At 55.7% G+C, this 55,109-nt stretch carries 60 protein-coding genes and 1 tRNA gene (1 of these 61 running past the window's edge); 37 read left to right on the forward strand and 24 right to left on the reverse strand.

Features of this window, described 5'->3' with window-relative positions; genetic code table 11:
• Window positions 1-278: 278 nt before the first annotated feature.
• From WFK85_RS14895 to aspA, 6 genes are all read right to left on the reverse strand, one after another.
• A tRNA-Phe gene (locus WFK85_RS14895) sits at window positions 279-354 on the reverse strand.
• 114 nt (window positions 355-468) lie between these two features.
• Window positions 469-1,044 carry a transcriptional regulator gene (locus WFK85_RS14900; protein WP_008453778.1) on the reverse strand — a complete coding sequence of 192 codons (576 nt, stop codon included), beginning with the start codon at window positions 1,042-1,044 and terminating at the stop codon, window positions 469-471.
• A gap of 38 nt (window positions 1,045-1,082) precedes the next feature.
• Window positions 1,083-2,852, reverse strand: a complete 1,770-nt coding sequence (locus tag WFK85_RS14905; RefSeq protein ID WP_336708746.1) for a protein-disulfide reductase DsbD — start codon at window positions 2,850-2,852, stop codon at window positions 1,083-1,085.
• The gene (gene cutA / locus WFK85_RS14910; RefSeq protein ID WP_166993185.1) at window positions 2,828-3,151 is read right to left on the reverse strand and encodes a divalent cation tolerance protein CutA; all 324 of its coding nucleotides are present in this window, start codon (window positions 3,149-3,151) and stop codon (window positions 2,828-2,830) included. Before cutA ends, WFK85_RS14905 begins: the two co-directional genes overlap by 25 nt.
• 87 nt (window positions 3,152-3,238) lie before the next feature.
• The gene (locus WFK85_RS14915; protein ID WP_008453775.1) at window positions 3,239-4,540 is read right to left on the reverse strand and encodes an anaerobic C4-dicarboxylate transporter; all 1,302 of its coding nucleotides are present in this window, start codon (window positions 4,538-4,540) and stop codon (window positions 3,239-3,241) included.
• A gap of 115 nt (window positions 4,541-4,655) precedes the next feature.
• Window positions 4,656-6,092 carry an aspartate ammonia-lyase gene (aspA, locus tag WFK85_RS14920; RefSeq protein WP_008453774.1) on the reverse strand — a complete coding sequence of 479 codons (1,437 nt, stop codon included), beginning with the start codon at window positions 6,090-6,092 and terminating at the stop codon, window positions 4,656-4,658.
• Window positions 6,093-6,436: 344 nt separating this feature from the next.
• On the opposite strand from aspA, the gene WFK85_RS14925 reads away from it, so the two are divergent.
• From WFK85_RS14925 to WFK85_RS14940, 4 genes are all read left to right on the forward strand, one after another.
• Window positions 6,437-6,913, forward strand: a complete 477-nt coding sequence (locus WFK85_RS14925; RefSeq protein ID WP_166993188.1) for an FxsA family protein — start codon at window positions 6,437-6,439, stop codon at window positions 6,911-6,913.
• A 134-nt stretch (window positions 6,914-7,047) separates the two neighbouring features.
• Window positions 7,048-7,341 carry a co-chaperone GroES gene (locus WFK85_RS14930; RefSeq protein ID WP_008453772.1) on the forward strand — a complete coding sequence of 98 codons (294 nt, stop codon included), beginning with the start codon at window positions 7,048-7,050 and terminating at the stop codon, window positions 7,339-7,341.
• Between the two features lie 40 nt (window positions 7,342-7,381).
• The gene (gene groL, locus WFK85_RS14935) at window positions 7,382-9,028 is read left to right on the forward strand and encodes a chaperonin GroEL (RefSeq protein WP_008453770.1); all 1,647 of its coding nucleotides are present in this window, start codon (window positions 7,382-7,384) and stop codon (window positions 9,026-9,028) included.
• 129 nt (window positions 9,029-9,157) lie between these two features.
• Complete coding sequence (locus WFK85_RS14940; RefSeq protein ID WP_008453768.1) at window positions 9,158-9,511, forward strand: DUF4156 domain-containing protein; 354 nt, start codon at window positions 9,158-9,160, stop codon at window positions 9,509-9,511.
• Window positions 9,512-9,717: 206 nt separating this feature from the next.
• Here the strand turns inward: WFK85_RS14940 and epmB are convergent, their stop codons facing one another.
• Window positions 9,718-10,746, reverse strand: a complete 1,029-nt coding sequence (gene epmB, locus WFK85_RS14945; protein WP_166877414.1) for an EF-P beta-lysylation protein EpmB — start codon at window positions 10,744-10,746, stop codon at window positions 9,718-9,720.
• A 41-nt stretch (window positions 10,747-10,787) separates the two neighbouring features.
• Here epmB and efp point away from each other — a divergent pair, with 41 nt between their 5' ends.
• From efp to ecnB, 3 genes are all read left to right on the forward strand, one after another.
• Window positions 10,788-11,354: an elongation factor P gene (gene efp / locus WFK85_RS14950; RefSeq protein ID WP_008453764.1), complete on the forward strand. Its 567-nt coding sequence runs from the start codon at window positions 10,788-10,790 to the stop codon at window positions 11,352-11,354.
• 64 nt (window positions 11,355-11,418) lie between these two features.
• Entirely contained in the window at window positions 11,419-11,553 is a 135-nt protein-coding gene (locus WFK85_RS14955; protein ID WP_039289517.1) for an entericidin A/B family lipoprotein, read from the forward strand.
• A 104-nt stretch (window positions 11,554-11,657) separates the two neighbouring features.
• Window positions 11,658-11,804, forward strand: coding sequence for a lipoprotein toxin entericidin B (gene ecnB, locus WFK85_RS14960; protein ID WP_008453759.1), 147 nt, complete (start codon window positions 11,658-11,660; stop codon window positions 11,802-11,804).
• Between the two features lie 31 nt (window positions 11,805-11,835).
• Here the strand turns inward: ecnB and WFK85_RS14965 are convergent, their stop codons facing one another.
• Window positions 11,836-12,444: a LuxR C-terminal-related transcriptional regulator gene (locus tag WFK85_RS14965; protein ID WP_166993191.1), complete on the reverse strand. Its 609-nt coding sequence runs from the start codon at window positions 12,442-12,444 to the stop codon at window positions 11,836-11,838.
• 288 nt (window positions 12,445-12,732) lie between these two features.
• On the opposite strand from WFK85_RS14965, the gene sugE reads away from it, so the two are divergent.
• Window positions 12,733-13,050, forward strand: a complete 318-nt coding sequence (sugE, locus tag WFK85_RS14970) for a quaternary ammonium compound efflux SMR transporter SugE (protein ID WP_336708751.1) — start codon at window positions 12,733-12,735, stop codon at window positions 13,048-13,050.
• Here sugE and blc read toward each other — a convergent pair.
• A complete protein-coding gene (blc, locus tag WFK85_RS14975; protein WP_336708753.1) occupies window positions 13,047-13,580 on the reverse strand; it encodes an outer membrane lipoprotein Blc in 534 nt (177 codons plus the stop codon). The genes sugE and blc overlap by 4 nt on opposite strands.
• 108 nt (window positions 13,581-13,688) lie before the next feature.
• Window positions 13,689-14,840 carry a CMY2/MIR/ACT/EC family class C beta-lactamase gene (ampC, locus tag WFK85_RS14980; RefSeq protein ID WP_083845834.1) on the reverse strand — a complete coding sequence of 384 codons (1,152 nt, stop codon included), beginning with the start codon at window positions 14,838-14,840 and terminating at the stop codon, window positions 13,689-13,691.
• 128 nt (window positions 14,841-14,968) lie between these two features.
• On the opposite strand from ampC, the gene ampR reads away from it, so the two are divergent.
• Entirely contained in the window at window positions 14,969-15,847 is an 879-nt protein-coding gene (gene ampR / locus WFK85_RS14985) for a LysR family transcriptional regulator AmpR (protein ID WP_166993196.1), read from the forward strand.
• Window positions 15,848-15,873: 26 nt separating this feature from the next.
• Here the strand turns inward: ampR and rclA are convergent, their stop codons facing one another.
• Window positions 15,874-17,199, reverse strand: coding sequence for a reactive chlorine resistance oxidoreductase RclA (rclA, locus tag WFK85_RS14990; protein ID WP_336708755.1), 1,326 nt, complete (start codon window positions 17,197-17,199; stop codon window positions 15,874-15,876).
• 124 nt (window positions 17,200-17,323) lie between these two features.
• Between rclA and rclR the strand changes: the two genes are divergently transcribed.
• A complete protein-coding gene (gene rclR, locus WFK85_RS14995; protein WP_008453745.1) occupies window positions 17,324-18,181 on the forward strand; it encodes a reactive chlorine-specific transcriptional regulator RclR in 858 nt (285 codons plus the stop codon).
• 42 nt (window positions 18,182-18,223) lie between these two features.
• On the opposite strand, the gene frdD is transcribed toward rclR, so the two are convergent.
• From frdD to frdA, 4 genes are read right to left on the reverse strand one after another with little or no spacing between them, the layout of a single operon-like run.
• Window positions 18,224-18,583 carry a fumarate reductase subunit FrdD gene (gene frdD / locus WFK85_RS15000; RefSeq protein ID WP_008453743.1) on the reverse strand — a complete coding sequence of 120 codons (360 nt, stop codon included), beginning with the start codon at window positions 18,581-18,583 and terminating at the stop codon, window positions 18,224-18,226.
• Window positions 18,584-18,593: 10 nt separating this feature from the next.
• On the reverse strand, window positions 18,594-18,989 hold the full coding sequence (gene frdC / locus WFK85_RS15005; protein ID WP_008453742.1) for a fumarate reductase subunit FrdC: 396 nt from the start codon (window positions 18,987-18,989) through the stop codon (window positions 18,594-18,596).
• Between the two features lie 10 nt (window positions 18,990-18,999).
• Window positions 19,000-19,734 (reverse strand): succinate dehydrogenase/fumarate reductase iron-sulfur subunit, encoded by a 735-nt coding sequence (locus WFK85_RS15010; protein WP_008453741.1) that lies wholly within the window; start codon window positions 19,732-19,734, stop codon window positions 19,000-19,002.
• Window positions 19,727-21,520, reverse strand: coding sequence for a fumarate reductase (quinol) flavoprotein subunit (gene frdA, locus WFK85_RS15015; RefSeq protein ID WP_166993203.1), 1,794 nt, complete (start codon window positions 21,518-21,520; stop codon window positions 19,727-19,729). The genes WFK85_RS15010 and frdA overlap by 8 nt, the downstream gene beginning before the upstream one ends.
• A gap of 332 nt (window positions 21,521-21,852) precedes the next feature.
• Between frdA and WFK85_RS15020 the strand changes: the two genes are divergently transcribed.
• The 3 genes from WFK85_RS15020 (at window position 21,853) to epmA (ending at window position 24,741) form a co-directional block, all read left to right on the forward strand.
• Window positions 21,853-22,626, forward strand: coding sequence for an isocitrate lyase/PEP mutase family protein (locus WFK85_RS15020; RefSeq protein ID WP_336708759.1), 774 nt, complete (start codon window positions 21,853-21,855; stop codon window positions 22,624-22,626).
• Window positions 22,613-23,659 (forward strand): bifunctional transcriptional activator/DNA repair enzyme AdaA, encoded by a 1,047-nt coding sequence (locus WFK85_RS15025; protein WP_336708761.1) that lies wholly within the window; start codon window positions 22,613-22,615, stop codon window positions 23,657-23,659. Before WFK85_RS15020 ends, WFK85_RS15025 begins: the two co-directional genes overlap by 14 nt.
• Before the next feature lie 104 nt (window positions 23,660-23,763).
• Entirely contained in the window at window positions 23,764-24,741 is a 978-nt protein-coding gene (gene epmA / locus WFK85_RS15030; RefSeq protein ID WP_045781084.1) for an elongation factor P--(R)-beta-lysine ligase, read from the forward strand.
• Window positions 24,742-24,797: 56 nt separating this feature from the next.
• Here epmA and WFK85_RS15035 read toward each other — a convergent pair whose 3' ends face one another.
• Window positions 24,798-25,826 (reverse strand): threonine aldolase family protein, encoded by a 1,029-nt coding sequence (locus WFK85_RS15035; protein ID WP_336708764.1) that lies wholly within the window; start codon window positions 25,824-25,826, stop codon window positions 24,798-24,800.
• A 193-nt stretch (window positions 25,827-26,019) separates the two neighbouring features.
• On the opposite strand from WFK85_RS15035, the gene WFK85_RS15040 reads away from it, so the two are divergent.
• Entirely contained in the window at window positions 26,020-26,550 is a 531-nt protein-coding gene (locus tag WFK85_RS15040; RefSeq protein ID WP_336708766.1) for a GNAT family N-acetyltransferase, read from the forward strand.
• Between the two features lie 73 nt (window positions 26,551-26,623).
• Entirely contained in the window at window positions 26,624-27,253 is a 630-nt protein-coding gene (locus WFK85_RS15045) for a LysE family translocator (protein WP_336708768.1), read from the forward strand.
• 57 nt (window positions 27,254-27,310) lie between these two features.
• Here WFK85_RS15045 and yjgA read toward each other — a convergent pair whose 3' ends face one another.
• Window positions 27,311-27,865 carry a ribosome biogenesis factor YjgA gene (gene yjgA / locus WFK85_RS15050; RefSeq protein ID WP_008453724.1) on the reverse strand — a complete coding sequence of 185 codons (555 nt, stop codon included), beginning with the start codon at window positions 27,863-27,865 and terminating at the stop codon, window positions 27,311-27,313.
• A 99-nt stretch (window positions 27,866-27,964) separates the two neighbouring features.
• On the opposite strand from yjgA, the gene pmbA reads away from it, so the two are divergent.
• Entirely contained in the window at window positions 27,965-29,317 is a 1,353-nt protein-coding gene (gene pmbA / locus WFK85_RS15055) for a metalloprotease PmbA (protein ID WP_166993629.1), read from the forward strand.
• 58 nt (window positions 29,318-29,375) lie between these two features.
• Complete coding sequence (gene cybC / locus WFK85_RS15060) at window positions 29,376-29,762, forward strand: cytochrome b562 (protein WP_008453720.1); 387 nt, start codon at window positions 29,376-29,378, stop codon at window positions 29,760-29,762.
• A gap of 37 nt (window positions 29,763-29,799) precedes the next feature.
• Here cybC and WFK85_RS15065 read toward each other — a convergent pair whose 3' ends face one another.
• Window positions 29,800-30,432, reverse strand: coding sequence for a CatB-related O-acetyltransferase (locus WFK85_RS15065; RefSeq protein ID WP_336708771.1), 633 nt, complete (start codon window positions 30,430-30,432; stop codon window positions 29,800-29,802).
• A 385-nt stretch (window positions 30,433-30,817) separates the two neighbouring features.
• On the opposite strand from WFK85_RS15065, the gene mdcA reads away from it, so the two are divergent.
• The 8 genes from mdcA to mdcH all read left to right on the forward strand — a co-directional run bounded on the left by mdcA (window position 30,818) and on the right by mdcH (window position 37,890).
• Window positions 30,818-32,473, forward strand: coding sequence for a malonate decarboxylase subunit alpha (gene mdcA, locus WFK85_RS15070; RefSeq protein ID WP_213714773.1), 1,656 nt, complete (start codon window positions 30,818-30,820; stop codon window positions 32,471-32,473).
• Entirely contained in the window at window positions 32,473-33,342 is an 870-nt protein-coding gene (locus WFK85_RS15075) for a triphosphoribosyl-dephospho-CoA synthase (protein WP_336708774.1), read from the forward strand. Before mdcA ends, WFK85_RS15075 begins: the two co-directional genes overlap by 1 nt.
• 10 nt (window positions 33,343-33,352) lie before the next feature.
• Window positions 33,353-33,652, forward strand: coding sequence for a malonate decarboxylase acyl carrier protein (gene mdcC / locus WFK85_RS15080; protein WP_008453713.1), 300 nt, complete (start codon window positions 33,353-33,355; stop codon window positions 33,650-33,652).
• Entirely contained in the window at window positions 33,645-34,475 is an 831-nt protein-coding gene (locus WFK85_RS15085; RefSeq protein WP_336708777.1) for a biotin-independent malonate decarboxylase subunit beta, read from the forward strand. The genes mdcC and WFK85_RS15085 overlap by 8 nt, the downstream gene beginning before the upstream one ends.
• Window positions 34,475-35,275 carry a biotin-independent malonate decarboxylase subunit gamma gene (mdcE, locus tag WFK85_RS15090; RefSeq protein ID WP_336708778.1) on the forward strand — a complete coding sequence of 267 codons (801 nt, stop codon included), beginning with the start codon at window positions 34,475-34,477 and terminating at the stop codon, window positions 35,273-35,275. Before WFK85_RS15085 ends, mdcE begins: the two co-directional genes overlap by 1 nt.
• A 126-nt stretch (window positions 35,276-35,401) precedes the next feature.
• Window positions 35,402-36,361 (forward strand): AEC family transporter, encoded by a 960-nt coding sequence (locus WFK85_RS15095; protein ID WP_166877368.1) that lies wholly within the window; start codon window positions 35,402-35,404, stop codon window positions 36,359-36,361.
• A 3-nt stretch (window positions 36,362-36,364) separates the two neighbouring features.
• Complete coding sequence (locus WFK85_RS15100; RefSeq protein ID WP_336708780.1) at window positions 36,365-36,985, forward strand: malonate decarboxylase holo-ACP synthase; 621 nt, start codon at window positions 36,365-36,367, stop codon at window positions 36,983-36,985.
• Window positions 36,982-37,890, forward strand: a complete 909-nt coding sequence (gene mdcH, locus WFK85_RS15105) for a malonate decarboxylase subunit epsilon (RefSeq protein WP_336708782.1) — start codon at window positions 36,982-36,984, stop codon at window positions 37,888-37,890. The genes WFK85_RS15100 and mdcH overlap by 4 nt, the downstream gene beginning before the upstream one ends.
• Here the strand turns inward: mdcH and WFK85_RS15110 are convergent.
• Complete coding sequence (locus WFK85_RS15110; RefSeq protein WP_336708784.1) at window positions 37,874-38,812, reverse strand: LysR family transcriptional regulator; 939 nt, start codon at window positions 38,810-38,812, stop codon at window positions 37,874-37,876. The genes mdcH and WFK85_RS15110 overlap by 17 nt on opposite strands.
• Before the next feature lie 402 nt (window positions 38,813-39,214).
• Here WFK85_RS15110 and WFK85_RS15115 point away from each other — a divergent pair, with 402 nt between their 5' ends.
• From WFK85_RS15115 to WFK85_RS15160, 10 genes are all read left to right on the forward strand, one after another.
• Window positions 39,215-39,517, forward strand: coding sequence for a glycine dehydrogenase (locus tag WFK85_RS15115; protein ID WP_039289591.1), 303 nt, complete (start codon window positions 39,215-39,217; stop codon window positions 39,515-39,517).
• Between the two features lie 17 nt (window positions 39,518-39,534).
• Window positions 39,535-39,897 carry an SFCGS family glycine-rich protein gene (locus WFK85_RS15120; RefSeq protein ID WP_008453696.1) on the forward strand — a complete coding sequence of 121 codons (363 nt, stop codon included), beginning with the start codon at window positions 39,535-39,537 and terminating at the stop codon, window positions 39,895-39,897.
• A 2-nt stretch (window positions 39,898-39,899) separates the two neighbouring features.
• The gene (locus tag WFK85_RS15125) at window positions 39,900-40,196 is read left to right on the forward strand and encodes a DUF4312 family protein (RefSeq protein ID WP_008453694.1); all 297 of its coding nucleotides are present in this window, start codon (window positions 39,900-39,902) and stop codon (window positions 40,194-40,196) included.
• Window positions 40,197-40,220: 24 nt separating this feature from the next.
• Window positions 40,221-40,997, forward strand: a complete 777-nt coding sequence (locus tag WFK85_RS15130; RefSeq protein WP_008453692.1) for a DUF4311 domain-containing protein — start codon at window positions 40,221-40,223, stop codon at window positions 40,995-40,997.
• An 11-nt stretch (window positions 40,998-41,008) separates the two neighbouring features.
• The gene (locus tag WFK85_RS15135) at window positions 41,009-41,650 is read left to right on the forward strand and encodes a DUF4310 family protein (protein ID WP_166993232.1); all 642 of its coding nucleotides are present in this window, start codon (window positions 41,009-41,011) and stop codon (window positions 41,648-41,650) included.
• A 55-nt stretch (window positions 41,651-41,705) separates the two neighbouring features.
• The gene (locus WFK85_RS15140; RefSeq protein ID WP_336708789.1) at window positions 41,706-42,839 is read left to right on the forward strand and encodes an amidohydrolase/deacetylase family metallohydrolase; all 1,134 of its coding nucleotides are present in this window, start codon (window positions 41,706-41,708) and stop codon (window positions 42,837-42,839) included.
• Window positions 42,823-43,935, forward strand: coding sequence for a DgaE family pyridoxal phosphate-dependent ammonia lyase (locus tag WFK85_RS15145; RefSeq protein WP_166877349.1), 1,113 nt, complete (start codon window positions 42,823-42,825; stop codon window positions 43,933-43,935). Before WFK85_RS15140 ends, WFK85_RS15145 begins: the two co-directional genes overlap by 17 nt.
• A gap of 2 nt (window positions 43,936-43,937) precedes the next feature.
• The gene (gene dagF / locus WFK85_RS15150; protein ID WP_166993236.1) at window positions 43,938-44,678 is read left to right on the forward strand and encodes a 2-dehydro-3-deoxy-phosphogluconate aldolase; all 741 of its coding nucleotides are present in this window, start codon (window positions 43,938-43,940) and stop codon (window positions 44,676-44,678) included.
• 87 nt (window positions 44,679-44,765) lie between these two features.
• A complete protein-coding gene (locus tag WFK85_RS15155; protein ID WP_166993238.1) occupies window positions 44,766-45,917 on the forward strand; it encodes a beta-propeller fold lactonase family protein in 1,152 nt (383 codons plus the stop codon).
• 46 nt (window positions 45,918-45,963) lie between these two features.
• A complete protein-coding gene (locus tag WFK85_RS15160; protein ID WP_166993241.1) occupies window positions 45,964-47,874 on the forward strand; it encodes a PRD domain-containing protein in 1,911 nt (636 codons plus the stop codon).
• A gap of 145 nt (window positions 47,875-48,019) precedes the next feature.
• Here the strand turns inward: WFK85_RS15160 and dolP are convergent, their stop codons facing one another.
• Genes dolP through WFK85_RS15180 form a run of 4 tightly spaced genes read right to left on the reverse strand, consistent with a single transcriptional unit; the run spans window position 48,020 to window position 51,695 of the window.
• A complete protein-coding gene (gene dolP, locus WFK85_RS15165; protein ID WP_008453679.1) occupies window positions 48,020-48,595 on the reverse strand; it encodes a division/outer membrane stress-associated lipid-binding lipoprotein in 576 nt (191 codons plus the stop codon).
• A 32-nt stretch (window positions 48,596-48,627) separates the two neighbouring features.
• Window positions 48,628-49,218 (reverse strand): DnaA initiator-associating protein DiaA, encoded by a 591-nt coding sequence (gene diaA, locus WFK85_RS15170; RefSeq protein ID WP_008453676.1) that lies wholly within the window; start codon window positions 49,216-49,218, stop codon window positions 48,628-48,630.
• A gap of 21 nt (window positions 49,219-49,239) precedes the next feature.
• Window positions 49,240-49,635 carry a YraN family protein gene (locus WFK85_RS15175; protein ID WP_166993244.1) on the reverse strand — a complete coding sequence of 132 codons (396 nt, stop codon included), beginning with the start codon at window positions 49,633-49,635 and terminating at the stop codon, window positions 49,240-49,242.
• Complete coding sequence (locus tag WFK85_RS15180) at window positions 49,593-51,695, reverse strand: penicillin-binding protein activator (RefSeq protein ID WP_336708791.1); 2,103 nt, start codon at window positions 51,693-51,695, stop codon at window positions 49,593-49,595. Before WFK85_RS15180 ends, WFK85_RS15175 begins: the two co-directional genes overlap by 43 nt.
• Window positions 51,696-51,756: 61 nt before the next feature.
• Between WFK85_RS15180 and rsmI the strand changes: the two genes are divergently transcribed.
• Both rsmI and WFK85_RS15190 read left to right on the forward strand, forming a co-directional pair.
• Window positions 51,757-52,623: a 16S rRNA (cytidine(1402)-2'-O)-methyltransferase gene (rsmI, locus tag WFK85_RS15185; RefSeq protein WP_008453669.1), complete on the forward strand. Its 867-nt coding sequence runs from the start codon at window positions 51,757-51,759 to the stop codon at window positions 52,621-52,623.
• A gap of 142 nt (window positions 52,624-52,765) precedes the next feature.
• The gene (locus WFK85_RS15190; RefSeq protein ID WP_008453667.1) at window positions 52,766-53,383 is read left to right on the forward strand and encodes a hypothetical protein; all 618 of its coding nucleotides are present in this window, start codon (window positions 52,766-52,768) and stop codon (window positions 53,381-53,383) included.
• A 51-nt stretch (window positions 53,384-53,434) separates the two neighbouring features.
• Here WFK85_RS15190 and WFK85_RS15195 read toward each other — a convergent pair whose 3' ends face one another.
• Window positions 53,435-55,109, reverse strand: the 3' portion of a protein-coding gene (locus tag WFK85_RS15195; protein WP_336708792.1) for an enterotoxin. It continues 215 nt past the right edge of the window; the window shows 1,675 of its 1,890 coding nt (coding positions 216-1,890); the start codon falls outside the window, past its right edge; the stop codon is at window positions 53,435-53,437.

The following is a 55,109-nucleotide window of genomic DNA, read 5'->3' on the forward strand; positions in this document are numbered from 1 at the left end:
CAGCGCTTGCGCTGGCCCCTTATGGGGTGAGTCTCAGGGATGAGACGAATACTAAAACGTCAGGAACGTTTTTGAACAGCGCTTGCGCTGGCCCCTTATGGGGTGAGTCTCAGGGATGAGACGAATACTAAAACGTCAGGAACGTTTTTGAACAGCGCTTGCGCTGGCCCCTTATGGGGTGAGTCTCAGGGATGAGACGAATAATCGACTTTCAGCTCGATGCAGAGTCCGTTTCGCCAAAAGCAAAAAACCCGCCATAGGCGGGTTCTTCTAAATAGTGGTGCCCGGACTCGGAATCGAACCAAGGACACGGGGATTTTCAATCCCCTGCTCTACCGACTGAGCTATCCGGGCAACGGGCCGCATTAAACCGTAAAGGCCGCCAGGCGTCAACGGCTTTGTCATAAAAATTACCTAAAACTATGCTGATTGCCTGCTTTTCAGTCAAAGACAGCAAAAAGACGTGCTTCAGGTTAATGCCCCGCCGGTGCGGCACAGCGCAAAGCGCAGAATATCTTCCGCAAGGGTTCTGGCCGTGTCGATATCAGCCTGGCTACGCTTCACCAATAGCTTGCTCAGGCAGCCTTCCAGCACCAATTCCATTTGGTGCGCGACCATGGTTGGGTCGTCCACTTCCATTTGTGTGAGCAGCTCGTGCGTGTATTCCCAGGCCGCTTTTTTCTGCTGGTCAGCCAGTTGATGAATCGGGTGCGCGGCATCAGGGTAGAAGGTGCAGGCGGCAATAAACAGGCAGCCGGGATAACGCTGGTTGCTCACGCATTCGGTCAGGGCGTGGTAGCGCTTAAGCAGCTTTTGCTCCGGCGTTAACTCTTCGTCCAGCATCAGCTGACGCCGCCAGACATCCACCTGCGAACTTAAGTAGCGCAGGGCGTCGTACAGCAGGGCTTCGCTGTCGGGCCAGAACTGGCGAATCTCAGCGAGCGGATAATCGGCTTCTTTCGCCACCATCTCCAGCGTCGTGCTGGCAATGCCTTCACGTTCAAGGACATGCAGGGCGTGCTCTAAAACTTCTTCGCGTTGCACGGTTTTCTCCTTACGTTTCCCAACGGATCAAGTGTTGTTTACTGGCTGCGATTGCGCAAATGCTCGCTGAACGCGGAGGCGTCCATAAAGCCTGTGACGCGGTCTGCCGGTTGTTCAACGCCGTTAGCATCAAAGAATAAAATGGTTGGCAGGCCAAGCACCTGTAAATGCTTCAGCAGGGCTTTGTCGTCGGCGTTATTTGCCGTGACATCGGCCTGCAGTAAAACGGTGCCAGACAGCGCTTTTTGCACCTGCGGATCGCTAAAGGTGTATTTCTCAAACTCTTTACACGCCACGCACCAGTCGGCGTACAAATCTAACATCACCGGTTTGCCTTTCGCCCCGGCTAGCGCGGCGTCGAGCTGCTCAACGTTGGCTATTTTGTTAAAGCTGAGGTGAGGGACGGACTGAACGGATGCCGGAGAGCCAAAAGCCCAGTCCTGCAGCGGACGAGCGGACACCAGCGCGGCACCCAGAAGAATAATTTGTAGCATGCGTAGCCAGGACTTCTTCGCTCCAAGGCTGGTGATAAATGCCCAACTGAAGAAGGCGACGCCCAGCAGGCCCCACAGCCTCAGCCCCCAGATGTCGCCCAGCACACGCTCCAGCAGGAAGACCGGCAGCGCCAGAATCACAAAACCAAAGGCGGTTTTGACGCTTTCCATCCACGGCCCGCTTTTCGGCAGCAGGCGATTACCGAAGACGGTAATCAGGATTAGCGGCAGGCCCATGCCCAGCGCGTAAAGGTAAAGCGTGCCGCCGCCGAGCCACATATTTCCGCTTTGCGCGATGTACAGCAGGATAGCGCTAAGCGGCGCGGTGGTGCACGGCGAGCAGATAAGCCCGGCCAGCGCGCCCATAGCAAAGACGCCGCCCGCCGAGCCGCCCTGCTGGCGGTTGCTCATTAGCGCCAGGCGCGTTTGCAGCGACGAGGGCAGCTGCAGCGTGAACAGACCGAACATCGAGGCGGCGAGCAGGATAAAGAGCGCCGACAGGCCAATCAGCACGTATGGGTGCTGGAGTGCCGCCTGGAACTGGAGTCCTGCGGCGGCAACGACAAGACCGAGTGCGGTGTAGGTCAGCGCCATGCCCTGGACGTATACAAAGGCCAGCAGCAGCGCCCGGGCAGTGGACAGGCGTTGTTTACCACCTAGTACGATGCCGGAAATGAGCGGGTACATCGGCAGCACGCAGGGCGTGAAGGCGATGCCGATGCCGATCAGGAAGGCCCACAGCGCGGAGAAGGGGAGCGATGCGGGTGCGGAGCTGTCTGTTCCCCTCACCCCGGCCCTCTCCCCAGAAGGGGAGAGGGAGGAAGAAATATTGGCCTCGTCTCTTGATGGAGAGAGGGAGGAAGACACATTGGCATCATTAGCCGACGCAGCAATAGCACTCAACGGCACAACGCGCGTTTCCGGCGGATAGCAGAATCCGGCTTCGGCGCAGCCCTGGTAAGTGACGCTGACGGACGAACCTTTATTGGCGGCATTTACCGTAATGGGCAGAGTTAGCTGCTGGGTGAAGATCTCCGTTTTGCCGTAGAACTCATCTTCGTGCCAGGTGCCTTTAGGCATAACCAGGGGCGTAATGTCCGCGCTGGTGGGCACCACTTTGATCTGCTGGCGATAGAGATAATAGCCGGGTTTTATCTGCCAGCTGAGCGTCAGCTTGTGCTCGGCCTGCTGAAAGTCAAAGGAAAAAGCCTGGTCGACCGGGACAAACTGCGTTTTATTTTGGGCGTCAAACAGCCCGGCAAAGGCCTGCGAACTGCATAACAGCAGGACTAGCGTAATGATGCGTAGAGCCATGAGAGATATTCACTGTTTCCGTGTGCAACTGGCAGAACCAGTAGTTCTGGCGTTTGATAAGGGTGATGGGTTTTCAGGCAGGCAAGCAGTGCCTCCTGGCGTTCCACGTCGCTCTTGAGCAGCATTTGGACTTCGTACTCCTGCTCCAGCTTTCCTTCCCAGTAATAGAGCGAAGTTGCGCCCGGCAGCAGCGTCACGCAGGCGGCAAGTTTCTCCGCCAGCACTTTCGCGGCCAGATCCTGCGCGGTGGCTTCATCCGGGGCGGTACAGAGTACAACGACAGCCTGGGTCATCGACATCGCAAACCTCATCTGAGAAGAAAGTGCGATGACTATAACATGAGCAGAAGAAAACGGGCTGCATTGCAGCCCGCGTCTGGCGGAGATTTACAGTACGATCCCGCCGATGATAAAGCCGAGGATAACGCACAAAGTAATGGCAATGACGCCGGGGATCAGGAAGGCGTGGTTGAACACATATTTGCCGATACGGGTTGAGCCGGTGTCGTCCATTTCGACCGCTGCCAGCAGCGTCGGGTAGGTTGGCAGGACGAACAGCGCAGATACCGCTGCAAAAGAGGCGACGGCGGTTAATGGCGTGACGCCGAGCAGCAGGGCCGCAGGCATCAGCGCTTTCGTTGTGGCTGCCTGGGAATAGAGCAAGGTGGCCGCGAAGAACAGCACCACAGCCAGCAGCCACGGGTAACCGTTCAGCAGGTCACCGGCAACCGCCTGAATGTCGCTGATATGGGACTTAACGAAGGTATCGCCCAGCCATGCAACGCCGAGTACGCAAATACAGGCGCTCATGCCGGACTTAAAGGTGCTGGCGTTCAGCACTTCGCCAGTGTCGATTTTACAGGTGATGCTAATCAGCGTGGCGATGGTGAGCATAAACACAACAATCGCTTCGTTACGCGGCAGAACCGGGTTCTGAATCAGGCCGACGGTATCGCTGATCGCGGTGGCATAGAACATCACGGCGACAATACCGATCAGGAATAGCAGCACCGAACGCTTGGCGTGCGGCTTCAGCTCGAAGACCTGGCTACCGCGCAGCTTCACTTCGCCTTTGGCAAGGCGTTCCTGGTAAACCGGATCGTCTTTCAGCTCGCAGCCGAGGAAGTTACACACCACCGCGGTTAGCATCACGGCAATCAGCGTGACCGGGATACAGATACCTAGCAGCGTCAGGTAGCTCACGCCCATCGGCTCCAGAATGCCGGCAAAAAACACCACTGCAGCGGAAATCGGCGATGCCGTAATGGCAATTTGTGAGGCGACAACGGCGATAGAAAGCGGGCGAGAAGGGCGAATGCCCTGCTCTTTTGCCACTTCGGTAATCACCGGCAGCGTGGAAAAGGCCGTGTGGCCGGTCCCGGCCAGAATGGTCATAAACCAGGTGACCAGAGGCGCAAGGAAGGTGATGTATTTCGGATGGCGGCGCAGCATGCGTTCCGCAAGGCTGACCAGGTAGTCCATGCCGCCCGCGACCTGCATGGCCGCAATCGCGGCGATCACCGCCATGATAATTTCAATCACGTCAAAGGGGATTGCCCCCGGTTTGATCTGGAAGATAAGGGTAAGCACCAGCACGCCGAGACCACCGGCAAAACCAATACCGATCCCTCCCAGCCTTGCCCCGAGATAGATCGCCAGCAGGACGACCACGAGTTCAGCACCAAACATAATTGCATCCTTGAGATTTAAATGAGATGAAAATGAAATGTTATGTTTTCGTATACCGTTAAAATGAAAAAGGCACGTCCGACTGGACGTGCCTTTTGGCGTTTATGTGGATGAGTTATTGTTCGCTTTCATCGGTATAGCGCTTAGCTTTGTAGACCGGGTGCATCAGGTTGTGGACGGAGAAGATATCGTCCAGCTCGGCTTCTGTCAGCAGGCCGCGCTCTAGCACGACCTCGCGCACGCTCTTGCCGGTTTCTGCGCAGATCTTGCCGACGATGTCGCCGTTGTGGTGGCCAATGAACGGGTTCAGGTAGGTCACGATACCGATGGAGTTGTACACGTAGCTCTCACACACTTCTTTATTCGCGGTGATGCCGTTAATGCATTTTTCCAGCAGGTTGTAGCAGGCGTTGGTCAGGATATGAATGGATTCGAACATTGCCTGGCCAATCACCGGCTCCATCACGTTCAGCTGCAGCTGACCTGCTTCGGATGCCATGGTCACCGTGGTGTCGTTACCGATGACTTTGAAGCAAACCTGATTCACCACTTCCGGGACAACCGGGTTCACTTTGGCCGGCATGATAGAAGAACCCGCCTGCAGTTCTGGCAGGTTGATTTCGTTCAGGCCAGCGCGCGGGCCGGAAGAGAGCAGGCGCAGGTCGTTACAGATTTTGGACATTTTCACTGCCAGGCGCTTCAGGGAGCTGTGCACCATCACGTATGCGCCGCAGTCGGAAGTGGCTTCAATCAGGTCTTCTGCTGGTACGCAGGCCAGGCCGCTGACTTCTGCCAGTTTCTGTACGGCCAGCTGCTGGTAGCCATCTGGCGTGTTGAGGCGAGTACCGATGGCGGTTGCGCCAAGGTTCACTTCCAGCAGCAGTTCAGCGGTGCGCAGCAGGTTTTTAGTCTCTTCAGTCAGCAGCACGTTGAACGCGTGGAACTCCTGACCGAGGGTCATCGGAACAGCGTCCTGAAGCTGGGTGCGGCCCATTTTCAGGATCTCAGAAAACTCAACCGCTTTACGCTGGAAGCCTTCGCCCAGCTGATTAATGGCATCGATCAGTTTCACGATGGAAGCGTAAACTGCGATGCGGAAGCCGGTTGGGTAGGCGTCGTTAGTGGACTGGCATTTGTTGACGTGGTCGTTCGGGTTCAGGAACTGGTATTCACCTTTCTGGTGGCCCATCAGTTCCAGACCGATGTTAGCGAGGACTTCGTTGGTGTTCATGTTGACGGAAGTACCGGCGCCGCCCTGGTAGACGTCTACCGGGAATTGATCCATGCATTTGCCGTTGTTCAGGACTTCATCACAGGCCTGAATGATGGTGTTCGCGATGCTCTTAGGAATGGTTTGCAGTTCCTTGTTCGCCATTGCCGCCGCTTTTTTTACCATCACCATACCGCGTACAAATTCCGGTATGTCACTGATTTTACTGTTGCTAATGTAGAAGTTTTCAATCGCTCTCAGAGTATGAACGCCGTAGTAGGCATCCGCTGGCACTTCCCTGGTACCCAACAAATCTTCTTCGATACGAATGTTATTTAACATGTGAACCTTCTTAGTAAAGCTGCAGATAAATGCACTGTTTTATTCACACACACGAAATGTGGTTGTGAGCTTAATAGGCCGACGATTATGTCCATATTCGACCGCGTTGACGTGATGATATGCTGATGATAGCGAAAAGCAGTAACCTGGATCACTTATTAAAAGCCGCCACGCATAACAATTATTAATATGTGATATAGGTCAACAGTTGAAAATTTCCAGAAAAAATTCACGCAATAAACATTGATCTTTGTCTACAGCGTCGCCATCTCCCTCCTACGCGTAATTGCTAATCTATTTTTCGCGAGACCATTAACGGGCTCGCCCGATGACAGGAGCGTATAGTGCGCTGGATCCCGTTTATTGCCGTTTTCCTTTATGTTTACATCGAAATTTCGCTGTTCATACAGGTGGCACACGTTTTGGGGGTCTTTATGACCCTGATTCTGGTCATTTTCACTTCGGTGATTGGCCTTTCTCTGGTGCGTAACCAGGGCTTTAAAAACCTGATGCTGATGCAGCAGAAGATGGCGGCAGGCGAAAGCCCTGCGGCGGAGATGATCAAAAGCGTCTCGCTGATCATGGCCGGTATTTTGCTGCTGTTGCCGGGCTTTTTTACCGACTTCCTCGGTCTGCTGCTGCTGTTGCCGCCGGTGCAAAAGCACCTCACGCTCAAGCTGATGCCGCATTTGCGCTTCTCCCGCATGCCTGGCGGCGGTTTTAGCGCCGGTAGTGAAGGGGGCAATACATTCGACGGTGAGTTCCAGCGTAAAGACGACGCGCCAAAGCGCCTCGACGACCAGCACCGGGATGATCGTTAAATTTTAGTTTTTTTTGTTTTCCCCCCTTGAAGGGGGGAAAGCGCATCCCCATTAATCAGGTCACCAGCCGATTACCCCTGTGGGACGGCGTTACCTAACTATCTGATACTGACTTTCTCAAAGGAGAGCTATCAATGAGCATTCGTCCATTACATGATCGTGTCATCGTCAAGCGTAAAGAAGTTGAGTCCAAATCTGCGGGCGGCATCGTTCTGACTGGCTCCGCAGCGGGCAAATCAACTCGTGGCGAGATCATCGCTGTCGGTAAAGGCCGCATCCTGGAAAACGGTAGCGTGCAGCCGCTGGACGTGAAAGTGGGTGACATCGTTATCTTCAACGATGGCTACGGCGTGAAGTCCGAGAAAATCGACAACGAAGAAGTGCTGATCATGTCCGAAAGCGACATCCTGGCAATTGTTGAAGCGTAATTTGACGCACGAACCTGAACGAATTTGAGGAATAGAAGAAATGGCAGCTAAAGACGTAAAATTCGGTAACGACGCTCGTGTAAAAATGCTGCGCGGCGTTAACGTACTGGCAGATGCAGTGAAAGTTACCCTCGGTCCTAAAGGCCGTAACGTGGTTCTGGATAAATCTTTCGGTGCACCGACCATCACCAAAGATGGCGTTTCCGTAGCGCGTGAAATCGAGCTGGAAGACAAGTTCGAAAACATGGGCGCACAGATGGTAAAAGAAGTTGCCTCTAAAGCGAACGACGCTGCAGGCGACGGTACCACCACCGCAACCGTACTGGCTCAGGCTATCATCACCGAAGGTCTGAAAGCCGTTGCTGCGGGCATGAACCCAATGGACCTGAAACGCGGTATCGATAAAGCCGTTGTTGCCGCTGTTGAAGAGCTGAAAGCGCTGTCCGTGCCGTGCTCTGACTCTAAAGCGATTGCTCAGGTTGGTACTATCTCCGCTAACTCCGACGAAACCGTAGGTAAACTGATCGCTGAAGCGATGGATAAAGTCGGTAAAGAAGGCGTGATCACCGTTGAAGACGGTACCGGTCTGGAAGACGAACTGGACGTGGTTGAAGGTATGCAGTTCGACCGCGGCTACCTGTCCCCATACTTCATCAACAAGCCAGAAACTGGCGCTGTTGAGCTGGAAAGCCCGTTCATCCTGCTGGCTGACAAAAAAATCTCCAACATCCGTGAAATGCTGCCAGTGCTGGAAGCCGTTGCGAAAGCAGGCAAACCGCTGGTTATCATCGCTGAAGATGTTGAAGGCGAAGCGCTGGCTACCCTGGTGGTTAACACCATGCGTGGCATCGTGAAAGTGGCTGCGGTTAAAGCACCAGGCTTCGGTGACCGCCGTAAAGCTATGCTGCAGGACATCGCTACCCTGACCGGCGGTACCGTTATCTCTGAAGAGATCGGTATGGAGCTGGAAAAAGCGACCCTGGAAGACCTCGGCCAGGCTAAACGCGTTGTGATCAACAAAGACACCACCACCATCATCGATGGCGTGGGTGAAGAAGCCGCTATTCAGGGCCGCGTTGGTCAGATCCGTAAGCAGATCGAAGAAGCAACTTCTGACTATGACCGCGAAAAACTGCAGGAGCGCGTAGCGAAACTGGCAGGCGGCGTAGCGGTAATCAAAGTTGGTGCTGCTACCGAAGTTGAAATGAAAGAGAAAAAAGCTCGCGTCGACGATGCCCTGCACGCTACCCGTGCTGCGGTTGAAGAAGGCGTGGTTGCTGGTGGTGGTGTAGCGCTGGTTCGCGTTGCCGCTAAACTGGCTGGCCTGACCGCTCAGAACGAAGACCAGAACGTGGGTATCAAAGTTGCGCTGCGCGCGATGGAAGCTCCTCTGCGTCAGATCGTTTCTAACGCCGGTGAAGAGCCATCCGTTGTCACCAACGCGGTGAAAGCGGGCGAAGGTAACTACGGTTACAACGCCGCGACCGAAGAATACGGCAACATGATCGATTTCGGTATCCTGGACCCAACCAAAGTTACTCGTTCTGCTCTGCAGTACGCGGCTTCCGTGGCGGGCCTGATGATCACTACCGAGTGCATGGTCACCGACCTGCCTAAAGGCGATGCTCCTGACTTAGGCGCTGCTGGTGGTATGGGCGGCATGGGTGGCATGGGCGGCATGATGTAATTCGCCTTAGCACCTTGTGTTAAAGAAACCCTCAGTCAGAAATGTCTGGGGGTTTTTTCTTTTGTTCACACTCTGGTATAAGTGCTTACCGGGCAATAACGGCTCAATACCTTGATTACGGGGAATAACATGCGCATGAAAGTCTCATCAGGAGTGGTTCTGGCAGCGCTGCTGCTGGCAGGATGTAGCACGGGCAATCAGCTTAGCTCCAGCGGCCAGAGCGTTCGTTTTGTTGAAGACAAACCAGGAAGCGAATGCCGTCTATTAGGCACCGCGACCGGGGAACAGAGCAACTGGCTGTCTGGCCAGCACGGCGATGAAGGCGGGTCTATGCGCGGCGCGGCAAACGCACTGCGTAACAATGCGGCCGAAATGGGCGGCAACGTGCTGTACGGCGTGAGCAGCCCAACCCAGACGCTGCTCTCGAGCTTTGCGCCAACGGCCAGCCAAATGACGGGTCAGGTTTATAAGTGCCCGAACTGATTCGGTAAGTATTACCCTCACCCCGGCCCTCTCCTTCAGGGAGAGGGAGAAAAACGGACGTGCTTTTACTGATAGAGATCGAGGAAGGACTTGCGGTTCCCTGTCACTGGTAAGGGATAAAGTCGTGGGGCTTTTTCTACAGTTGAAGGCAGCACTAAGCGGTTCCCTCTCCTGGGGGAGAGGGTTAGGGTGAGGGCGTTAAGCTCTCACTTTTGCCGTAGCTGCAAATCCAGCGGCGTCTTACTTGGCTCTCCGCCTATTTCTCTCGCCAGCTTCGGCACCATATAGCCAGAAACCAGCGTCAGCAGCTCACGCATAATCGCCCGGGCCTCTTCGTCTTCCACCATAAAGTGCGCCGCACCTTGCACTCTGTCGAGTACGTGCAGGTAATACGGCATCACGCCCGCATTAAACAACGCATTACTAAGGTCGGCCAGAGTTTGTGCGTTGTCGTTCACGCCGCGCAGCAACACGCTTTGATTCAGCAGCGTGACGCCCGCCAGGCGTAGCTTTGCCATCGCCGAGCGGAAATCGTCGCCAATTTCCTGGGCGTGGTTAATATGATTAACCAGCAGCACCTGAAGCGATGAGCGGGCGATTCTTGCTGCCAGCCCATCGGTAATACGCGCCGGGATGACAATCGGCAGGCGGCTGTGAATACGCAGGCGTTTGATATGAGGAATGGCCTCCAGCTCGCTCATCAGCCAGTCCAGTTCGTGATCTTTGGCCATCAGCGGGTCGCCGCCGGAGAAAATAATTTCGTCCAGCTCAGGATGTTCGCTGATATACGCCAGCGCCGTTTGCCAGTTGCGTTTGTTGCCCTGGTTGTCGGCATACGGGAAGTGGCGGCGGAAACAGTAGCGGCAGTTTACGGCGCAGCCACCTTTCACCAGCAGCAAGGCGCGGTTGCGGTACTTATGCAGCAGCCCTGGGACAACGCTGTGTTGCTCTTCCAGCGGATCGGTGGTGAAGCCGGGCGCGGCAACGAACTCCTGTTTTGCCGTCAAAACCTGACGCAGTAACGGGTCGTTGGGGTTACCTTTTTCCATGCGCGCGACGAAAGCGCGAGGGACGCGCAGGGCAAAAAGACGCCTTGCTTCACGCCCGGCAAGCAGTTCTTCATCGTCAGCTACATTTAAAATGTGCAGCAGTTCATCAGGATCGGTTATAACATCGGCAAGTTGCGTTAACCAATCTTCTCTGTGAGGGGGATTTAGGGTTACAATGTGTGCCATTTTTTTGGCTAAGCTACCAGTTAACAAATTCAGAGGGCCTTATGGCGACTTATTCTAGCAACGATTTCCGTGCCGGTCTTAAAATCATGATGGATGGCGAACCGTACGCGGTTGAAGCCAGCGAATTCGTAAAACCGGGCAAGGGCCAGGCATTCGCGCGCGTTAAGCTGCGTCGTCTGCTGACCGGTACCCGCGTTGAGAAAACCTTCAAGTCTACTGACTCTGCAGAAGGCGCTGACGTTGTCGATATGAACCTGACTTACCTGTACAACGACGGTGAGTTCTATCACTTCATGAACAACCAAACCTTCGAGCAGCTGGCTGCAGACGAAAAAGCCGTTGGCGAAAACGCTAAATGGCTGCTGGACCAGGCTGAGTGCATCGTGACCCTGTGGAACGGTCAGCCAATCTCCGTTACCCCACCGAACTTTGTTGAGCTGGAAATCGTTGAAACCGATCCAGGTCTGAAAGGTGACACTGCAGGGACCGGCGGCAAGCCAGCAACCCTGAGCACCGGCGCTGTGGTTAAAGTTCCGCTGTTCGTCCAGATCGGCGAAGTCATCAAAGTTGACACCCGTTCTGGTGAATACGTTTCTCGCGTGAAGTAATTCTCGTGAAGGTTCGCGGCGCGGTGCCTGAGGCTCGCGCCGCCGCTTTGTCAGGGCAGGGAAGATGAACCGTTTGTTGAAACAGATTCTTTTTATCTCGCTGCTGGCCGCTGCGCTGTCGGGTTGTAATACCACGCGTGGGTTTGGCGAAGACTTGCAACATCTCGGCGGCGCCATTGAGCGCGTAGCCAATAAATAGTCCCTGCCAGTTATCCGAAATCGCCTCGCTTTTCCTTCGTTGTTCATTTTTTTAGCTATGCTTAACAAGCTATACACAAACAACATAGTTATAAGGAAAAGCTCATGATTAAGAAAACCATTGCTGCGTTTTTCTCTCTCGTCGTTCTTTCATCCTTGTTGACCGCCTGTAACACCACCCGCGGCGTGGGCGAGGATATACAAAGCGGCGGTAAGGCTATTTCTGGTGCGGCAACAAAAGCGCAGGAATAATACTGTTCGGTACGGTGCTAGTGCCGTACCGTTATTCTAAAACAGCCTCCGGAATATTTAAAAAAAGCGATAATCTATTGTCGGCTCCCAGCTTTAATCGAATGTTTCGCTTATAGGTGTAAACCGTTTTTACGCTTATTTCCATCACTCTGGCAATATATTCATTATTCGCCTCTTCCTTCCAGAGTTTTAATATTCTCTCTTCGCGTAAGGTCAGTAATGGCGTAATATGTCGTTTCACTTCACGGAATGGCGGGCGGGTCGCAATAGTCTGCTGAATCAATGCCGTTAATGCCGACAATGATACTGACTTATCCCAAATATCGTTAGTGCCTTGTGACGCGCAGTACTCGGCAATGGTGGGGTGTTGCCCGCTTTGCAGCAGCAGCAGGCGCGTCGTATCGCCACAGGCAGAATAAATAGTCGAAAGCTGTTGGATATTATGCAATGCGGTTGAGAAACTGTTGAAGTCGGCGATCACCATATTCGGCTGCCATTTAATAATTTTTTCCCGGGCGAGAAGTAAACTGTCTGTCTCTGAAATACTCACTGCCGTAGCCAGATTATTTTTCTGATTGAGCAAGTGCGTCAGTCCCTGACGGCTGAAGTAACACCTATCAACCAATAATATTTTATACATTTTCACGCTTCACGTTAATCATTACTGCGGCGTTTGCAGGCTGGCAAACCACGTTTTATCATATGAATAAATTTGCCAAAATGAATCACGGAAATACGCGCGAATTCGCTGTCAATTCCAGGCTTAGCAAGGCCCAGCGAGTGAAACGATTATTTCATTGCGTAGCATTTGGATACGGATTTTCAGGCAGCCGTTTGGGTGCTAAAATCAGCTTCTCACCTAAGCCTTACGGGACGACCCGCAAGCGCATCTCACACCGGGGACGGCCCCATTTCTACTGGAGCTGTTATGGCCTGGATCGTACTGTTAATTGCCGGATTACTGGAAGTTGTTTGGGCGGTAGGACTGAAATATACCCACGGCTTTAGCCGCCTGTGGCCTAGCGTTATCACCATCGTCGCGATGGTTGTCAGCATAGCTTTGCTCGCCTGGGCGATGAAAACCCTGCCCACCGGCACGGCCTACGCGGTGTGGACCGGGATCGGTGCCGTCGGCGCGGCGATTACCGGCATTCTGCTGCTGGGAGAGTCGGCTAACCCGATGCGTCTGGCTAGCCTGGCTCTGATTGTGGTCGGGATCATTGGCTTGAAACTTTCCACGCATTAACTGCCTGGTTGTTTCACCCAAATCAATTTATCCACCGCAAAGCCCTGGCGAGCGGCGATAGCCAATAGCTGTTGCTTGAGATCGTGGCTGATGGTTGGTGTGCGGGACAGGATCCATAGATAGCTGAGATCCGGCCCGCATACCAGCGCATGGCGATAGTCTTTATCCAGCGCAATCACGTTATAGCCGCCGTAAAACGGGCCAAAAAAGGAGACTTTCAGCGCAGCGACGCTCGGGTCTCCGGTGAAATAAGCCTTCCCTTCTGCCTGCTGCCACATCTGCCTGTCCGGGTTGAATCCCCGGTTTATCACGCGCAGGCCGCCGTCATCCATAAAACTGTAGGTGGCCGTGACCTGATTCAGGCCGCTTTCAAAGCTGTGGTCCATTCGCGCAATTTCATACCAGTTGCCGATAAAGCGTTTTGCCTCGAAGTTTTGCACGACCGTGACGCTGGGGGGAGGAGTTGGCGAGCTACAGGAGACAACGAATAATGCGACCGCAAGCGCGGTGAAAGCGGGCCAAATGCGCATAGCAGATTCCTTCCGAGGTTTTTTAGCTAAGTGTAGATGGCGACAGGAAATAAAGTGTGAGCGAAGCCGGAAATAATACGGCCTGCGTTCAACAGGCCGTGGTCATTTTTATTGCAGTGCTTCAAGAATGGCGTAAGCGGCTTTTACTCGCTCGGTGTTTGGGTAGCTTTTGTTGGCCAGCATCACGATACCCAGCTGTTTTTCTGGGATAAAGGCCACGTAGCTGCCAAAGCCGCCTGTCGACCCGGTTTTATGTACCCATGAGGCTTTCACCGCAGGTGCTGGAGGCTCAATCAGCGTTGCCGGGTGCGGCGCAAGGGCGATCTTGTTGTCACTGCCATCAATAATCGTTTTCCCCTTCACCGGCCAGTTCAGCATTTCCCAGCCAAGCCCCTGATACATGCTACCCACGCGCCAGTAACGTGACTGCGCGAGCTGGATACCCTGAGCTAACGTTTTGTCTCCCAGACGATCGGGGGCCATATTCGCCTGCACCCAATGGGCCATATCTTCGATGCTGGATTTCACGCCGTAGGCTTCTGCATCCAGCATGCCCGGCGAGACGCGCACGGCTTTGCCGTCCCGGTAGCCCCAGGCGTAGTGGCTGTCTTCCGTCGCCGGCACGTTAATCCAGGTGTGTTGAAGATTCAGTGGCTCAAAGACGCGTTTTAACATCGCCTGTTCAAAGCTCATGCCTGACGGTTTCACCATCAAGGCTCCGAATAGTCCAATACTTGCGTTGGCGTAGAGGCGCTGCGTGCCAGGTGCCCACTTCGGCTGCCAGTTCTGGTAAAACTTCAGCAGGGCATCGCTGTTGGTTACCTCGTCCGGCACCTGCAGCGGCAGGCCACCGGCGGTATAGGTGGCAAGCTGCAGCAGGGTGATCCCTTTCCACTGCTTGCCGTTCAGCTCAGGCCAGTATTTCTGCGCCGGGTCGCTAAGGCTAACTTCGCCGCGAGCCAAAGCATCACCGCCCAGTACGCCGGTAAAGGTTTTACTGACCGAGCCCAGTTCAAATAACGTTTGCTGCGTTACCGGTACGTTGCGCTGCACATCGGCTTTTCCCCAGGTGAAATACAGCGGGTAGCCTTTGTAGATAACGGCCACCGCCATGCCGGGGATCGCCTGCTCTTTCATTAGCGGGGCAACGGTGCGGTTCACCAGCTTTTCAATCTGCGGTGCAGTCAGTTCTTTTTGTGCAGCAAAGCTGGAGCATGAGGCGGCAAGCAGCAGCGTCAGGCAAAGGGTTTTTTTCATGATGGATAACCTTCCTTAGAGAGATGATAGCAGTCCGGGCCCGTCAGACGAGGCAAGTTTGTTGGATTTGACACCCGATGACAAACGATTAAATTTGGCATTAGGCTTAAGATTTTCTAACAGGTAATGTCATGACCCGCAGCTATATCCCGCTCAACTCTCTGCGCGCTTTTGAAGCCGCAGCCAGGCATCTTAGCTTTACCCATGCTGCCATCGAGCTGAATGTCACTCATTCTGCCATCAGCCAGCAGGTGAAAGCCCTGGAAGAACATCTGCGTTGCCAGCTGTTTGTGCGCGTTTCTCGTGGGTTGATGTTGACCACGGAAGGTGAAAACCTGTTACCTGTGCTAAACGATTCCTTTGACCGCATTGCCGGGGTACTGGATCGGTTTTCGGGCGCGCAAGCGAGAGAAAAACTTAAGCTAGGTGTGGTGGGCACTTTTGCAACAGGCTTTCTGCTGCCGCGCCTTGAGGCGTTTCGGCGTCGCTATCCGCATATCGATCTTCAGCTTTCGACGCACAACAACCGGGTGGATCCGGCGGCGGAGGGGTTGGACTATACGGTGCGATTTGGTAGCGGAGCCTGGCACGGAACAGACGCGATTTATCTGTGTGATGCCCCGCTGTCACCGCTTTGTTCTCCTGCGCTGGCTTCTGAACTCCAGCGCCCGCAGGACGTGCTGAATCATACGCTCCTGCGTTCCTACCGGCGTGACGAATGGGCGGCATGGCTGCAGGCGGCGGGCGAGGCGCCACCGTCGCCAACGCATCTGGTGATGGTTTTTGATTCTTCGGTAACTATGCTTGAAGCCGCACAGGCTGGCGCGGGTGTTGCCCTTGCCCCGGTGAATATGTTTACCCACTTGCTGAACAGCGAGCGGATTGTTCGCCCGTTTGAGGCTGAAATCAGTCTGGGCAGTTACTGGCTGACAAAGCTCCAGTCCAGGGCGGAAACGCCCGCCATGCGAGACTTCTCCGGCTGGTTAGCCGGAGAGTGTGAGAAAGCGTAGGGCCTGATTGCCAGAACCAGGGCGGGTTATTTTACCAGCCCAAACAGGTCATTAAGCGCTTCGCTCATGGTAGGGTGCGTGAAAATTTGGTCGCGCAGCGTGGTGTAGGGCAGCCCGGCATCCATGACGGTTTTAACCAGGTTAATGATCTCATGGGAGTCAGGGCAGAGTAGCGATGCGCCGAGGATCTCCTGCGTTGAGGTATCCACGATAGCTTTGAGCAAGCCGCGCGTGTCGCCCATGACTCTGGCCCTTGGAATTGCCGCCACGGGAAGCGTAACGATCTGAATGGGTTTACCGCTGGCCTGGGCCTGTTCTTCAGTCATGCCAATGCGAGACAGCGGAGGGGTCATAAACACTGAATAAGGCACATTTTTTCTGTCCCCGGTATGGCGTTTACCTTCGCCCAACAGGCTGTCACGCACGATACGGAAGTCATCGAGCGAGATATAGGTAAACTGTAGCCCGCCGGTTACATCCCCCATTGCCCAGATGTTGTCTGCGGAGGTACGCAGGTATTTATTCACCATGATGGCCCCACGAGCATCGACATCAATCCCGGCGTTTTTCAGGTTCAGGGTATCCGTAGCGGGTTTTCGCCCTGAGGCAACAAGCAGCGCGTCAACCGTGTAGACACTATCGTTCGTCTGCAAATGCACCCTGTTGTCATGCGATTCAACGTGCTGAACTTTAGCGTTTAGGATCAGCTCCACGCCCTGCTGCTGAAGTATGTTGGCGACCGCTGCGGCTACGTCACGGTCCTCACGCGGCAAAAAATCTTCGGCGGCTTCGAAAATGGTGACCTTGCTGCCGAAACCGACAAACATTGAGGCAAACTCAACCCCGATGTAGCCGCCGCCCAAAATACCGAGGTGCGTTGGGAGCGTGGTCAGAGTAAGCAGCCCGGTGCTGTCATATACCCCAGGCGTAGCCGTCAGCCCGTCAATCGGCGGCAGAACGGACTGCGCACCGGTGTTGATAAAGATTTTCTCCCCCTGCAGTTCAATAGTTTCACCGTTCTGCATCACGCGAACAGTATGCCGGTCGATAAACTCTGCGTGGCCGTTGATGACGTCCACATTATTCAGGTCGGCCAGCAAGTGGTAACTCTTGTCCCGCAGGAAACTGACAATTGAAGACTTACGTGCGATGGCTGTCGTAAAGTCCTGATGCTGTTCTGCATCGTGGACCAGCGCTTTGGTGGGAATGCAGCCAATGTTAATGCAGGTACCGCCGTACATTTCGGCGGATTGCTCGATAATGGCGACTTTCCAGTTTTGTTTTGCCAGGGTTGCCGCCAGGGTTTTACCTGCTTTACCAAAACCAATAATGATTGCCTGATAGGTCTGCATGGAGGTTCTCCGTCAGTGAGCCAGCCGTTAAGTTAATGGCAATCATTGTGTATGCATGGCGTCAATGTGATTTCTTCAGGTATCTTTAAATCCTGTCTTATCGTCTGATTTTTTGGAGTGAGCGATGGATCCCCTCAGCCAGTTGATGGCGTTCAGCGCCCCGCAGGGTTCGATTGATAAAAATTGCCTGCTCAGCTCGGGCTGGAGCCTGCCCCATGCGGCGGGATCGCTGGCGACCATTCGCTGGCATACCGTTACGCAAGGTGCCGCATGGCTGGAGCTGCCTGCCGGCGAAAAGCTGACGCTACTGCCTGGGCAGGTGGTTGTGCTGACGCAAAACTCTGCGCACCGACTGCGGCAGAAGGGGCAGGAAGAGACCTGGATCGTTTGTGGGAGCCTGCATTTATCTTCGGCTTCCCGTCATTTTTTGACGGCGTTGCCGGAGGCCCTGCTGATGGCGCCCGAACAAGACAGCCCCGAACATACATGGCTGTTGGCGGCCGTTGCGCTGCTGCAACAGGAAGCGGAAGTGCCACAGCCTGGTATGGCGGCCGTATGTAGCCAGCAATGTGCCACGATGATTGCCCTGGGCTTGCGGCAGTGGCTACGGGTGAATATTCAGGATAAAAGTCAGTTGAACCTGCTGCTGCATCCACGACTGGGTGTGGCAATCCAAAGCATGCTGAATGCACCGCATACGCCGTGGACCGTCGCCTCGCTGGCTGAACAAGTGCATATGTCTCGCGCCAGTTTTGCGTTGCTGTTCCGCGAGGTGAGCGGCACCACCCCGCTGGCAGTGCTGACCCGAATCAGGCTGCAAATTGCCGCACAGCAACTCTCGCGTGAAGCAAGTTCGATTATCACTATCGCTGATGCCGTGGGCTACGCCAGCGAATCGTCATTCCATAAGGCTTTTATGCGGGAGTTTGGCTGTTCGCCTGGGGAATACAGAAAGCGGGTGAAGGCGTTGGCCATGGAATAAAAAAGGCCCGCGCGATGGCGAGCCCTGGTGTGTGCTGAGTACTTAGAGCGTCAGCAGGCCAATAATGGTCACCACCGTCAGAATAGCGGCCAGGCCGTAGAACACCCATTTTCCGGCCGGCACGTGGATCTTCAGGTCATGCATCGCATGGTGGATACGGTGCAGGCCACACCACAGCGGCAGCACAATCATCAGCAGCAGGAACAGGCGGCCAATCCAGCTGTGGGCGAAGGCATAAACGCGGTCAAAGCTCAGCGCATCGCCGGGGAACAGGCCGAGCGGCAGCATAATACCAACCAGCAGCACGATAACCGGCGCGAAAATCGCCCCCCACATGCCACCTGCGCCAAACAGGCCCCAGAATACCGGCTCGTCGGAACGTTTTGGATTTTGGTTAATCACCTCAGCCTCCTTACCAGAACAGTGCTACAAGCAGCACAACGACAGTCACCAGTGCAGTGACAACCCACAATCCCTTGATGACCGGCTCCGGCCCCATTTTCTCGCCCTTAACGATGACGTTAGCGGCCTTTGGTGCCAGCTCAAACCAGGTTTTGGTGTGCAGCACGGCGGCGGCAAGCGTAATGAGATTGAGGATGACAACCACCGGGTTTTGCAGAAAACCGACAAAGCCCGCCCAGCCTTCTACGCCGTGTTTCAGCGAGAAAAGACCATAAATCAGCACGATGCTGAACCAGACTGTCGGAACCGAGGTGCCTTCACGCAGCATATAAAAACGGTAGAAGCCCAGCTGCCGCCACCAGGTTGGCGCCATGGGACGGACATAAGGCTTACGTTTCGTGGTCATGGTGCACTCCTTAGCGTGGTTTCAGGGTGGCAATCAAAAAGTCTTTCGAACTTTCGACTTTGCCCTGCTGGATGGCCGCGGCCGGATCGACGTGTTTTGGACAAACTTCGGAGCAGTAGCCAACAAAGGTGCAGCTCCACACGCCGTTTTGCCCGTTGAGCTGCGGCATACGCTGTTTCTTGCCGTGGTCACGGCTGTCCAGGTTGTAACGATGGGCGAGGGTAATCGCCGCCGGGCCGATAAACTCAGGGTTCAGGCCAAACTGCGGGCAGGCGGCATAGCACAGCCCACAGTTGATGCAGCCGGAGAACTGATGGTATTTCGCCATCTGCGCGGGCGTCTGCGTGTTTGGCCCCTGATCCGGCGTGCGCGGGTTGCCGATGATATAAGGCTTAATCGACTCCAGGCTTTCGATAAAGTGGGTCATGTCGACCACCAAATCGCGCTCAATCGGGAAGTTTGCCAGCGCTTCGACCTTGATGCCGTTGGTGTATTCGCGCAGGAACGTTTTACAGGCCAGCTTCGGCACTTTGTTGACCATCATGCCGCAGGAGCCACAAATCGCCATGCGGCATGACCAGCGGTAGCTGAGGTCCGGTGCGAGGTTATCTTTGATATAACCCAGCCCGTCCAGCAGCGAGGTTTGCTCGTCAAACGGCACCTCGTAGATTGCGCTATGCGGCTGGCTGTCCGTTTCCGGGTTGTAGCGCACAATCTCAATCTTCAGGGTTTGCATCTCAGCCATTTGCCTTCTCCTTTTTCTTCTCAGCATCTTCCGCTTCAGCGCCGTATACGCGTTTTGCTGGCGGCAGCGTGGTGATCTTCACATCGCTGTAGTCGAGGCGAGTTGTGCCGTCGGCGTCGCGGAAGGCCAGAGTGTGCTTCAGGAAGTTGACGTCATCGCGTTCGGTGCAGCCTTCATCCAGACGCTGGTGGGCGCCGCGGGATTCTTTACGTGCAAGGGCGGAGTGCGCCATACATTCGGCAACGTTCAGGCCGTGGCCCAGTTCAATGGTGTACAGCAGGTCGGTATTGAAGACGCTGGAGGTATCGGTGATGCGCACGCGCTTGAAGCGCTCCTGCAGCTCTGCCAGCTTGTCGACGGTTTTCTGCATCAATTCCGGGGTACGGTAAATCCCGCAGCCTTCCTCCATAGAAAGCCCCATTTCGTCGCGGATTTTTGACCAGTTTTCGTTGCCTTCCTGGTTGACTAGCTGCTTCAGGCGGCCTTCAACATCGGCGGCCTGGGCGTTCAGCGCGGCATCGTTAGCCGGTTGCGCTTGTACGGCGCGCTCCATTGCCTGCTCGCCCGCCAGGCGGCCAAAGACCACCAGTTCTGCCAGCGAGTTAGAGCCCAGACGGTTGGCACCGTGCAGGCCAACGGAGGAACATTCGCCCACTGCGAACAGCCCTTTGATGCGGGTTTCGCATTGGGTATCGGTCTCGATGCCGCCCATGGTGTAGTGCGCCGTTGGGCGAACCGGGATAGGCTCTTTGACCGGGTCAACGCCCACGTAGGCTTTGGCCAGTTCGCAGATGAACGGCAGGCGCTCGAGCAGTTTTTTCTCGCCGAGGTGGCGCAGGTCGAGGTACACCACGTCGCCGCGTGGGGTGGAGATCGTGTTGCCTTTGCGCCATTCGTGCCAGAAGGCCTGAGAGACTTTGTCGCGCGGGCCGAGTTCCATGTATTTGTTCTTCGGCTCGCCGAGCGGGGTTTCCGGCCCCATGCCGTAATCCTGCAGGTAGCGATAGCCGTTTTTGTTCACCAGAATGCCGCCTTCACCGCGGCAGCCTTCGGTCATCAGGATGCCGGAACCCGGCAGCCCGGTTGGATGGTATTGCACAAACTCCATGTCGCGCAGCGGCACGCCGTGGCTCAGCGCCATGCCCATGCCGTCCCCGGTGACGATGCCGCCGTTGGTATTGTAGCGATAGACTCGCCCTGCACCGCCGGTGGCCATCACCACCGCATTGGCGCGGATCTGCACCAGCTCGCCTTCCATCATATTCATAGCGACCACGCCGCGCGCCTGGCCGTCATCGACCAGAATATCGAGCACGAAATGCTCGTCGAAGCGTTGAATTTGCGGGAACTGAAGGGAGGTCTGGAAGAGTGTGTGGAGCATATGGAAGCCGGTTTTGTCGGCGGCGAACCAGGTCCGTTCGATCTTCATCCCGCCGAAGCGCCTGACGTTGACGCTGCCGTCCGGGCGGCGGCTCCACGGGCAGCCCCACTGCTCAAGCTGGGTCATTTCGGTAGGGCAATGGTGAACGAAGTAGTCAACCACATCCTGCTCACACAGCCAGTCGCCTCCGGCAACGGTGTCGTGAAAATGGTAGTCGAAGCTGTCGTGATCCTGCGCGACGGCTGCGGAACCCCCTTCGGCAGCAACCGTGTGGCTGCGCATCGGGTAGACTTTGGAAATCAGAGCGATTTTTGCCTGTGGATTAGCCTGGGCCGCCGCAATGGCTGCTCGTAGGCCTGCTCCGCCGGCGCCTATAATGGCGAGATCGGCTTGAAAGGTTTGCACGACATTCCTCCAGATTTTAGTAATTCGCAAAGCTATACGACCAAAGGGTATTCACTGCCTGAAAGGCGGTGGCTGCGAAAGGTGTATCCCTGCTCCTTTTTAGGTAGGGAAAGTATAACCGGAGGGATTTTAGGGAAATTTGATTTGTTCGATTTTTTTGCTGTTCTACAGGGCGATTAATTACCGCTCTTAATGAATTGCGTCACAAAAATGAATGTTTAAATGGTGTAATGCGAACAAAAAGCGGCGAAAAATAGTCGTCTGTTTTTCGGTTGTTGCCGCCCCGGCTGGAGCTCAGAATCTTTTCCATTCTATAAAAGCAGGGGATAAAAATGAGCTTCAGTCAGATGCATTATCGGAGCACGCCATTGCTGCTGGCTAACGTTTGGGATGTCAGCAGCGCTCAGGCGGCACAGGACGCGGGTTATCAGGCGCTGGGCACCTCAAGCGCGGCAATCGCCGATATGTTGGGCTACAAGGATGGCGAAGCGCTGCCATTTTCTGTACTTCTTGCCCTGGTGGCCCGCATACGTGAGCGCGTCAGCTTGCCGCTTTCCGTCGATATGGAAGCTGGATATGGGGCAGAGACCGAAACGGTTGTGAGCCAGGCCATTCAACTGGCACAGCTGGGCGTTGTCGGCATTAACCTTGAAGACAGCAAAGTTGAACAGGGAACGCGTCGTTTACTGGATGCAACACACTTCGCTGTCCGCCTGAACGCGATCAAAGCAGGGCTGGATGCCGCGAAAACGCCGCTCTTTATCAATGCCAGAACCGATGGCTTCTTGCTTGGTGAGTTGGATGCGCTGAATCAAACGATCGCCCGCGGCAGGCTATATCAACAGGCGGGGGCTGACGGCTTCTTTGTGCCCTGCGTGACCTCACCTGAAGATATTCAGGCGATTGCCGGCGCAGTTGATCTGCCGCTGAATGTGATGTGCATGCCGGGTCTGCCCGATTTTGATCAACTGGCGGCGCTGGGGGTGAAACGTATTTCAATGGGGAATTTCGTGCACGCCGCGCTGAACCGTAAGTTACAGCATCTGTTGTTTAGCCTCCGCCAACGGGGCGCATTTGACGAGATCTTTGCCGATGAAAATCCTTGATATCGAGCAGTGCAATACCTGGTACGAGGCGCTGGTGGCGCGCTCTTCCGAGCATGTCGGCGTTTTTTTCGTGGGCGTGAAAACCACCGGCGTGTTCTGCATTTCCAACTGCCGCGCCCGTAAGCCTAAGCGGGGTAACGTTGAGTTTTATGACGACTTCAAATCCGCGCTTCACGCGGGCTTTCGTCCCTGCAAGATCTGCCGCCCCACTGAAAACGCCTTCTCTGCGCCGCCCATAGTCGAGCAGGCCATTGCCCTTTTCAGGGCGAGCAGTGAGAACCGGGTCAGCGATGGTGAGCTGCGTGAGCACAACATCAGCCCTGAACGTCTCCGGCGCTGGTTTGTGCAACACCACGGGATGACTTTTCAGGCATGGCAGAGAATGCTGCGTGTGAATGTGGCGTTGCAGGAGCTCAGGCGTGGGAAAAGTGCGACGGATGCGGCGTTTAGCAGCGGTTACGACTCGCTGAGTGGGTTTGGCTATACCTGCAAAAAGCTCACTGGCGATGCCCCCAGTCGGGCGGCAGATATCATCGTTATTCACCGTTTTACCACGCCCATCGGGCCGATGTTTGTGTGCGCCTCCGAGAAGGGCGTCTGCCTGCTGGAATTTGTTGACCGACGCGCGCTGGAGCGGGAATTTGACGATCTGCAGTCGCGGCTCAATGCCCGTATCATCGCCGGGGAAAATGATCATACGCGGCAGGCGGAAAAAGAGATCGGGGAATACTTTGCTGGAAAAAGGCAGCAGTTCACCCTTGCACTGCAGACGCCGGGCAGCGCGTTTCAGCAAAAAGTCTGGCAGCAGCTTGGGACCGTGCCTTATGGCGAAACGTCCCACTATCAGGCGCTGGCGATAAAAATGGAGAATCCAGATGCCGTGCGTGCGGTGGCCGGAGCCAACGGCGCGAACCGGGTTGCCATCGTCATTCCGTGCCACAGAATCATCGGTAAAAACGGGACTATGACGGGATACGGTGGCGGCATTGCACGAAAAAAATGGCTGCTTGAGCACGAGAAAAAGTTTGCGTAACGCGGGCCATAAAACGCTCAGAACAAAATTCTCTGCACAAAATTTGTCTCCTTTCTGTGATGCGGGTAGACTTCTCGGCCTTGCATAAATACGGAGACTTTCTCATGAGCGAAACGGCCACCTGGCAGCCGAGCGCATCCATCCCCAATTTGTTAAAACGCGCCGCCATTATGGCGGAGATTCGGCGCTTCTTCGCCGACCGAGGCGTTCTGGAGGTGGAAACACCCTGCATGAGCCAGGCGACGGTAACCGATATTCATCTGGTGCCGTTTGAAACCCGTTTCGTCGGCCCAGGTCACTCTCAGGGCATGAATTTGTACCTGATGACCAGCCCGGAATACCACATGAAACGCCTGCTGGCGGCGGGCTGTGGCCCGGTGTTCCAGCTGTGTCGCAGTTTCCGTAATGAAGAGATGGGGCGCCACCACAACCCGGAATTCACCATGCTGGAGTGGTATCGCCCGCATTACGACATGTACCGCCTGATGAATGAGGTGGACGATCTCCTGCAGCAGGTGCTGGAATGCGGAGCCGCAGAAAGTTTGTCTTACCAGCAGGCCTTCCAGCGCCATCTGGATATCGACCCACTGTCTGCAGACAAAGCGCAGCTGCGTGAAGCGGCGGCGAAGCTCGATCTGAGCAACATCGCCGACAAAGAAGAAGATCGGGACACGCTGTTGCAGCTGTTGTTTGCGATGGGCGTCGAGCCACAGATTGGTAAAGACAAGCCAACCTTCGTGTATCACTTCCCGGCAAGCCAGGCCTCTCTGGCGCAGATCAGCACCGAAGATCACCGCGTGGCGGAGCGCTTTGAGGTTTACTTCAAAGGTATCGAGCTGGCGAATGGCTTCCATGAGCTGACCGATGCCCGCGAACAGCAGCAGCGTTTCGAGCAGGATAACCGCAAACGCGCGGCGCTTGGCCTGCCGCAGCAGCCGGTGGACATGAACCTGCTGGCGGCGCTGGAAGCGGGCATGCCGGACAGCTCCGGCGTAGCGCTGGGCGTTGACCGCCTGATTATGCTGGCGCTGGGGGCGGAAAGCCTTGCCGAGGTCTTAGCCTTTACGGTGGACCGCGCTTAACGCCCGAAGAAAACTGGCCCCTCTGCGGGGCCATTTTTTTATCTGCTGGCGAACGGTTAGCGGCTCGCTTTAGCCATCAGTTGGTGGAACAAGTTTAAAACGGTCTCGTTGCCTATCGGCAGCATGTTGTCGCCTATATACCATTCCGTTTTACACCAGCCCGGTACTTCGGCCTCTTCCAGCGCATTGAACAGCCAGTATCCCTCCTGCCTGGCTATTTCATCCCTGGCGCTGAGTAATGTTTCTTTATCCGCATCGAAATAAACATGCAGCATGTTGACCTGAGGTCTGCGGGGCAGGATACGAATGCCCGGCACGGCCTCCAGGCTGGCGGTGAGACTGAGGGTGCGCTGATAGCAGCTCTCAAGGATGGCCAGCCGTTTTTCTAAGCGCATTGCCGTGGAAACCACCGCGGGACTTTGCGTCACCACGTTACCGCCTAATCGTCTGAGCCAGACGCGAGCCTGGCGGATAAAGTCTTCATCGCCAGCGAGTAACGAACCTGAAATACCCCCGAGGCCCTTGTAGACGGAAACATAGACTGAAGAAAAACCCTCAGCAATTTCAGCCCAGGTGCGCTGGTAATACGCCCGGCTCTCCCAGAGGCGAGCCCCGTCCATATGCAGCGGCGTGCCAGCTTCTGCGGCTGCGGCTTTCAGGGCTTCCAGCTCGCCCCACTCCGGGAGTTGTCCGCCAATCTCACGCGCGGGAAGTTCAACCACAAGGCAGCTTAAAGGCTCCGCTATGGCGGTAAAATCACTGGCAAGGATAGGCCGTAGTTTATGGCCTACGACGACGCCATGCATCTTCACCAGGGCCTGAAAAGTTTGCTGTTCATGAATCAGCAGGTGCGATGTCGCGTGCGCGCCAAAGCGAGGCAGGCGGTTACGTTCGCTCCAGATAATGACCGCTATCAGCTGCGCCATCACTCCGGTAGGAATAAATATTGCCGCTGGTTTACCCAGTAGCTGAGCGATTTTGGTCTCAAAACCCGCGATAAAATCCCCCACGCCGTAGCTGTCATGGGCGACTTCATTTTCCCTGGCCCAGTCGGCCATCTCCCGGAATTGCTCCGCAGGTGTCATTTCTTTAAATCCTCTCAGCTCGGTTTTACAGGCAAGCTTAAGAGCGCGTCGTTGGGCATCGATATTTGGCATCAAAGCAGAGAACCTCTATCTGGACGGGTTAAGTCAAAGGGGAACGTAGGGCATTAGCGCAATGTGAATAAGCTACCCGAAATGGCGATCGTAAAGTGTATACATTTGGTAAACTGCGCTCATGCTAACGATAAAACGAATTACCGACCGCAGCTCCCCGTATTTTGAATGCGTGGACGAGCTGTATGAAAGCGCCTTTCCGCGCCATGAGAAACGCCAGCCCGCCGCAAAAATTAGCGCGCTTTCTCACCCGAATTACAGCCTGCAGGCCTGGTTCGACGGCGAGCAGTTTGTCGGCATGATCGGCGCGTGGGATTTTGGCGACTATGCCTATATTGAGCACCTCGCCGTGAACGGCCAGCTGCGTGCGCAGGGCTACGGCAAGCGAATGCTGAGCCAGTTTTTGCGGCTTTACCCGCAAACTATCCTCGAAATCGATCCGCTCACCACTGAGATCGCTCATAAGCGGCTGCGTTTTTACCAAAGCCTCGGCTTCTGCGAAAACGACTATGTGCATCACCATCCTACTTACCATGCGGATATCCCCGATCATCAGCTGATTGTGCTGAGTTATCCGCAGCCCATCGGTGACGCTCAGTATGGCCGCTTTTTTGACGATCTCTGCCACATCGTGATGGAACGCCCGCTTTAATCTAAACGTTTTTAAAGTACCCGGCAGGCAGTCGCCGCCGGGCGCTAATCTATTTTTTACCAGGACTTAATAGATGGATATCACCACGCTGTTTCTTTACGTCATCGCCGTTAGCGCGGTTATGGTGACGCCAGGCCCGTCGATGCTTTTAGCACTCAATAACGGAGCCACCTACGGAATGCGCATTGCGGGCTACGGCTTCCTCGGTGCGGTGCTGGCGGACCTGCTGCTGATTGGCGCGGTGGGCTGCGGCCTGGGCGCGTTGTTGCAGGCTTCTGAACAGCTGTTTGCAGTGGTGAAATGGGGCGGCGCGCTTTACCTGGTCTATCTGGCTTACGTGCTGTGGCGCGCACCTGCTAAGGCGCTAAGCGTGAGCGCTTCGGCGACAGTGGCCACGGGCAAAACGGCGTTTCTGCGATCGCTGATGGTCGGCTTATCCAACCCCAAAGGGCTGCTGTTCTTCTCGGCATTTTTACCGCAGTTCATCCGCCCGCAGGAGCCGGTGGCGATGCAGTACATGATTCTGGCGCTGGTCAGCGCGATGATTGACTGCATCATGATGACGATTTACGCCTGGGGGGGCCGCCACGCGATGCGTAAATTCTCCGCCAACGTGATGCGCTGGGTGAACCGCAGCTGTGCGGGTATGCTCGCCGTGCTGGCGGTGGGCGTGGCGCTGTATCGACGCAGTAATTTGACCTGAGAAAGGTCAGAGGAAATTGAGCGCTGGCCGGGGAGAAAACAGGCCAGCGCTAACGTCTTAGCTTTCCTGCTCTTCGGCGAGTTCGCGAAGGTAAGAGAAGATCTGACGGTATGACTTAGGCGGCTTATTGGCCGCTTTTTCTTTTTGCGCGTTACGGATCAACACGCGCAGCTGCTGGCGATCCGCCTGCGGATAAAGTCTCAGGACTTCGCTCATCGCGTCATCGCCTTCTTCAACCAGGCGGTCGCGCAGGGCTTCCAGCTTGTGGAACAGCGAAACCTGCTGGTTGTGGCGGTTCTTCAGCTTGTCGAGCGCCTGACGGATTGGATCCATGTCGCGGGAACGCATCATCTTGCCGATCAGCTGCACCTGGCGGCGGCGGCCTTCTTTCTTGATGCGCTGCGCCAGCTCAATGGCGGCACGTAAATCATCGTCGAGCGGGATTTTTTCCAGGGCATTTTTGCCCAGTTCCATCAGCTCAACGCCCAGGCGTTTTAGCTCTTCGGCGTCGCGCTTAATCTCACTTTTACTGACCCAGATAATTTCATCATCTTCGTCTTCATTTTCATCATCGGGCACGTCGTCGAGCCAGTCTTCGGGCTGCTTGGTCATATTAGGCTCCTTAAAAAGTTGACGCGGATATTACCAGCAATGGGCCTGCACTGCGAAATTGTTCTGATCCTGTTAGACTTGAACGACTCACCTTACATTATGGCAGTAGCGATGAAAGTAAACACGCAAGTAGCACAACAACGTCAGGTTCTGGAGCAGGCGGTTTCACAGGCGCTGGAGCTGGCAAAGGGCAAGTCAGACGGCGCGGAAGTGGCGGTCAGTAAAACCACGGGTATCAGCGTCAGCACCCGCTACGGTGAGGTGGAGAACGTCGAATTCAACAGCGATGGTGCGTTGGGCATCACCGTTTATCACCAAAACCGCAAAGGCAGCGCTTCGTCCACGGATCTGAGCCCGGACGCCATTGCCCGTACCGTACAGGCCGCGCTGGACATCGCTCGCTATACCTCGCCGGACCCTTATGCTGGCGTGGCGGATAAAGAATTGCTGGCCTTTGATGCCCCCGATCTGGATCTCTTCCACCCAACGGAAATTGACCCGGAGCGCGCCATTGAGCTTGCCGCGCGAGCGGAAAACGCGTCCCTGAACGTGGACAAACGCATTACCAATACCGAAGGCGGCAGCTTTAACAGCCATTACGGCATCAAAGTTTTCGGCAACAGCCACGGTATGCTGCAGAGCTACTGCTCCACCCGCCATTCTCTTTCGAGCTGCGTCATTGCCGAAGAAAACGGTGATATGGAGCGGGATTACGCATACACCATCGGTCGCGCGATGGAAGACCTGAAATCACCTGAATGGGTCGGGGCCGACTGCGCGCGCCGCACGCTGTCTCGCCTGTCTCCGCGTAAACTGTCCACCATGAAAGCCCCGGTGATTTTCGCTAATGAAGTGGCGACCGGGCTGTTTGGTCACCTGGTCGGCGCGATTGCGGGCGGTGCGGTGTACCGCAAATCAACTTTCCTGCTGGATTCCCTCGGCAAGCAAATTCTGCCGGACTGGCTGACCATTGAAGAGCATCCGCACCTGCTGAAAGGCCTGGCTTCCACGCCGTTTGACAGCGAAGGCGTGCGTACCGAACGCCGCGATATCATCAAGGACGGTGTGCTGCAGCAGTGGCTGCTGACCAACTATTCCGCACGTAAGCTGGGGCTGAAAAGCACCGGCCACGCGGGCGGGATCCACAACTGGCGCATTGCTGGCCGGGGCCTGGGCTTTGAGGAAATGCTGAAACAGATGGGCACCGGGCTGGTGGTGACCGAGCTGATGGGGCAGGGCGTGAGCGGCATTACCGGCGACTATTCTCGCGGTGCGGCGGGCTTCTGGGTTGAAAATGGCGAGATCCAGTATCCGGTGAGCGAAATCACCATCGCCGGCAACCTGAAAGACATGTGGCGCGAGATAGTTACTATTGGCAACGATATAGAAACACGTAGCAACATTCAGTGTGGTTCAGTCTTACTTCCGGAGATGAAGATAGCCGGTCAGTAAAGCAATGTGGCGCGTCCTGCCGCGCCCGTTTCTCATATAAAAAAGATAAGGTGAGTAAATGCGTAAGCAACTGATTGCAATGTTAGCCGTATCATCCGTGTTACTGTCCGGCGCTGCGTTTGCCAAAGATGTCGGTGACGACATGGACATTATCGCGAAAAACTACAAGACCGTGCTGAGCACCAAAGATGCCGCCGAGCTGAAAACCTCACTGGGCAACATGCGTGAAGCGGCTCTGGATGCGCAGAAAGGCACCCCGCCTAAGCTGGAAAATGAGGCTGCCGACAGCGCCAACATGAAAGAGTACCGTCACGGGTTTGATATTCTCGTGGGCCAGATTGACGGTGCCCTGAAGCTGGCCAACGAAGGCAAAGTGACAGAAGCTCAGGCTGCTGCCGCAGACTTCAAAACCACTCGCGATACCTACCACAAGAAGTTTCGCTAAGATTTAACAACGGGCGGGATATTCCCGCCCGCTTTCTTTACCGCAGTGCTCCCACCGCCTGCTCCAGCGCAGCAATATCGTTATTGCTCAACAGGGGCCGAATAGCCTGAAAGTGCTCGTCGCTTAGCTGGTAAATGTGCAGCTTCAGCAGCCGCTCAATCACCTCGGGTTCGAAACGCAGGGCGATTGGTTTGGCCGGGTTACCGCCGACGACGCTGTAAGGCGCGACGTCTTTCGTCACCACGCTGCCAGCGGCAATAATTGCGCCTTCACCGATGGTTACGCCGGGTATGATGATTGCCCTCATGCCTATCCAGCAGCCGTCTCCGAGCGTCGTGTCGCCTTTGGCGCGGTAGGCGTCTTTGATGGTTTCGATAAAGGGGTAAAGAGAGAACCAGTCGCCTCTGTGTGTGTGGTTGCCGCCCATCAGGATCACCGCCTCGGCGGCGATACAGACGTAATCCCCTATCCACAGCTGGTCAAGCTCGCCAATGGGTTCCCACTCCCGGCTCACCGCGTCACCCTGCAGGTAGCGCACCACGCTTCGCTCAAAACCGCTATCCCAGCAGTCGCTGTAATAACTGTGCTGGCCTTTAATATGAATATTGGGGTTGGTCACCGTTTCGTGCAGGTACTCGACCTGAGACCAGTGCTTTTCAGTCTTTGACATGTTTTTTCTCACAACAAAAGTGTGCCCACGGAACAAGGTTCCGTTTCAAATTGCAGACGGGAATGTGTGAGCGCGCTAAGCGATGCGCGGCTGTTTTAGCAGAGGATTGTTGAGTATGGCGACGAGCAGCATGACGTTTAAACCTGCATTTGAGACTCGACAACCTTAACATCGGGGGCAGCGGAGTACACCTTTTTCCTCCTTCATCCGCGTAGCGCACCCTGGCCATCTTCGCCTTCTACTCCGATCACAAAACGATAAACCCATTATTACTCTAAGGCTAATGATTAACGCCTGAGCTTAATTGATAGCCAACCCCGCGTGGCGCACACTTTTAACCAGACTAAAGCCAATCAAAATGATGCGCTGAATCAGGAGGTTAATAATGAGTGCTAGCCAAACGCCTGCCCGCGTCTGGAACACGCGTCGCACCGAGAAGCAGCGACGTATGGCGTCCAGTAACGTACAGGGCAAGGTGATCCCGACCGGGGACCTCGTCGAAGTGATGGAAAAGCTGATTGCACCGGGCGACCGGGTAGTGCTGGAAGGAAATAACCAAAAACAGGCTGATTTTCTCTCCCGCATGCTGGCAGAAGTCAGCCCGCAAAAAGTACACGATCTGCATATGATCATGCCGAGCGTCGGCCGGAGTGAACACCTTGATATTTTTGAAAAAGGTATCGCCCGCAAGCTTGACTTCTCTTTCTCCGGCACCCAAAGCCTGCGTATTTCTCAACTGCTTGAAGACGGGCTGTTAGAAATTGGCTCGATTCACACCTACATCGAGCTTTATGCACGCTTGTACGTCGATCTTGCACCTAACGTCGCGCTCATCGCCGGTTATAAAGCCGACCGCAAAGGAAACCTGTACACCGGGCCGAGTACTGAAGATACGCCTGCATTGGTTGAAGCAGCCGCCTTCCATGACGGGATTGTTATCGCCCAGGTTAATGAACTGGTGGACGATGACTGCGATTTGCCGCGCGTGGACATTCCCGGATCCTGGATTGACTTCGTGGTGGTTGCCGACAAACCCTTCTTTATCGAACCGCTGTTTACCCGTGACCCGCGCCTGATCAAGCAGGAACACATCCTGATGGCGATGATGGCCATCAAAGGCATTTACGCCGAACACCAGGTTCAGTCGCTGAACCATGGGATCGGCTTTAACACCGCCGCCATTGAGCTGCTGCTGCCGACTTACGGCGAACAGCTTGGTCTGAAAGGTAAAATCTGCAAACACTGGACCCTGAACCCGCACCCGACGCTGATCCCGGCGATTGAAAGCGGCTGGGTCGAGAGCGTGCACTGCTTCGGCGGCGAGCTGGGCATGGAAGAGTACATTCGCGCCCGCCCGGATATCTTCTTTACCGGTGCCGACGGCTCTATGCGCTCCAACCGAGCCATGTGCCAACTGGCCGGGCAATACGCTGTGGATATGTTTATTGGTTCCACCCTGCAGGTTGATGGCCTGGCTAACTCTTCAACCGTGACGCGTGGCCGCTTATCGGGCTTCGGCGGCGCGCCAAATATGGGGCACGATCCGCACGGTCGTCGCCACGCCACGCCGGCTTGGCTGAATATGATCACCGAGCCCGATCCGATGCAGCGCGGTAAAAAGCTGGTGGTGCAGATGGTCGAAACCTTCCAGGCGGGCGTGAAGCCCACCTTTGTGGAAACCCTGGATGCTGTAGAGGTGGCCAAAACCTCCGGCATGCCGCTGGCCCCGGTAATGATTTACGGCGACGACGTCACCCACGTGCTCACCGAGGAAGGCATTGCGTATCTCTACCGTGCGGAGAGTCTGGAAGAACGCCGTGCGATGGTAGCGGCGGTCGCCGGCATCACCGACATCGGCCTGGGCGTGGACGCTAAACGTGTCGCCGCACTTCGCCAGAGCGGCAAAGTGGCTTACCCGGAAGATATGGGGATCCGCCGCAGCGAGGCGACCCGTTCTCTCCTGGCGGCAAGCAGCGTGGCCGATCTCGTCGAATGGTCCGGCGGTCTTTACAACCCGCCAGCGAAATTCCGGAGCTGGTAATGAAATTACATCCACAGAAAGGCGTCGAGGCCGAAGCGGGCTGGCTGGCAAGGGCTGCGACCCAAAGCCTGATCGAAGAAGCCCGCCTGAGCCCGAAACCCGGTCTGGTGGACAGCCGGGGGAATGGCGCCCATCACGACCTCAGCCTGGCGCTGATGGAGCGATCGGCCCTCAGCCTGACCCCGACATTTCATGCTCTGGCATTACAAAGCTGGGAACGTCCGGCAGACATCGCGCTGCGCCAGCTGATAGGGCGCCTGGGTCGCGAAGGTGAGCAACAGATGATGGCGGCGACCGGGGGAGTGAATACCCACCGGGGAGCCATCTGGGCGCTCGGCCTGCTGATTTCCGCCGCCGCTATGCACGGTATGAATGGCAGCAGCGTGGAGATCGCCGCTACGGCAGCGCGACTTGCCGCACTTACTGATGAAGCCGCGCCAAAAAGCTTCAGCAAAGGGTTAAGAGCCACAAGACGCTATCGCGTGCCGGGTGCACGAGAAGAGGCCCAGCAGGGTTTCCCTCACGTGATGCGCCTTGCGCTGCCCCAGCTTCGCCGTAGCCGCCAGTCCGGGGCAACGGAAGGCGAGGCCAGGATTGACGCTTTGATGGCGATTATGACTTCACTTTCAGATACCTGTGTACTTTCTCGTGCCGGTTTACCTGGCCTGGAAACAATGCAGAAAGGTGCCCGCAGCGTACTGATGAACGGGGGGATTTCGCGCAAAGAAGGCCGTGATGCACTGGATTTGCTCGACCGCAATATGCTGGCGCTGAATGCCTCTCCGGGCGGCGCGGCTGATTTGCTCGCCGCCACGCTCCTGCTGGACCGCATCGATAACGATGCCACTCCGCTTCACTCACTTAATTAACGAGGGCGTTATGGAACACATTACGTTGTCATTTCCGGCAACCCGCACGGCCACAGGCAAAGCTCTGGCTGGCGTGGTGGGCTCCGGCGATATGGAAGTCCTGTTTACTGCCGCACAGGGGCAGATTCTGACCATCGACATTACCACCTCCGTCGATAACAGCGAAAAACGCTGGAAAGCGCTTTTCGAGCGCCTGGCCGCGCTGAGTCAACTGCCTGCCGGGCAAATGCACATTCATGATTTTGGCGCGACGCCGGGCGTGGCGCGTATCCGCATTGAACAGGTTTTTGAGGAGGTGGCTCATGCGTGACGACAGCAGTTTTATTGAATTAAGAGCACGCGAGCGTGCCCGTCTGCTGCTTGATGAAGGCAGCTACCGCGAACTGCTCGATCCTTTTGAGGGCATTATTTCGCCATGGCTGGGGCCTCAGGGCATTGTGCCTCAGTCAGACGACGGTATGGTCGTGGCCAAAGGTACGATCAACGGTGGTCCGGCGGTGGTGATTGCCATCGAAGGCGCATTCCAGGGCGGCAGTATGGGCGAAGTCTCCGGGGCGAAAATGGCTGCCGCGCTTGAGCTGGCGGCGGAAGACAACCGCAACGGTATTCCGACGCAGGCGGTGCTTTGCCTGGAAACCGGCGGCGTGCGCCTGCAGGAGGCTAACCTCGGCCTGGCGGCGATTGCCGATATTCACGCGGCGATTGTCGATCTGCGTCGCTATACCCCGGTGATTGGCGTTGTCGCTGGAACCGTGGGTTGCTTTGGGGGGATGTCGATTGCCGCTGCACTTTGCAGCTATCTGATTGTAACTCGCGAAGCGCGCCTGGGCCTCAATGGTCCTCAGGTTATCGAGCAAGAAGCGGGCATTGAGGAATACGATTCCCGGGATCGGCCGTTTATCTGGAGCATGACCGGTGGCGAAGTTCGCTACCAGAGCGGGCTGGTGGACGCGCTGGTTGGGGACGGCGTTCACGCAGTCAAGCAGGCGGTCAACAAAGCCATCGCCAAAGGCGTTCCGGCACTGCATCGCACCGATAACTACGCGTGGTATCTGGATCGCCTGACCCATTTCGACACCAGTCAACAGGCTGATGCCGAACAAATCAAACAGCTTTTTGGGGAGAAACGCTAATGAGCCAGAAACTGAATCGTGCCGCTGTTTGGCTGGGCACTCTGGTCCCGGATGCACCACGTATGGCGGGACTGTGCGCCTCCGTACAGGTCGCCGACGGTAACGTTGACGGAAAACCTGCACGCTTTATCGCTGTGGTGCCCGATGCCAATAACCATTACCCCCGGGCTGCTGGCGGCGAAGTCGGGCTGTTAGAAGGCTGGACGCTGGCAAAAGTGGTCAGCGAAACCATCGCTGAAGATGCCGACAAAGCTGAAAAGCGAGCCATCATCGCCGTTATTGATGTCCCTAGTCAGGCCTATGGTCGCCGCGAAGAGGCATTCGGTATTCACCAGGCGCTGGCAGGTGCCGCAGGCGCTTACGCCAACGCTCGTCTGGCCGGGCACCCTGTTGTGGGCCTGATTGTCGGCAAGGCGATGTCCGGGGCATTTCTCGCTCACGGCTACCAGGCTAACCGACTGATCGCTTTTAACGACCAGGGCGTAATGATTCACGCGATGGGGAAAGAGTCCGCCGCGCGGATCACCTTACGCACCGTCGAGGCGCTGGAAAAACTGGCCGCGACCATTCCTCCAATGGCCTATGACATCAGCAATTACGAAACCCTGGGTCTGCTCTCGATGCTGCTGGATATCCATAATCCGGATGAGCCGAAGAGTGACGATGTGACAAAAGTACAGGCTGCCCTGAGTACGGCAGTGAAAGAGGCTCGGAGCGATACTTCGCTGAAATGTCGTCTGTTGGCGAAAAATCGCCACAGTTCGGCGCTGGTTCGTGAACGCATGCGCGCCAGCTGGTAAGAAAAAAGACAGACCTGCCGGATGCTATAACCAGACACGGCGCGCCGTGTCTGAATAAAAAGACGTCCGAAAAAATAATAAATATCGCGACCGTGCTAACTCTCTTTATTGACTCAAGGTGAAGTTATGACTTACGTGATCGTTCATGCTCTGGCCCCTATTTTTGTCATCATGCTGCTGGGATTTTTCGCCGGCAAAGCGAAAATGGTCGATAACAAAAATGTCTCGCTGCTTAATATTTTTGTCATGGACTTTGCTCTACCCGCCGCGCTGTTTAGCGCGACAGTACAAACGCCGTGGCTTGGCATTGTTCAGCAGTCACCGCTAATCGTGGTACTGGTGCTTTCGATGTGGATTACCTATGCGGCGATTTACTTCCTGGCGACCAGCGTATTTAAAAAGTCGCCGCAGGATGCCGCCGTGTTGACGCTTACCGTGGCGCTGCCTAACTATGCCGCGCTTGGCCTGCCGATTTTAGGCAGCGTGCTCGGGGAAGGCTCCTCGACTTCGCTTTCCGTCGCGGTGTCGATTGCCTGCGGCTCCGTCCTGATGACGCCGTTCTGCCTGCTGATTCTTGAACGTGAAAAAGCACGTGCGGCAGGGGAAAACACTGGCTCAACGCTGACAATGTTGCCTGTACTGATGTGGCGTTCGGTGAAAAAACCTATCGTGTGGGGACCGTTGCTGGGGGTTGTACTGTCGGCTGTCGGTGTCCGGATGCCTGACTTGCTGCTGGCTTCTATTAAACCGCTGGGCCTGGCCGCTACCGCAGCCGCATTGTTCCTGACCGGCGTGATCCTGTCTGCGCGTAAGCTGCAGATCAACACTATGGTTATCACCGCGACCGTTACCAAACTGCTTATCCAGCCGTTTATCGCCTGGGGCATCGTGCTGGCGCTCGGCCTGACTGGCCCGGTGGCCATTACCTCCATTCTGATGATTGCCCTGGCCGCCGGCTTCTTTGGCGTAGTTTTTGGCAACCGGTTTGGTGTGCAATCGCCGGATGCGGAAGCCGTGTTGTTGCTGAGCTCGGTACTCTCTATCCTGTCGCTACCGCTGTTTATTACGCTGACTTCAGGAATTTAACCTATGCCGACATTGCGCCCCCACGATCTCCTTTGGCTTACCGACCGCGAAGCACTGGAGGGGGTTCGCGAGGAGTGGATAGCCAGCCAGTGGCGTCCTGCGCTGCCGGTAGTGGTACGGCGTGATGTCGAACGTGACGGACGTGTGCCGGTAGGCGTGCGGGGGATGCGACGCGATCAGCGAGCAGCGGGCTGGGTAAGTACGGCGAGCGTTAAACGCGTTGTTAGCCCTGAAGCGTTATCCAGCCGTGAGCTGCTGCTCAATTCCCCGTTTGTTTCCATGCCGCCGGTGCAGGGCGCTATTCAGCTGGCGAGCCGCCCGTGGGCATGGTGCTGGGGTATTACCGGGAGCGTAGGTTACGCGCTGGCAACAGAAATGCCGGTGATGCATGCCGCGAGCGATCTGGATGTGCTTATTCGCAGCCCACTGCCGATATCAAAAGAGGCGCTGACAGAGTGGCAGAGCCTGACCGGGCGACTGCTGTGCAGGGTTGATACGCAAATCGAAACGCCTTACGGCGCTTTTGCGCTGGCGGAATGGCTAAGAGAAAAACGCGTGTTGCTGAAAACGAATCAGGGGCCGCTGCTTGTGATCGACCCCTGGTTGCCGGAGAAAAACGGATGAAAATACTTTTTACTTTTCCCGGGCAGGGAACCCAGCGTGTGGGCATGCTACAGGATCTACCCGAGCGCGACGCCATCCTGACGCAGGTCAGGGCAGTCTTAGGGGACGAAGCAGGCCAGTTAGATAGTGCTGCTGCGCTGAGGCATACTCGTGCCGTACAGCTTTGCCTGCTAATCGCAGGTGTCGCCTGGGCGCAGGAGCTTGAGCGTAGCGGCGTAAAACCAGACATGGTCAGCGGACTGTCTATTGGCGCGTTTCCGGCAGCCGTAGTCGCCGGCGTTATTTCCTTTTCAGATGCGCTGCGGCTGGTGGCGCTTCGCGGCGATCTGATGGAGCAGGCTTATCCTGAAGGCTACGGCTTAACGGCTATCGTCGGGCTGCGTCTGGAACAGGTGGAACTCCTGGTGGCGGGCAGCGGCACTTACATCGCGAATATTAATGCTGAACAGCAAATCGTCATCGCCGGTAGCGAGGAGGCTATGGCGAGGGTTGCGGGTAGGGCGCTTGAGCAGGGGGCTCAAAAAGCCCGGCAGCTGGCGGTTAGCGTGCCCTCTCACTGTGCCTTGCTGAATGCGCCTGCGCAGAAGTTAAAACAAGCATTTGCTGATGTGGAGCTAAGTCGTCCCAACTGCGCTTATCTCAGCGGCAGTACGGGCCGGGTACTTTGGCAACCAGAGCTAATTGCGGAAGATCTGGCGCTGAATATGGCCCGCACGGTGCGGTGGCGAGAGGCGATGATTGCCGCCAACGAGCGCGACGTGCGGCTTGCGATTGAAATGCCGCCGGGTAGCGTGCTTTCAGGTCTGACGCGGCAGGCGTTTCGTGAGGGGATCACCGTTTGTCGCGAACAAAACAGCGTGGCGGCCATTGTCCACCTTGTGGAAAAAACTAGGGCGGCGCGTTAGGCGTATCGATGAACGTGCGGGCGTACATTCGCCCCTCGGCGGCCAGCGCCAGTAGGTTCGGGTCATGTTCACGGTTGCGGGCAAAGACGATAGCGATGGTTTGTTTCATCTGATATTGCTCGGCCAGCCTCAGCAGCTGCACTGAATTTTCATACACCTTCTTCATTCTTCCGGGCATCAAGGTTAGCCCTACACCCGCCTGTACCAGGCTGACCATTGAGAAAATGTCGTTTACCCGAGTAACGATTTCCGGCTCGAAACCGGCGACGTTAAAGGCTTCCTGAAATCCCGCATAGGTGGCAAAGCCTTCCGCCAGAGAAACGAATTTCTCCGCGTGGAACTCACGCAGATCTGCCGGGTGTGAGGTGTCCAGCGGGAAGCTGGCCGGTGCTGCCAGGAAAATATCGTCTCTAAACATGGGCAGGACTTCCAGCCTCGAGCGATCCACTTCACCTTCAGAAATGGAAATCAAAATAGCGTCCAGTACGCCGTCTTCCAGCATATTTAGCAGCACCTGGTTTGAGCCCATAGTGAGATCCATTTCCAGCTCCGGCCGCCTGAGCTTCATGCCCATGATAAGTTTCGGAACGGTTTCGAGCGTCAGGGAATAGAGGGTGCCGATACGCAGTCGCCCCTGGCCTACGCCTGCCGTCTGGCGGGTTTCATCGATGCCGCGCGCCATCAGCGCAACCACTTCTTTGCTGTGCTCCTGCAGGGTAAATGCCGATTCGAGCGGTACCAGGTTGCGCCCTTTATGAATAAACAACGGGCAGCGCACACCTTCCTCCAAGGTATGCAACGCGCGGTGCACGCTAACCCCGCTAATACCCAGCGCTTCGGCGGTGCGCGCAATGTTCCCTTTCTCCATAAACTCCATGAATATCTCAAGCTTGCGGAAAGTGATTTCAGCGTCGATTTTCATTACCCGGCGATAACCCCAGTCGGAAAAATTATGCCATTAAGGTATAGCAAACGAGACCAGACGGCACTGATGAGCCGCAATAAGCAGCAGGATTTACCGTTGCGCCACGAACGTATCCATCATAAGCAACGCCAATGATGGCGCTAAAACGGTCCTTTCATCACACTTTCAAACAAAAAGCGCCGCTGGAAAAACGGCCTTTTATCACCCGGTTATGTGAGCCAATTCACGGTAAGCCAGCGGAAAAGCGCTATTCCGGCTCTTTATGTGGAACAGATCACTATTGCCGCCGCGATTTCCACTTCGAAGTGGAAAACAACTTGCTACAAACCTTTCCCCCCGCCAGGTAGCTTAAAAAACAGATTAGTTAACGAGGTACCCAGGGTGAATAACGGAGCGGTAATGGTTAATGAAGCCGAGGAGTTAACGGCGCGTATTCAGGGGTTTATTGACGCGCTGTTCAAAAGTAAGCACATCACGCCTAACGCGGTACAGGAACAAATGCTGGCCTCTCACGTGAAGGCGATGATTCATCGCTCTCTGACCGGAGAGCCGTTACCAGAAGTGGAAGAGAGCTTGTTCGAGGAGATCTCCGCGGAGTCGATGGAAATGGCGCAGGCGGTGGTCGATCAGTTCGGAAATCTGCCGGTAGAAGAAGCGTGGTTGCTGTCAGTGCATTTCGAAGTGGCGAAAGACAATCTTTGAATAATCAGGAGAAAACAATGGAACAAATTACCGTAGTCATTGGTGACCGTCTGGGCAAAGGCCAGAAAGTTGCAGCAGGGATCGAAAAAGCGGGCGGTCGCGCCGTGGTTATTCCAGGCGTCGCCGCCGACATGAAGCTGGGCGACGTGATGAAAGCGGAGAATGCCACCTTTGGTATCTCCTTCTGCGGCAGCGGCGGCGCAGGTGCTATCACCGCACAAACCAAACACGGCTACAAAGCTAAGTACGGCATGCGCTCCGTTGATGAAGGCGTGACGGCGATTAACGAAGGCAACAACGTGCTTGGCTTTGGCTTTATGGACAAAGAAGAGCTGGGTGAGCGCCTGGTACAGGCGTGGAACAAGAAGTACGGCAGTTAAGTATGAAAGAAAAATTCGCTACCACGGTGCGAGTTAGCGGGCGCGGCGATACCAAAGCCAAAGCCTTTTCCGACGCCCTGAATCACGTTCAGGGCACGGTGCTTAAATCCACCAACCACATTCTTCTGCGCATTGAGCCACAGGACGTGCAGGTTGTTCAGGCGCAGGTCAGGGTGCGCAAAGAAGCTTTTCTGTTCTTCTTCCTGCGCCGGGAAAGGCGGAGCTACAGCGTGGAGCTGGATGTTTCCGTCAACGTGACGGCTCTTAACCTCGATGAGGTGGATTTCGTCGCACAATAAAATAACACTAACAAGGGCAGACTCATGTTCTTAATCATATTATTCAAATCACTCATTATCGGCGGCCTCGTCGGTGTGGGCGTTGGTGCCGGGGCCGCGCGTATGTTCCATGCGCCGACCTCCCAGGGCATGGGCGCATTTCGTACACTCGGCGAGCTGAACTCCTGTGAAGGGGACCCGGCTTCTCACTTCTCCTTTGGGCTTGGCTTCTTCTTTAACGCCTGGGCATCTTCCGTCGCGGCGGGGGCATTCACCCAGGACGTTGACCACCGCATCATCCCTAACTGGGGCGCGGCTGCTCTGATGGTGAAGAACCGTAACGTGGCGGAAACCCTCCACGACCCGAAAAAAATGGCTATCGCCTGCGGCATCATCGGCATGATCGTGGTGGCGTTCCTGAACTCTACGGCCTCTGCGGTGCCGGCGGCACTTCAGGTCACGGCAGTCAAAGTGCTGGTCCCTGCGGCTAACCTGCTGGTGAACACCGTGATGCCGGTCATTTTCTGGCTGGCGGCTATCGACGCGGGCAAAAAATCCGGCTTCTGGGCAACCATTTTCGGCGGCGCAGCGCAGCTGATCATGGGCAACGCCGTGCCGGGACTGGTGCTGGGTATCCTGATCGGTAAAGGCGTTGAAGAAAGCGGCTGGCACCGCGTCACCAAAGTGATGATGACGGCTATCGTGGCCCTGTTTGTGCTGAGCGCCTTCTTCCGCGGGTTCGACATGAAGATGATTGAGTCTTTCCACATGACCGTGCCGAACTGGCTGGATCTGCTGCATAACTCGCTGAGCGGCAAATAAGGGGATAACGCATGGAACAGAATAAATGCTTTTGGTACGCGGACTGGTCATTCCCGATCTTTGTCGGCCTGCTCTCCTCCGGCGTGTTTGCCGGGACACACATGTACTACCTGTACGGCATCGGCGCGTTTAACGAAGTCGCCTTCGTGGCGATGCTGAAGTCCGGGATTGATACCGGCGTTTACGGCGCGGTGGCGGCGTTTGGCGCCAGCTTCCTGTTTGCCCGCATCATCGAAGGCTCTCTGGTCGGGATCCTGGATATCGGTGGGGCGATTCAAACCGGCGTAGGCCTCGGCGTTCCGGCGCTGCTGCTGGGCGCGGGCTTTGTCTTCCCGGTGGCAAACTTTGCCGCATCGCTGGTGACTGGCCTGGTGATTGGTCTTGCCATTGGCTACATCATCATCCTGGCACGTAAGTTCACCATCAATCAGAGCGACTCGACCTACGGGGCGGACGTCATGATGGGCGCGGGTAACGCCTCCGGCCGCTTCCTTGGGCCGTTGATTATCCTCAGCGCCATGACGGCTTCGATTCCCATCGGCATCGGCTCGTTGATCGGCTCTCTGCTGTTTTACCTCTGGGGCAAACCGATTACCGGCGGGGCGATCCTGGGCGCAATGATTTTAGGTTCCATTTTCCCGGTAGCGTTGTAAGCAGTATTTCCAGGGCGGACGGGCTGTGGCTCGCCCGCCAGTTAAGGAGAAAGATATGTTTGACCTGATCCTGCGCCAGGCGCGGCTGGTGGACGATACCGTAATCGATATCGCCCTGAAGGACGGCAAAATTGCCGCCTTAGGCAAAATAACCGGCGAGGCAACTGAAGAGCGCCAGCTGAACGGCGAATACTACGTTAGCGCCGGCTGGATTGACTCCCACGTTCACTGTTACCCCAAGTCCCCTATTTACCATGACGAACCTGACTGCGTAGGGATTCATACCGGCGTGACAACCGTCGTTGATGCCGGAAGCACCGGGGCCGATGACGTCGACGATTTCTATCAAATCACCCGCAGCGCAGCGACCGAAGTTTATGCGCTGCTGAACATCTCCCGCGTGGGCCTGATTGCCCAAAACGAACTGTCCAATATGGCGAATATTGACGCTGACGCCGTGCGCGGCGCGGTGAAGCGCCACCCGGACTTTATCGTGGGCTTAAAAGCGCGCATGAGCAGCAGCGTGGTAGGTGACAACGGCATTACGCCGCTGGTGCGCGCCAAGGCTATCCAGAAAGAAAACGGTGATTTGCCGCTGATGGTGCATATCGGCAATAACCCGCCGGATCTCGATGAAGTGGCTGAGCTGCTGACCAGCGGCGATATCATCACCCACTGCTACAACGGCAAGCCGAACCGCATTCTCAATCCGGCCGGGCAACTGCGAGCCTCCGTGGCGCAGGCTATCCAACGTGGGGTGCGCCTGGATGTCGGGCACGGCACCGCCAGCTTTAGTTTTGACGTGGCGCGTGTCGCTATCCAGCAGGGCATTCTGCCGCACAGCATCAGCTCGGACATCTACTGCCGCAACCGCATCAGCGGCCCGGTGCATTCACTCGGCGCAGTGATGTCGAAATTCCTCTCCATTGGCCTGTCATTGCCTCAGGTGATCGACTGCGTGACCGCGCACGCTGCGGATGGATTACGTCTGAAAAATAAAGGCCGCCTGGCCGTGGGTCTGGATGGCGATCTGACCGTCTTTGAACTGCGCCGCCAGCCAACGGTATTTACCGACGCAGAGCAGCAAACGCTGACGGGTGACCAGGCGCTGGTGGCGCTGGCCGCAGTGCGCGCCGGGAAATGGTTTACTACCGAACAAGGGAAAGCTGAACATGTCTTCGATCTATGAAAAATACAATTTAAAACAGGTGATTAACGCATCTGGCCGCATGACCGCTCTTGGTGTGTCTACGCCTCGCCCGGAAGTGGTGGATGCGGTCACCACCGGCATGAATCACTACTTCGAAATGAAGGATCTGGTCAACAAGACCGGCGCCTACATTGCCGGACTGCTCGATGTTGAAGCGGCGACCGTGGTGTCCTGCGCTTCTGCCGGTATTGCCCAGTCCGTAGCTGCGGTGCTGGTTAAAGACAATCAATGGCTGATCGAGAACCTACATGCGGCCCCATTGGAGAACAACGAGATCGTGCTGCCGAAGGGCCACAACGTTAACTTCGGCGCGCCGGTCGGCACGATGGTGAACCTGGGCGGCGGCAAAATCGTTGAAGCGGGCTACGCCAACGAATGTTCGGCGGACCAGCTGGCCGCAGCTATTTCTCCGCGCACGGCGGCCATTCTGTACATCAAATCCCACCATTCGGTGCAAAAAAGCATGCTCAGCGTTGAGCAGGCCGTTGTCGTGGCGCGTAAGCACAATCTGCCGCTGATTGTTGACGCTGCGGCGGAAGAAGATTTGCAGTGCTACTACCGCGCCGGGGCAGACCTGGTGATTTACAGCGGGGCGAAAGCTATTGAAGGCCCAACCAGCGGGCTGGTGATCGGCAAAGAGCAGTACGTCGAGTGGGTTAAGCTGCAAACTGGCGGTATCGGACGTGCGATGAAAGTCGGCAAAGAAGGCATTCTCGGTCTGACCTGCGCGATTGAACATTACCTGAGCGCAGCCAAAGAGAGTGGGGCCGAAATGGTCGCCAAAATGACGCCGTTTATCGACAGCCTGAACACGCTGAATGGCGTGACCGCGCGCGTGGTGTGGGACGCCGCTGGCCGCGATATCGCCCGCAGCGAAATCAAGTTCGATGAAGCGACCGTTGGCATCAGCACCGGAGAGCTGGTCGGTAAGCTGAAGCAGGGCGAATACGCCATCTACTTCCGTGGCTACAAGGCCAACGAAGGCATTATTGAAGCGGATGTGCGCAGCGTAAGCGCGGCACAGCTGGAGATTATTTACCGCTGCATCAAAGCGCTGGTAAGCAAGGAGAAATAAGCATGAAACTGACCCCGAATTTTTACCGCGATCGCGTGTGCCTGAACGTCCTGGCTGGCTCCAAAGAAAACGCCAAAGAGATTTACCAGGCGGCGGAAGGTCACGTGCTGGTCGGTGTGTTATCCAAAAACTACCCGGATGTAGCAAGCGCGGTCGCCGACATGCGTGATTACGCGGCGCTGATCGACAACGCGCTGTCCGTTGGCCTTGGTGCAGGCGATCCCAATCAATCTGCCATGGTGAGCGAAATCTCCGGCCAGATTCAGCCCCAGCACGTCAATCAGGTGTTTACCGGCGTGGGCACCAGCCGCGCGCTGCTGGGCCAAACTGACAGCGTAGTTAACGGCCTGGTTTCGCCGACCGGCACCGTCGGGAGGGTAAAAATCTCCACCGGCCCGTTAAGCTCTGGCGCGCCGGACGGCATCGTACCCGTCGAAACAGCGATTGCGCTGCTGAAGGATATGGGCGGCAGCTCAATCAAATATTTCCCGATGGGCGGGCTGGACTGCCGCGAAGAGTACCAGGCGGTAGCGGAAGCCTGTGCGAAGCATGACTTCTGGCTGGAGCCGACCGGCGGTATCGATCTTGATAACTACGAGGAGATCCTGAAGATTGCGCTGGATGCCGGCGTAAGCAAAGTGATCCCGCATATTTACAGCTCAATTATCGACAAGGCCAGCGGCAATACGCGCCCGGCGGATGTTGCCACTCTGTTGGCGATGACGAAGAAGCTGGTGGGGTAAAGTGCTCGCTGTTTCCCCCTCTCCCTTTTAGGGAGAGGGTTAGGGTGAGGGTATAATCCTCATCAACCACACTTCGAGGACAAACGCATGTCTGCACGCACTCTGCTTGTTGCTTCATTTGCCTTACTCGCCGCCGGCAACAGCGCGGCGCAAAGCCACTATGCCTGGGTTGGCACCTACAACCCCAACGGCGAAGGGCTTTACCGCTTCCAGGTTGACGCCAAAACCGGCGCGCTTAGCGAGAAAACGCTGGTCAGCTCGCTGCCGAATGTCGCACAGCTCACCGCGTCGCCGGATGGAAAAACGCTATATGTCGCCAGCGAAGCCGAGAAAGGCGTGGTATCGGCATTGCGTGTGGGTGATAACGGAAGTGTGACCGAACTGAATCAGGTCTCTTCCGGGGGCGCTGGCCCGGTCTATCTGTCCCTGACGCCACAGGGTAAGCACCTGCTGGTGGCTAACTATGTGAGCGGTTCAATCGCCGTATTGCCGATTAATGCAGACGGTAGCCTGCAGGAAGCCAGCGACAAGCATCAGGACAGCGGTGAGCCGGGCGCGGCAAAACCAGAAGCTGCGGTAGAAGGTAGCTTTGCCGCCAGCGACCATAACGGCCCGCATGCCCATATGATTGCCGCCGATCCGAGCGGCAAGTTTGTCTTCTCCACCGATCTTGGCCTGGATCGGATCTACCAGTATCGCTTCGATCAAAGCAAAGGCGTGCTGGAGCCAAACGATCCGCCGTTTATCGCCGCCTCTTCAAAAGGCGCGGGGCCACGCCATTTTGTCTTTGCCGCAGACGGCGCGAGCCTGTGGTTGATTAACGAAGAAGCTTCTACGCTTACCCATTACAAGCTCGACCGTGAGAAAGGCACGCTGACCGAAGGAAAGACGATTTCTTCCCTGCCAAAAGGCTATAAGGGCACAAGCTTTGCCGCGGGCCTGGTACTCAGCCACGACGGCAAGCAACTGTATGTGGCCAACCGCCTGCATAACAGCATCGCGCATTTTAGCGTGGGCGCTAACGGCGAACTTACGCATCAGGACGACATCTGGACCAGAGGCGACTATCCACGAGGCCTGACGCTGGATAATACCGGCAAACATCTTTATGCCCTGAACCAGCGCAGCGACAACATTACTCGTTTTAGCGTGGCCCCGGGCAGCGGTAAATTAACTTTTATCGAGGATTATACGGCGGTGGGAAGCCCGTCACAGATGGTCTTCACCCCGTTTAAGTAAAGCAGGACGGGGCGCTTAAACGCCCCGATAACCAAAGGAAGCGGTAGTGAGATTCCCCAATCAACGGCTGGCTCAGCTTTTTGAGATGCTGCAAAACGAAACGCTGCCCCAGGATGAACTGGCGCGGCGTTTGTCCGTTTCTACTCGTACGGTTCGGGCCGATATCACGGCGCTTAATGCGCTGATGTCAGGCTTCGGGGCTCAGTTTACGCTTACCCGCGGTGCGGGATATCAACTGAATATCGAGGATACTGAGCGTTACGGCGAGCTGGTGCAGCATCGTCCGCGTCAGCTTCGTATTCCTCGTACTTCGCCAGAACGCGTGCATTACCTTGTGGTGCGTTTTTTGACGGCGGCGTTTTCACTGAAGCTGGAAGATCTGGCCGAAGAGTGGTTTGTCAGCCGGGCCACGCTGCAAAGCGATATGGCCGAAGTACGGGAGTGGTTTAACCGCTATCATCTGACCATTGAGACACGCCCGCGCCACGGCATGAAGCTGTTCGGCAGCGAAACGGCTATACGCGCCTGCCTGACTGACCTGCTGTGGCAGTTAACCTTAGAGGACAGCGAAAATCCGTTATTGACGGAAGAAGCGCTGAACGCGGGTGTCCCGGAGTTGCTCGCCGGTTCGCTGCACGATTGTTTTACCCGCTGCCACATCCGCCTGACCGATGAAGGCGAGCAGTTTATTCGCCTCTATTGTTCGGTGGCGGTTCGTCGCATCAGCGAAGGCTATCCGCTACCGGAATTTACGGCGGATAGCGTTGATGTCCAGGTGAAAGAGGCAGCCAGACAGATTGCCGCTCTTCTTCAGCAACTGGCGGGGAAGCCGCTTTCCGAAGCTGAAGAGCAGTGGCTGCAGGTGCACATCGCCTCGCGGCAGGTGCAGGAAGTGGCGCCGAGCGCGATCAGCGCCGACGATGATGAGGCGCTGGTTAACTACATTCTGCGCTACATCAATACCCACTATAACTACAATCTTCTCAGCGACGAGCAGCTGCACGCCGACCTGCTGACCCATATCAAGACAATGATCACCCGGGTACGCTACCAGATAAACATCCCGAATCCTCTGCTGGCTAACATCAAACAGCATTACCCGTTGGCTTACGACATGACGCTGGCGGCGGTCTCAAGCTGGGGAAAATATACCCCTTACGCTATCAGCGAAAACGAAATTGGTTTTCTGGTGTTGCACATCGGTGTGGGTCTGGAGCGTCATTACAACATTGGCTACCAGCGCCATCCTCGCGTGCTGCTGGTTTGCGATACAGGGAATTCGACGGTGCGTATGCTGCAAGCCATGCTGCTGCGTAAATATCCGCAGGTGGAAGTGACCAACATTATCTCTCTGCGCGATTATGAGCAGCTTGAAACCGTGGATGAGGACTTTGTAATCAGCACGGCGCGCATAAATGAGAAAGAAAAGCCGGTGGTGGTGATGGCGCCGTTCCCGACGGATTATCAGCTCGAGCAGCTTGGTAAGCTGGTGCTGGTGGACAGAACAAGGCCTTACATGCTGGAGAAATTCTTCGATGCCAGCCATTTCCGCATTATCGATCAACCTATGACTCAGCAGCAGTTGTTCCTGACGCTCTGCGAGCAGCTGGAGCGGGAAGGCGTGGTTGATGCAGACTTTCACCCGTCGGTGGTGGAGCGCGAGGCCATTGTCAGCACCATGCTGGGCGAAGGCATTGCGCTGCCGCACTCGCTGGGCCTGCTGGCGAAAAAAACGGTGGTTTACACCGTGCTGGCGCCGCACGGTATTAGCTGGGGGGATGAGACGGCGTACGTGATCTTCCTGCTGGCGATTAGCAAAAGCGAATACGAAGAGGCGATGGCGATTTACGACCTGTTTGTGACCTTCCTGCGTGAGCGAGCGATGGTTCGGCTGCGCGAGAGTAAGGATTTTGACAGTTTTAAAGCCGTGGCGATGGAGTGCCTGAGTAAGCTGTAATCACAGTTGACCCTCATCCAGGAAGGGAGAGGGAGAATTCTGTGGGCAACGTTTACTTCGCCAGAATGAAAACTGGCGGAAATTCAATCGACTGGCTGGTGTTATCCCCTCTCCCTTGTGGGGAGAGGGTTAGGGTGAGGGGCCGTTATTTCAGGATCGTGAACGCGGTGGTGACGTGCTTCACGCCGCTAACCCGGCTGGCAATATCCGCCGCGGCTTTACCTTCACGTTCGGTTACCAGGCCGAGCAGAAATACCTCGCCATTCTCGGTGGTGACTTTCACGTTAGACGATTTTACCTGGTCGCTGGTGAGCAACTGAGATCGAACTTTTGTGGTTATCCACGTATCGCTCGATGCGACACCCAGGCCGACCGGAGCCATAATTCGAATCTCGTTATAGACTTCGGTTGCGCCGTCTACGCCCAACGCAATTTGCTTCGCACGAGAGGCGAGGTCTGGGTTAGGAGACTGACCAGCCAGCAGCACTTTGCCCTGGTAAGCCGTCACGTTAATACGCGCTTCTTTCTTGATCTGCTCATCCTTGTTGAGCGCGCTGTTCACGCGTAATTCAAGCGTGCCGTCATCAACCTGCGTCCCGACTGTGCGTGGGTCTGTCGCAGTTTTTGTCGCTACGGCGGCGCTTCCCACAACAACGGCACCGACGCAGCCCTGCAGCAACAGCGCGGAAATAAGAACTGCGACTGGCGTAATGGCCTTCATGTTCATTCCTTCTCCTTTCTCAAAATTAGCTATTAGCCATCCTGGTGGGGAAATAGCGTATTGTCGATCAGATCGCATAAACAGTTCACCGTCAGCATATGCATCTCCTGGATGCGGGCGCTGCGATGAGAAGGGATTCGGATTTCAACATCCTGTGGCCCCAACAGTCCTGCCAGTTCGCCGCCGTCATAGCCCGTCAGCGCGACGATGGTCATGTCGCGGGTGACAGCGGCCTCAACCGCTTTGACAATATCACGGCTATTGCCTCGGGTGGAAATCGCCAGCAAAACGTCCCCGGCGTGGCCCAGCGCACGAACCTGTTTGGCATAAACTTCTTCATGCAGACGGTCGTTAGCGATCGCGGTTAAGACCACATTATCTGCATTAAGTGCAATGGCCGGTAAACTAGGGCGCTCTGTTTCAAAACGGTTGATCATGCTGGCAGCAAAATGCTGTGCGTTGGCGGCGGAGGTGCCATTGCCACAACAGAGGATTTTGTTGCCGTTCAGCAAAGACTGAACCAGCGTCATCGCTGCACGGGAGATGGCGTCCGGCAGGGCTTCCGCTGCGGCAATCTGAGTTTGAATACTTTCCGTGAAGCAGACTTTGATTCTTTCGAGCACGTTGATTCTACCTGGAGTTTTTTAGATATCGGCGGCAAACGCGTTGGTCAGCCACGCTATTTCATTGCCGGTGAAAGCTAACACATCGAAACGGCAATCTACAGTATCAAAACTTTGACCTTTGCCGCTAAGCCAAACCTGAGCGGCATGCAGCAGGCGCAGCTGCTTGCTGCGAGTCACGCTGGCAGCGGCTCCGCCGAACTTATCGTTACGCCTAAAACGCACTTCCACAAAAACGATAACCTGCTGCTGTTGCATAATAAGGTCGATTTCGCCGCCGCGAACATGCACGTTCGCGGCCACAAAGTGCATTCCCTCGCGCTCAAGATAGCGACGCGCCCGCTGTTCATAGCGCGCGCCGCGTTGCTTGCGGTTCAGGATACCGGAACGATCTGGCCCTGACTGAATTGCAGCCAATTTAACTTCCTGTTAATAACGCAGTCCTGGCTGGCGGTCAGTTGCCCGGTGTTGCCGTTTACCTGATAACCCGGCACCTGGCGTATCTGTGAGAAGTGGCTTGCCAGCGTCCAGGCATCAACGCCCATGGCATACAGACGCGCCAGCGAGTAGTCATTATTGACGCTGCTTAAGGCCTGCTGCATCAGCTGTGGATTACCGCCGGAAAGCATCGGGATTTCGCTAAACTGCAGGCCTTCCATTTCCAGTCGGTAGTCCGGGCCGTTCACGCCCTGCGAGCTGCGCGAGCTGGCATACAGCTGAGCGCTGCCGCGGCTGCCGGTGCGCATCGCAATCATCGGTTTGATCAGCGCCACTTCTTCGGAGGTCGCAATGATATAGACCGCGTCTACGTTGCCGCTGCTGCCTGCGGTAATTTGCGCATCCGTAGGTGCTGCCGGAATAGTCAGTCCGCCAATGGTGACGCCTGGCGGCGTATTGGACGGCGTACTTACCGGGGTGCCGGTCAGGGCGATGCCGGAGCCGCTGTTAATCCCGCGTTTCAGGTCGCTCACTGAACCAAATTTCTGCTGCAGAACCAGACCGCCGCCGAGTTTCTGCCATTCGGTGGCAAAGGCTTTCGCCACACGGTCGCCCAGAGCGTTAGAAGGGATCAGCATCAGCGGATTGCGGTGGCTTTGCTGCCAGATGTGATCCGCGGCGTCACGGGCTTCGTCTTCTGGAGAAAGTGCGAAATAGCAGATGTTAGGGCGATTCTGCACGTTTTCAGGCTGGTTAAGCGCCAGAATATTTAACGGGCTGTTGGTGCTGGCCAACTGGTCAACATTGTTTTTTAGCAGCGGACCAACGACAAGCGTGGCGCCGTCCTGCTGCGCCTGAGCCAGAACCTGAGAGAGCGGCTGGCTGCTGGTGTCGTAAATCTTAATGTCTGCCGAAGGGTTCGCGGCAACAGATGGCGCGGTTTGTGCGTCTGGCTGGGCAGACGGCGTTGCTGGGGCTGCGGTTTGCGGCGTTGCGGCCTGTGCCTTCTGGTCTGTTAAATCGCTGACGGACGCACTTGCCGGGCTCACTGCAGCATTAGGATCTGCGGGGGCCTGGGACGCTTGCGGTTGAGGCACTTCTTGAGGCGGCGCAGCCTGTGGTTGCGCATTAGGATCTCCGGGCTGGGCGGCAGGCTGAACGGCTGCAACCGGCGCGACGCCGTTGTTTTTCGCCGCTTCAAACCCTTGCTCAATCGCGCGGCCAAACACCGCAGCCTGGCCGTTGAGCGGCAGCAGGAGAGCGATTTTACCGGTTGAGGCCGGTTTGAAGTTTTGAACATTCGCCAACTGAGTCGGCAGCGTTTTTGAACCCGGATTATTCGGGTAGCGCGTTTGCCAGTCCTGAATCCCGGCTTTCAGCATGTTAGGATCGTTACGGTTATCGCTCCAGACGTGCTGCAGGTCCAGCCAACCCTGCAGGGTATTTTCGTCGGCGTTAATCACCAGGCTGTTCATTTGCTCTGGGGAGAACTGCGACAGAACCTGCCAGGTGCCATCAATGTTCTTTTGATGTGCATCGCCTTTCAGCAGCGGTTCCTGAGCAATGTACGCGCGCAGCAGCGCTAAAGACGGGCGTCCCTGAGAAGCGTCAATCACAGCCTGGTAATAACGGCTCTGTTGGCCCTTGTCGAGTGCGCTCGGGTCAATCTTTTCCAGCAGGGCAGAGGCGGCGCTGAAATCTTTCTGCGCAATCTTCACTTCCGGCACCAGCAGCTGTTGTTCACGCACTTGAGCATCGTTGAGCTGCTGCGGCAGTTGGTTATACAACGCCACCGCCTGCTGAGGTTTGCCTTCCTTTAGCAGGGAACGAATGGCGAGTAATTGCCAGTTGGTCTTGCTATCATCTTCACTTTGCTGCATTTGCTGCAGATAATAAGCGGACCCGGCGGTGGTGTCGCCCTGCAGCAGCGTGGCGGACTGATCTGGCGCCTGGGTTGAACAGCCGGCAAAAATCAGCGCCGCGAGCAACACAAGCAGGCAGCGCCCGGCTTTTGAACGATTCAAGGTTGAGGGTAGCATTCTGTATCCAGTGGTTTTATTTCCCAATGTACAATATTAAATCGGCAATACGGATGAAACAATGAAACAACACGAAACGGCGGCGATTTCAGCCAGTACGCTTTACATCGTCCCGACGCCTATCGGCAACCTCGGGGATATCACCCAGCGGGCCCTCTCAGTGTTGCAAAGCGTTGATCTGATTGCCGCAGAAGATACCCGTCATACCGGACTGTTGCTGCAGCATTTTGCGATTAATGCGCGACTCTTCGCACTTCACGATCACAATGAGCAACAAAAATCTGAAACGCTACTGGCGAAGCTGCAGGAAGGCCAAAGCATTGCGCTGGTGTCCGATGCCGGTACGCCGCTGATTAACGACCCTGGCTACCACCTCGTGCGCACCTGCCGCGAAGCGGGGATTCGCGTCGTGCCGTTGCCTGGCCCTTGCGCCGCTATTGCTGCACTCAGCGCAGCTGGCTTGCCGTCTGACCGCTTTTGCTATGAAGGTTTTCTGCCTGCAAAATCCAAAGGCCGTCGCGACGCGCTGAAGGCGATTGAACAGGAACCGAGAACGCTGATTTTCTATGAATCCACCCACCGCCTGCTCGACAGTCTCGATGATATCTGCACGGTGCTGGGCGAATCCCGCTACGTAGTGCTGGCGCGCGAGTTGACCAAAACCTGGGAGTCGATTCACGGCGCGCCCGTAGGCGAGCTGCTGGCATGGGTGAAGGAAGATGAAAACCGCCGCAAAGGCGAAATGGTGCTGATTGTTGAGGGCTTTAAAGTCCAAAGCGATGATGAACTCCCCGCCGAAGCGCTGCGTACGCTGGCGTTGCTGCAGACGGAGTTACCGCTGAAAAAGGCTGCAGCGCTTGCCGCTGAAATTCACGGGGTGAAAAAGAATGCCTTGTACAAATATGCGTTAGAAAACAGCGAGAAATAGTTTTCTCGAGCCGGCTCCTGGTTTTCATATCGCAACGCGGTTAGCGTTTAAAAAACGAACTCCCTGGTGTTAATTTATGCATGACTGAATGACTTTAAGGGAGTTAAAGTTTATGCCGGTATTGATACCAGGAGATTCGAATATGGTTGTGATGCCTTTTTCCTATAGCACGGCGTCGATAAAACGCTCGTTCGAGGTGATTGAAGAACTGACGTTTGCAGGTCAGCATTTCCTTATCATTTTTGACAGGTCGACCCCGAGGGCTGCAATCATTAAGGCCGAGCCTGAAGGAAATGAAAAAGATCGCCGGCACGCTGTCGTCGCCATGCTTGAGCTCAAAAATCAAAAAACGATTGGTGACAACGTTATTTCAGTAGATCGTTTTTGGGAGGATCAAAGCGTTCTGCAGGTTGAAGGCGTTTGCGTCGAGAAGCCGCTCCAGGAAGCTGGCTTAGCCACACAGCTATATGAGGCGCTGGTGCTCAAGTGTGGCGTGATTTTAATGAGCGATAATATTCACTATGCCGGGGGCAAGGCGCTTTGGCAGAAAATAGCCAGAAACTCCACTCAACTTGCGGTTTTTATTCTGGATTCAGATGATGGACGATTCTATCCCTTTGACGGTACGAAGGCCGCATACGATGGTGTCAGCATTCCGGAAGAAAAAATCTGGAGCACGCACCCTGATAAAGAGCATTTTGGCATTATCCTGATTGCCGAAGATAAAAGGCGGGTTGCTGCGCTAACATCAGGTAGGTGAAACGCTGTTAAGAAGCGTAGAAAGAACGAGCCTTCTACGCTCCATCCTCGTTTAGTTGACCGGCGTGGCCTCAATCACCAGCGTTTCCAGCGGTTTCAGCGTCACAACCAGCGGCTTACTGTAGTCGTTGGTTACGGTCTCGTTCTTGCCGTAAATTTGCTTCAGCGTAAAGCGCGTGGCCTCGCCGTTCGGCACTTCAAAGCTTTTGCTCAGGTCGAGATAGTAGCTTTGTGATTTATCCGACGGGTTACGCAGGCCCAATATTGCTTTCTCTTTACTCCACGATGCCCAGCCGTAAACCTCAAGCAGCGTCGGGTCGCCGCCAACCCAGTGGCTATCGACCAGCACGTTGCTGTTCGCCCGTGACCATTTCGCCGCGTCGGCAAGCGTGTCCCATTTGGCGTTGTTCAGCATTGACGGCGTGATGTACAGCTCCTGCAATTGCGTGCCGGTGGCGAAGTAGCTCCAGGCCTGATCGGCAAAATCCTGGTCCTTTTGGACTTTCTCCAGCCCAAAGTAGGCATGTTCCGCGCTGACAATGCCGTGGTACATCAGTGAGTTAATCGGGAAAAGTGGGCCTTTACGCACGATGGAGCGATAGGTTTCCGCGTCGCGATAGGTTATCCACTGTTGCACCGGCGAACCTTTGCCATAAACGTTGATGTCATCGCCCTGGCGCCAGATGGAGTCGGCATAGAACAGCCAGGACGGGCTGGCGTTGGTACCGGTCGTCAGGTTGATAAACAGATCTTTGTTGGCGGCCCGCATGTTTTTGATTAACTCAATGGAGGCATCAAAGTCAGAGGCGTAGGGGCTGCCTTTGATGTACGAGTTGGCGTTGCCCATACCGTCGAGCTTAAACGAGGTGATATGTTCGTTTTTGATAAGCCCGATAATTTGGTGATTAAAATTGTGGAAGTAGTTGGGGCCTGAGAGGGCAAATTTGCCATCCACGGTTTCAAAGCCGTTCTCTTTGGCGTGTGAAACGCGCACGTCGCGTGGTTTGTTGTAGCCACCCCACGGTGAGAGCCACAGCCCCACGGAAGTATGCAAACTGTCCGCTTTTTCTTTGATAACACCAAAGCCATGCTTAAACGCCGGGCTAAACAGCCATTTCCCGGTCAAATCGTCCCAGCCGTCATCCAGCAGGAAGCCGTCGAGCTTCACGCCCCGCTTGATTATCAGTTCGCTAGCGTATTCATCCATGCGGGTCAGCACGTCCTTCTCGGTGTAGGGCGTAAAGAAACCGATGTCCATCCAGCTGTTGTAGTGCAGGTAAGGCTGGTAAGGGCGCGGGCGCATGGCGTTGATAAATTCATTAAAGCTACGGCGAAGCTGGTCTGTTGCTTCAAACGTGCCGAAGTAGACCGTATAGGTCACCGGGGCGTCGGTTTTAATCGGTGTTTTGAGCTCAACGTTCAGGTTGGTGGTGGTTTCGTAGGCGTAGGTATTCACGATCGGTTTTTGCGGCAGCATATAGAAACTGTCCGCCACGATGGGGGAACTGTTGATGGCGCCGTTGACATAAGGTGCCTGAGCCTGGCCTTTGGTCGGGAAGAAGGTGATCTTTGTGACATCACGAGGCTGGCCTTTTGCCTGCAGCGTATAGTCCACCGCCGCATACTTGCCCTTCAGCAGCTTCAGGGTAACATTGACCGAGAAGTCGTCTCGCTCGTAATCAATCTGAATGGCGTCTGCGGTTTTGCTGACGTTTTTGAGTTTAAAG

Source organism: Cedecea sp. VD22 (genome assembly GCF_037150195.1).
Classification (GTDB): Bacteria; Pseudomonadota; Gammaproteobacteria; order Enterobacterales; family Enterobacteriaceae; genus Cedecea.

Bases quoted from the DNA above. Each gene is read 5' to 3' on its own strand.
- WFK85_RS14905 (WP_336708746.1), bottom strand. From the start codon at position 2,852: ATGGCTCTACGCATCATTACGCTAGTCCTGCTGTTATGCAGTTCGCAG.
- cutA (WP_166993185.1), bottom strand. From the start codon at position 3,151: ATGTCGATGACCCAGGCTGTCGTTGTACTCTGTACCGCCCCGGATGAA.
- WFK85_RS14915 (WP_008453775.1), bottom strand. From the start codon at position 4,540: ATGTTTGGTGCTGAACTCGTGGTCGTCCTGCTGGCGATCTATCTCGGG.
- aspA (WP_008453774.1), bottom strand. From the start codon at position 6,092: ATGTTAAATAACATTCGTATCGAAGAAGATTTGTTGGGTACCAGGGAA.
- WFK85_RS14930 (WP_008453772.1), top strand. From the start codon at position 7,048: ATGAGCATTCGTCCATTACATGATCGTGTCATCGTCAAGCGTAAAGAA.
- groL (WP_008453770.1), top strand. From the start codon at position 7,382: ATGGCAGCTAAAGACGTAAAATTCGGTAACGACGCTCGTGTAAAAATG.
- WFK85_RS14940 (WP_008453768.1), top strand. From the start codon at position 9,158: ATGCGCATGAAAGTCTCATCAGGAGTGGTTCTGGCAGCGCTGCTGCTG.
- epmB (WP_166877414.1), bottom strand. From the start codon at position 10,746: ATGGCACACATTGTAACCCTAAATCCCCCTCACAGAGAAGATTGGTTA.
- efp (WP_008453764.1), top strand. From the start codon at position 10,788: ATGGCGACTTATTCTAGCAACGATTTCCGTGCCGGTCTTAAAATCATG.
- WFK85_RS14955 (WP_039289517.1), top strand. From the start codon at position 11,419: ATGAACCGTTTGTTGAAACAGATTCTTTTTATCTCGCTGCTGGCCGCT.
- ecnB (WP_008453759.1), top strand. From the start codon at position 11,658: ATGATTAAGAAAACCATTGCTGCGTTTTTCTCTCTCGTCGTTCTTTCA.
- WFK85_RS14965 (WP_166993191.1), bottom strand. From the start codon at position 12,444: ATGTATAAAATATTATTGGTTGATAGGTGTTACTTCAGCCGTCAGGGA.
- sugE (WP_336708751.1), top strand. From the start codon at position 12,733: ATGGCCTGGATCGTACTGTTAATTGCCGGATTACTGGAAGTTGTTTGG.
- blc (WP_336708753.1), bottom strand. From the start codon at position 13,580: ATGCGCATTTGGCCCGCTTTCACCGCGCTTGCGGTCGCATTATTCGTT.
- ampR (WP_166993196.1), top strand. From the start codon at position 14,969: ATGACCCGCAGCTATATCCCGCTCAACTCTCTGCGCGCTTTTGAAGCC.
- rclA (WP_336708755.1), bottom strand. From the start codon at position 17,199: ATGCAGACCTATCAGGCAATCATTATTGGTTTTGGTAAAGCAGGTAAA.
- rclR (WP_008453745.1), top strand. From the start codon at position 17,324: ATGGATCCCCTCAGCCAGTTGATGGCGTTCAGCGCCCCGCAGGGTTCG.
- frdC (WP_008453742.1), bottom strand. From the start codon at position 18,989: ATGACCACGAAACGTAAGCCTTATGTCCGTCCCATGGCGCCAACCTGG.
- WFK85_RS15010 (WP_008453741.1), bottom strand. From the start codon at position 19,734: ATGGCTGAGATGCAAACCCTGAAGATTGAGATTGTGCGCTACAACCCG.
- WFK85_RS15020 (WP_336708759.1), top strand. From the start codon at position 21,853: ATGAGCTTCAGTCAGATGCATTATCGGAGCACGCCATTGCTGCTGGCT.
- WFK85_RS15025 (WP_336708761.1), top strand. From the start codon at position 22,613: ATGAAAATCCTTGATATCGAGCAGTGCAATACCTGGTACGAGGCGCTG.
- epmA (WP_045781084.1), top strand. From the start codon at position 23,764: ATGAGCGAAACGGCCACCTGGCAGCCGAGCGCATCCATCCCCAATTTG.
- WFK85_RS15035 (WP_336708764.1), bottom strand. From the start codon at position 25,826: ATGACACCTGCGGAGCAATTCCGGGAGATGGCCGACTGGGCCAGGGAA.
- WFK85_RS15040 (WP_336708766.1), top strand. From the start codon at position 26,020: ATGCTAACGATAAAACGAATTACCGACCGCAGCTCCCCGTATTTTGAA.
- WFK85_RS15045 (WP_336708768.1), top strand. From the start codon at position 26,624: ATGGATATCACCACGCTGTTTCTTTACGTCATCGCCGTTAGCGCGGTT.
- yjgA (WP_008453724.1), bottom strand. From the start codon at position 27,865: ATGACCAAGCAGCCCGAAGACTGGCTCGACGACGTGCCCGATGATGAA.
- pmbA (WP_166993629.1), top strand. From the start codon at position 27,965: ATGGCAGTAGCGATGAAAGTAAACACGCAAGTAGCACAACAACGTCAG.
- cybC (WP_008453720.1), top strand. From the start codon at position 29,376: ATGCGTAAGCAACTGATTGCAATGTTAGCCGTATCATCCGTGTTACTG.
- WFK85_RS15065 (WP_336708771.1), bottom strand. From the start codon at position 30,432: ATGTCAAAGACTGAAAAGCACTGGTCTCAGGTCGAGTACCTGCACGAA.
- mdcA (WP_213714773.1), top strand. From the start codon at position 30,818: ATGAGTGCTAGCCAAACGCCTGCCCGCGTCTGGAACACGCGTCGCACC.
- WFK85_RS15075 (WP_336708774.1), top strand. From the start codon at position 32,473: ATGAAATTACATCCACAGAAAGGCGTCGAGGCCGAAGCGGGCTGGCTG.
- mdcC (WP_008453713.1), top strand. From the start codon at position 33,353: ATGGAACACATTACGTTGTCATTTCCGGCAACCCGCACGGCCACAGGC.
- WFK85_RS15085 (WP_336708777.1), top strand. From the start codon at position 33,645: ATGCGTGACGACAGCAGTTTTATTGAATTAAGAGCACGCGAGCGTGCC.
- mdcE (WP_336708778.1), top strand. From the start codon at position 34,475: ATGAGCCAGAAACTGAATCGTGCCGCTGTTTGGCTGGGCACTCTGGTC.
- WFK85_RS15095 (WP_166877368.1), top strand. From the start codon at position 35,402: ATGACTTACGTGATCGTTCATGCTCTGGCCCCTATTTTTGTCATCATG.
- WFK85_RS15100 (WP_336708780.1), top strand. From the start codon at position 36,365: ATGCCGACATTGCGCCCCCACGATCTCCTTTGGCTTACCGACCGCGAA.
- mdcH (WP_336708782.1), top strand. From the start codon at position 36,982: ATGAAAATACTTTTTACTTTTCCCGGGCAGGGAACCCAGCGTGTGGGC.
- WFK85_RS15110 (WP_336708784.1), bottom strand. From the start codon at position 38,812: ATGAAAATCGACGCTGAAATCACTTTCCGCAAGCTTGAGATATTCATG.
- WFK85_RS15115 (WP_039289591.1), top strand. From the start codon at position 39,215: ATGGTTAATGAAGCCGAGGAGTTAACGGCGCGTATTCAGGGGTTTATT.
- WFK85_RS15120 (WP_008453696.1), top strand. From the start codon at position 39,535: ATGGAACAAATTACCGTAGTCATTGGTGACCGTCTGGGCAAAGGCCAG.
- WFK85_RS15125 (WP_008453694.1), top strand. From the start codon at position 39,900: ATGAAAGAAAAATTCGCTACCACGGTGCGAGTTAGCGGGCGCGGCGAT.
- WFK85_RS15130 (WP_008453692.1), top strand. From the start codon at position 40,221: ATGTTCTTAATCATATTATTCAAATCACTCATTATCGGCGGCCTCGTC.
- WFK85_RS15135 (WP_166993232.1), top strand. From the start codon at position 41,009: ATGGAACAGAATAAATGCTTTTGGTACGCGGACTGGTCATTCCCGATC.
- WFK85_RS15140 (WP_336708789.1), top strand. From the start codon at position 41,706: ATGTTTGACCTGATCCTGCGCCAGGCGCGGCTGGTGGACGATACCGTA.
- WFK85_RS15145 (WP_166877349.1), top strand. From the start codon at position 42,823: ATGTCTTCGATCTATGAAAAATACAATTTAAAACAGGTGATTAACGCA.
- dagF (WP_166993236.1), top strand. From the start codon at position 43,938: ATGAAACTGACCCCGAATTTTTACCGCGATCGCGTGTGCCTGAACGTC.
- WFK85_RS15155 (WP_166993238.1), top strand. From the start codon at position 44,766: ATGTCTGCACGCACTCTGCTTGTTGCTTCATTTGCCTTACTCGCCGCC.
- dolP (WP_008453679.1), bottom strand. From the start codon at position 48,595: ATGAAGGCCATTACGCCAGTCGCAGTTCTTATTTCCGCGCTGTTGCTG.
- WFK85_RS15180 (WP_336708791.1), bottom strand. From the start codon at position 51,695: ATGCTACCCTCAACCTTGAATCGTTCAAAAGCCGGGCGCTGCCTGCTT.
- rsmI (WP_008453669.1), top strand. From the start codon at position 51,757: ATGAAACAACACGAAACGGCGGCGATTTCAGCCAGTACGCTTTACATC.
- WFK85_RS15190 (WP_008453667.1), top strand. From the start codon at position 52,766: ATGGTTGTGATGCCTTTTTCCTATAGCACGGCGTCGATAAAACGCTCG.